Below are 57173 nucleotides of genomic sequence, written 5' to 3'. Positions count from 1 at the left end.
GGCCGTGGCTCCGTTCTGCCAGGGCAACCCCGCCTCCCTGGTGCCGGGCCAAGGGCTGAAGGTGATGACCTGGAACGTGCAGTACCTGGCCGGCAAACGCTATGTGTTCTGGTACGAACGCCCGGGCGCCCGCGCAGCCGACGAGCGCCCGACCCCGGCCGACCTTGCCCACGGCCTGGACGAAGTGGCCCGCGTAGTGCGCGAAGAAAACCCCGACGTGCTGCTGCTACAAGAAGTCGACAACCAAGCCCGCGCCAGTTATTACCAAGACCAACTCGCGCTGCTGCGCGAACGTTTGGCCGACCTCTACTCCTGCAGTGCCCAGGCCTACGAGTTCAAGGCCGCCTTCGTGCCACGCTGGCACCTGTTGGGCAGCGTGGGCAGAACCGTCGCCACGTTCAGCCGCTACCGCATCGAACGGGCTGAGCGGCTACAACTGCCGCTACCGGGCAACGCCCTGACACAACTGTTCGCCCCCCGGCCTGCACTGCTGTCAAGCTACCTGAACGTGGCCGATGGCAGCCTGTTTGCGGTACTCAACACGCAATTGGGGCGCTACCACGCCGGCAGCGATACCCAGCGCAGCCAGTTGGTCGCCCTGCGCGGGCGCCTCGACCGGCTCGAAAGCCAGGGCACACCCTGGCTGCTGGGCGGCGATTTCAATGCCCTGCCGCTGGGCCAGTATCGCCGCCTGGAACCGTCACTACAGCCATATTACGCGCCCGACAGCGACCTGCACCTGCTTTGGGAGCGCTACCCAATGGTGCCCAGCAATGCCCAGGCCGGCGGTTTGCAACGGGGGCAATGGCTGACCTATTTCGCCAACGGCAGCCACGGCAATGGCCCGGATCGGACCTTGGACTATTTTTTCCATAGCCCGCAGTTGGCCCAGCTCGATGCACGGGTGCGCCAAGAAGACACGTTAGGGATTTCCGACCATTTGCCGTTGTTGATAAGTATCACGTTGCCGAAAACAGACGCCAAGCGGTAGGCCGCTACCACCGACAAAAACGGTAACGCCCAGGTGACCGTGCGCAACGAAGGGCTGAACGCGATCGCCGCATATGTATCCGTCCCGGCATCGGGCGACAAGGCCATCGACACGCGAGGCTATTTCACTTCGCTGACGTTCGTGGGTGCAGAACACCACGAGTGATTCGCAGCTAGGCGCCCGTTCAAGCCTGCAGGTCCTGGGCGGGCGCCGACCTCCAAGCTTCACCGGCATAGGCTGCCCCTGTGCATCGCTTCACCAGCCTGCGCTGCAGAACTGAGGCGGGCCGCCTCCGCGGGTACTCCCCGCCTATCATCTGCCACGAAACACCACACTCACGCGGCGCCGCCACCGTGCGCTGGCCGACCGAAAGCGCGGCTGCCTGCGCGACCTTCCGCCAACATCGTTGCAGGGATTCACATCGATTGCGTCGCCAGGAAAACAAATACTTTTAGTCCATATTCAAAACTATGAATGATAGAGATAATGATTCTCTGCTACATTTGCGCGCTTTTTGTAACATTTATCGTTAGCTTGGGGCTTGCGGCCCGTTTGAATTCAAAGGAGGGGCGTTGCAGATGGCCAGCAACCATAATAACAACCAATTCAGGATGAAAACCTTGGCAGCCATGGTTGCCACAATCGTGTGCCACAGTGCTGCACGGGCTGAGGATGCGCCCACCGAGCCCAACAAGGGCACCACCCTTGAACTGCCAAGCACCGTCGTTTCCGATGAGGCGCTGGTAGGGCAGCAAAGCGTTGGCTATCAAGCCCAGAACAGCACCGCTGCCACCAAGACCAGCACACCGCTGTCGGAAACGCCGCGTTCGGTATCGGTCGTTACACGCCAGCGGATGCAGGATCAGGCGTCGCAGACCCTTACCGATATTCTCGGCTACGTCCCCGGTATTTTTGCGCCACCGTTCGCGGTAGGCGATGGGCTGGCTGGCGACCTGTTCTATATCCGTGGCTACAATGCCACCGACTACGGCTATGGCTTGCTCAAGGATGGGCTGCGCCTGCAAGGCAACCGCTATGACACCACCACCGAACCCTATGGCCTGGAGCGCACCGAGGTGTTCCGCGGCCCCAGCTCGATTCTGTATGGTGAGAACGCCCCCGGCGGCCTGGTTAACCTGGTCAGCAAGCGCCCCACCACCACTGCCCAGGGTGAAGCGCGGCTGTCGTACGGCAACGATAACCGTAAACAAGTCGCGCTCGACGTGTCCGGCCCGCTGACCGATGATAATCGGATTCTCGGCCGTGTGGTGTTGCTGGGGCGAGAGTCGGATACCCAGGTCAAGAGCGTGCCGGATGACCGTATCTATGTAGCGCCCTCGATCACCTTTAATCTTGACGAGAATACCGCGCTGACGTTGCTGTCGACCTATCAGCGCGACCGCACGAAGTTGGAACTCGGCTACCCGGCTGCCGGCACCTTGCTCGACAACGTCAATGGCAAGATCAAAAAGGACGCCTTCACCGGCAACCCGAACTGGGACGACTTCAAGCGCGAAACCTGGACGCTGGGTTACGAGTTCAGCCGCCAACTGGACGATAACTGGCAATTCCGACAGAACTCGCGGTACATGGAATCGCGCCTGGACCGCCAGGAAAGCTGGCCGGGCAACCTCGATGAGGCAGGCTATGGCAGCACGCTGACCAACACCGCCTACGACCGCCAGAACAAATCCCTTGCCTATTCGCTAGACAACCAACTGGAGGGCCACTTCAGCACGGGTGCGCTGGACAACACCGTCTTGGTCGGCGCCAGTTACGACCGCACCTCCTTCAACCAGGACTGGCTGGCCGGCCGTGGCGGCACCATCGACGTGTTCAACCCGGCGTATTCGGCGGTGCAACCGGCCACGACGCAGTATGTGCAGAACTCCCAGCTCAGTCAGCAAATGTATGGCGTCTATTCGCAGTTGCAGAGCAAGTACGACCAATGGATTTTCCTGCTGGGTGGCCGCCAGGACTATGTCAACAGCACCTACCGCAACCGTGCCAGCGCAGCCCACACCGGCAGCGCGGCGGTGGCGGGTACTGACCTGGACGGCTGGGATCATAGATTCAGCTGGCAGACCGGCCTGATGTATCAGTTCACTAACGGGCTGTCGCCCTACGTCAGCTACTCGACGGCATTCACGCCGTCGCAGCAATCGTCGGACCCAACTGGCGCACTGTTCAACCCTATCCTCAGCAGCCAATACGAAGCGGGCCTGAAGTTCGAACCCAAAGGCTGGAATACCACGTTCACGGCGGCGGCGTTCGACTTGACCAAAAAGGACGACGTGGTGTCGGACAGCAGCGGCTTCAGCCGCCAGGTGGGCAAGAGCGAGTCCAAGGGTGTGGAGCTTGAGGTCAACAGCGACGTGACCAAAAACCTAAGCCTGGCGGCCTCGTACACCTACACCGACGCCCGGGTAACCAAAGACACCGCCGGTTCACTGTACAAGGATCACCAGTTGACCGGCGTGCCGCGCAACATGGCCTCGGCCTGGGCGACCTATCGCTTCCTCGAAGGCGCCCTCAGCGGGTTCCGGGTAGGGGGCGGTATTCGCTACTTCGATAACACCTTTGCCTACACGCCGGCGACGTTGTACGGCAAGTTGAAAACCGGCGATGTGACCCTGGTGGACGCGTTGGTCGGCTACGACATCAACAAGCATTGGTCGGTTGATGTGAACGCGAAGAACCTGTTCGACAAGGAGTATGTGTCGGGTTGCAACAACGCCGGCCGTTGCTACTGGGGTGAACAGCGCACCCTGTTGGGCACTGTGGCTTTCCGGTGGTAATACCTGGTCTATAAGCATTGGCGCCAATAATGCTCAATGGGCAACCCAGACCGGAGGCGCCGAGCCAGGGAGCGCATCGGAGCCCAAGGCTTACCGGTGCGTGGTCGTTGTGTGTTGAAAACGCTCTGCTGGGCCTGCACGTCAGGTCCCTCTGGGCTTGGCCTTGGCGGTCGCTTCTGCGAGCAGCGGGTCATCCGGCCAGTAGTGCTTGGGGTACTGGCCTTTGAGGTCTTTTTTCACATCGGCATAGGTGGTACGCCAGAAGTTCGCCAGGTCCTGGGTGACCTGAACCGGGCGACGTGCCGGCGACAGCAGATGCAGCTTGAGCACCTGCCTGCCGTTGGCAATGCGCGGGGTATCGCCAAGGCCAAACAGCTCCTGAAGGCGCACCGCGAGGATGGGTGGGACTTCGCTGTAGTCGATACGGATACTCGACCCGCTAGGCACCTGAAGCGACTGTGGCGCCAGGGCCTCCAGTTGCTGGGGCAATGGCCAAGGCAGCAGGTTTCGCAGTATTGAGGCAAGGTCGAGCTGGGCGAAATGGCTTAGCCGAGTCACCTTGCCCAAGTAAGGCGCCAGCCATGCCTCCAGTGTCGCGGTCAGCGTCGCATCACTGAGGTCCGGCCATTCGCTGGTCGTATGGGTGTCCAGGTCGAGGCTGCGCAGCAAGGCAACACGTGCCTGCCATTGGCGCAACGCTGGCGACCACGGCAACAGCGCCAAGCCTTTGCGCCGAACATAGTTGACCAACGCTTGGCCACGCATTTGTTCATCGATGTGAGGCAGTGGTGCGGTTTCGAGTATCAACTCACCCACCTTGGTCTGGCGCTCTGCCCGCAGCACACCCTCACGTTCGTCCCAATCCAGCGCGTCCACCTGGCTGAGTTGATCGTGCAGGGCCGTCTCGAACAAGCCGGGGTCTAGCTCCGCGGCGAGGTAAATGCGCTCTTCACGCTGCCCTTGGCGGCTACCCAAATCGGCGACCACCAGCCAGGGGTATTTCACCAAGGCGTCGGGCTCGGTGAACAACGCCGCCCGGCCATTGGCCAAGCGGTACTCGGCACCGTTGGCACGGCGCTGCTGGGCAATCCGGTCCGGATACGCCAGGGCCAGCAGGCACCCGACCCACCTCGCATGATGAGGGTCCGTGACAGCCTCGGTCACCGGGCCGCGCAGCATGGACCGGTATTGCTTGGCAAGCTTGCGAGCCCGTTGCACCCCGCCTTGCTCGCTTCGCTGCGCAGGCGGCTGTGCAGCCAGGATCGCTAATCGGCTGTGCACGTCGGCACCCAGCCCGCGCTGGATATCCCGCTCGCCCAGCAAGGCCGCCATATCGCAGGCCAGGCTGGCCAGGCCCAACGCATGGCCGCGCAGCAGCAGGTGAGCGATGCGAGGATGCGCAGGCAACGCTGCCATGGCCTGGCCGTGCTGGGTTAGCTGCCCACCCTGTTGAAGGGCCCCCAGCCGATGCAGCAAATCGCACGCCTGCGAGAAGGCAGCCGCCGGTGGCATGTCGAGCCATTTCAGTTGGGCCGGCGGTACGCCCCAGCGCGCGAGTTGCAGCGCCAACCCCGCGAGGTCCGCCTGTTGAACCTCCGGCGCACTGAAGCCGGCCAATTGCTCATGCTGGGCTTCAGACCACAACCGATAGCACACACCCGGCTCCAGCCGCCCTGCGCGGCCCGCACGCTGCGTGGCGCTCGCCTTGGAGATGCGCTGGGTGTCGAGCCTGGTCATGCCGCTGCGCGGGTCGAACCGGGGCACCCGCTCCAGGCCGGCGTCGATGACTACACGCACGCCGTCGATGGTGACACTGGTTTCCGCGATGTTGGTGGCCAACACGACTTTTCGCTTTCCGGGCGGCGCGGGTTCGATGGCAGCTTGCTGAGCACCCAGATCCAGCTCACCATGCAATGGGCAGAGCAAAATATCCTGATTGTCGCCGAGGCTGCCCTGAAGGCCTTGAGAAACACGTCGAATCTCGGCCTGGCCGGGCAAAAAGATCAGGATGCTGCCCGTTTGCTCGGCCAAGGCGTCCAGGCAGGCCGTTACCACCCGCGGCTCGATGAACTCGCCGGGTTGCTGGGGCCTGCCCCAGATCGTGGCCACGGGATACATTCGCCCCTCACTGGTGACGATGGGCGCATCATCGAGCAGCCGAGACAGGCGCTCACCTTCCAGGGTGGCGGACATCAACAGCACCTTCAGCGGCTGATCCTCTCGAAACAGCCCCCGGCCATTGAGCGTGAGCGCCAGGGCAAGGTCTGCCTCCAGGTTTCGCAGGTGGAACTCATCGAAAATAACCAGGCCAACGCCGTCCAACGAGGGGTCTTCCTGAAGCCTACGGGCCAGGACCCCTTCGGTGACCACCTCGATCCGGGTACGTGGGCCTACACGGCTTTCCAAGCGAATCCGGTATCCGACAGTTTCCCCGACCTGCTCTCCCAACTCGCTGGCTAACCGCTGTGCAGCCGCCCGCGCAGCCAAGCGGCGCGGTTCGAGCATGATAATCGCCTGCCCCTGCAGCCACGGCTGGCGCAAGAGTGCCAAGGGTACGCGAGTGGTTTTACCCGCCCCAGGCGGCGCCTGCAGAACGACCTCATGGCGATCGCTCAACGCTTGGAGCAGGGCCGGCAAGGCGGCGTCGATTGGCAAAGCACTCATGGTAGCCCCCTGGGAATGGCCGAGCAGTATAACGGTGAATGGCCGTGTTGCCGCGTGCTATGCGGGCAATGATGCCTAGCCCAGATTGCATCTATAGACGCATAATGCCTATATTTGAATCTACAGAAAAATCGCGAGATCACACTATGCCGCCAGTTCTCCCGACCGAAGCGTTCACCAAGGGCCAGTGCGTGACGGGCCTGCGCGCCGCATTGCGCACTCTCGACAAGTGGAAAACCTCCAGCGAGCAGGCCTGCCGCATCTTGCGCATTTCCCGCAGCACCTACACGCGGGCCAAGCAAAGCGATGGCGAATGGTCGGTCGGCCTGGACATGGATCAGATGCAACGCGTCAGCTTCGTGCTGAACATCCATGCCGCGCTGCGCACGGTGTTCGACAACCCAGACAACGTGTACGGTTTCCCATCGATGGCGAACCACAACGATTTTTTCAACGGGCGTAAGCCGCTCGACATCATGGCGCAAGGGGACTTCATTTCGCTGTACGAAACGTTTCGCCGAATCGACGCGCTGCGGGGCGCCCAATGGTAACGCTAGCGAACCTGCCCGAAGGGGCAGGCGAGGCATTGCAGGCTTATCGGCTGGTCAACTCTAAATTCCCGCCCATCGACCTGTTCGACGATGTGGCCGACGCCGCCGAGTTCGAGGCGCTGTACCAGATCCAGGCGCTGACCAACCCCAGGCTACAAAACCAGGTAGGCCGGCTCGAACGGGTGCCCCTGGGCGAGATACCGTTCGGCATTGCCGGCTGCGCCTACGCCGTGGCGCCCTTCACCCATGTGAACCCAGCCGGCTCGCGCTTCAGCAATGGCAGCTTCGGCGTGCTCTACCTGGCCGATACGCCGGACACCGCGCTCGCGGAAGTGCGCTACCACCAGGATCGCTATTGGTCGAACGTGGCTGGCCTGAGCTACGAGCGGTTCACCTTCCGCGGCTTGGCTTGCAGCTTCACCGATGCTGGCACCCGGGACGCCGCCACGCTGCCGCTGTCGGCACCTATTTATGCGGCTGATGACTACACCGCTGCGCAGCAGTTGGGCGCTGTGGCCAAGCGTGAGGGGTGTGCGGGCCTACGGTACCGTTCCGTACGGGCGCCCGGAAGCCTGTGCTGGGCGCTGATGACGCCCCGGCACGTCACCGCCATTATCCAACGCGCACACTACGAGATGATCTGGAACGGGCACATCAGTAGCGTTAACCGCGTGAGCACCGCGTAGCGCCCGCGCCGCTAAACAGCATCCGGCGGAAACGATTTCGGGTTGGCGCCTGGTGGGCTTGCGCGTATAACCGCGAACCTCGCCACACCGGTTGTGGTCCGAGTTTCCAGCAACATCCCTTAGCCTGTATCGTGGCGCTTCACCTCTTAGGAGTTTTTCATGCGCATGCCCTATCGTGTGGTTGGCGGTACCCTGGTGGCGGCCTTGCTCGCCCAATTGGCCGGGTGCGGCACGTTGTTCTGGCCTGAACGCCGCGGCCAGATCGAGGGCCGGGTCGACCCGGTGATCGCCGTGCTCGATGCCATCGGCCTACTTTTTTATATCATCCCTGGCGTGATCGCCTTCGGCGTAGACATCGCCACCGGCGCCATCTACCTCCCGGGCGGTACCCATGCCCAAGTCGACCCCGCGACGCTACGCCCCGCCGTGCAGCCAGACGGCACGGTAAACCGCGCGCGGCTGCAAGCAATCTTGCAACAGCAACTGGGGCGCCACCTGCCACTGGACGACCCGCGCCTGATCGAACATCGCGGCAGCCCCGAACAACTGGCGGCCTATGGCCTGGTGCCGGCGGCCTGATGCCTACCATCGCCAGCGACCGCCACGCCCGCTTGCTGCGCTTGGCCACATGTGCCTCGTTGAGCGTGGCCAGCATTCTGATCGTGGCCAAAGGGGTCGCCTGGTACCTGAGCGGTTCGGTAAGCCTGCTGGCCGGGCTCACCGACTCGGTGCTAGACGGCGCCGCCTCGTTCCTGAACCTGCTAGCCATTCACTACGCCCTGCGCCCGGCCGACGACGATCACCGCTACGGGCACGGTAAGGCCGAAGCCTTGGCCGGGGTGGGCCAGGCCTTGTTCATCGGCCTGAGCGCGGTGATGATCGGGGTGCAGGCTGCAGAGCGGCTGCGCACACCGGAGCCGATCAGCGATGCAGGGCTGGGCATCGCGGTCATGCTGTTGTCGCTGGTGCTCACGGTCGCACTGCTCACCCTACAGCACAAGGTAATCCGCGAAACCGGCTCTACCGCGGTGCGCGCCGACTCACTGCATTACCGCTCCGACCTGATGCTCAACGGCAGCATCTTGGTGGCCTTGCTGCTCTCAGCCTTCGGCTGGCCACAACTGGACGCGCTGTTCGGCTTGGGGATTTCGCTGTACATCCTTTGGAGCGCCGTGCACATCGCCAGGGAAAGTATCGAAATCCTCATGGACAAAGAACTGCCCGCCGACGTGAGCGAGCAGATGCTTGCCCTGGCGTGCAACATAGACGGCGTGCTGGGTGCCCATGACCTGCGCACCCGCGTGTCGGGTAACCACTGGTTCGTGCAATTGCACCTGGAGCTGCCCGGCGAATTGAGCCTGTCGGCGGCCCATGCACTGTGCGACCGGGTGGAAACCGCCATCATCGGTGAGTTCCCTAAGGCCGAGGTGCTGGTGCATGCCGACCCACGCGAGGTGGTCGGGGCTTAAGGGGCGTGGTGTTTCAGACATTGGCTGCACCGGTTTGGCGGTGCCTTTTGCCACCAGGCCGCCTTGCCTGACAACAACATTCACAGCTCAACGCTCGCGCGAGCATCTGAAACACTCCCACCAGAAACCTTTCGATACTTCTTGGTTCATAACCGGCCAAGGCATCATTGATGCCGGGCAACGTTTAGGTGCATGCCGACCGCTATCGTAGGCCCATGCATCACCCAACCGCCTAAGAGGAACGCAATCAATGCATGGTCTATCGCTTGCCCCTGCCCAACGTTGTGGGAGCTGCCCGGACCTGACAGTCAATATAACGAGCGATAACGACGAGGATTTAAAGCTCGCTAAGGACTTGCTCAAGGCACACTTCGCACCGCAAACGTTTACCGGCCAGATGCCCAGCCCCGCCCATAAGCGCTTGCTCGATCGCCATGCGGCGCTCGACGCTATTCGTAAAGCGCTTGAAGACTATTCGTCCCAACTCATCACTGGCGATTTAGTATTACACGCCCGTTACCTCGCCGAGGTTTCGCAAATGGACGTGACCGAGTTGAAGCGTGAGCACGCCGCCTTCGAAATCCTGGATGAGTTGCTTGAAAAAAGCCCAAGGGTTGCAAGGGCGCAGTTGCTGAAGCAGCGGTTGAAAGAGGGCGTGTTCAAAGATACAAAACTGTATCCGCTGGTAGCCGCCCGCAACACCCACCGTATTAGCGACTACGACACCATCGCTGATGGCCTGCCCCCCGCATTGGACCGAAGGGCCAAGCGGCCTCAAGCTACGCAGGAAGAAACCTCAGGGGTGGAGTTTGTCAGCCCTATCACCCTTTATCGTCTCTCCGCCAACCGGTTCAGCGACAACGAGGGCGAGGTGCGTTGCGATTTGCTAGCAGCTTATGGTGCTGCCTTTGAGGCGCGATATGGCACCCGCGGCGAAGCCATGAGCCCTTCAACCGTGGTGGGTGACATTTTGCTGGAACACTTCGACCAGTGCTTCACCTTGAAGCAGAGGCGTCGCAACGTTTAGTTAACCCCATAGCCCCGGCTGACCAAGCAGTTCACCAAATTTTGCCGATAGGTGTACACCACCGCATCGGCCGGTGCATAGGTGGCCGTGCGCGGGTCGAAGCCACTCTGCTGGCTCGCCCACTGCTGGCATTCGTAACGGTCCCGCTCCAACTGCGCCGGGCTTTGGCCATTGGCGGGGTAAATCGCCACGTCATAGCCGGCGGCGGCCTGCTGCACCGGCTGTACCTGAACAGGCTCAGTGGCCGGTACGCCTTGGGGCGGGTTGACCACCACGTATTGTTGTTCGTCGTCCACCCATTGGTAATAGGTGCCCGCGGCAAGGAAGAACACCGCACCGCCGATCCACATGCGGGTGGCATAATCGGGCAGGTAATGGGTGCGGATCCCATAGGGTGGGGTGACGACCACATACCGCCCCGCCTGGGGCCGGTACCAATAACCGCCAGAGAAGAAGAAATCCTGCCCTCTGTAGGGCACCCGCCAGTTTTGCCCAGGGAAACGATCAACCATTTGGCCCGGCCGGTACTGCGGCCCAGGGCCCCAGCCGTTACCGCGCGGTCCCCGGGCGTCGCCACCGCGCTGGCCGGCACCGCCGGCCTGCCACTGGCGGTTTTGCGGCTGCAGGTCGCGATAATCGCCCCTGATGGGCGGCTGGGTTTGTTGAACGCTGTCCGGATGGGGTTGTAACGGGTTGCCGTGAGGGGCGGCTTGGCCTGGCTGAGCGCGGTTAATGTTTTGCTGCCCACCCTGTGGGCGGCCAGCATTACCTTGGGCAGGGTGCGAGGGGCTGCCTTGTTGTGCCGGGGCACTTTGCTGGAAACGCCCTTGCGGCCCTTGGTTACCCTGGAACATACCGGGCGGCCCTTTTTCGTCGGCCAACGCATGCACCCCAATACTCAGGCAAAACACCCCTACCGCAACCCCGGGCCAAATGCTCACGCTTGCGTAACTCCTCGGACGAAACCGCCTAGACCATCAGACTGGCAAACCGCGGCGCGGTTCGCTGCCCTACTGTATCAAGCCAGTAGGGCGGCGGTCGCGGGCAGTTTAGGATTAACAATGGCCGTTCGGTTGGCGCCCCCTAGCCTACCCCCCCGGTTTGGTTCCCAGGGGCGGGGGCGCCTCATCGCCGCCTTGGCCGGAGCCGTCTTGGTGGGCAATCGCGTGGCGTTATCAATCGTCGCGCCGGGGCACTTTCGCTTGGCCTCGACCGGTTTGCGATGGGCGCTTTTGCGGCGTACCCCCCGGCACCCTTGGGTTCTGCAGTTTTGCGGCCCAGTCACTTTCGATAACCATGGCAATTACCTGCTCACGCGGGTTCGGCGAAGGCTTGACGACCTTAGGGTCTTGGCCATCGGTGCGACGGATCAGCCAATGCCGCTTGGCGCCCGTCCCTGTATTGGCCCAGACCTGCAACTGGCCTTGATTGATGGTTTGCAGTTTTTTCATATCGAGCGCTATCACATCTCGTACAGAGGCCAAGTCATTGGCAGGCCTGCCGAAAATAGCATTCATAATTTCCCGTGGCGTGTTTTCGGTAGGGCTCAAGTGCGTTGCGAATACGCCAATGTCCTTGTTTACCTCAGCACCACCGGGTACACGCCGGGAGTATATCAATGCCGCGCTATTACGAACCTGGGCCGCTTTGGACGAGGTGGTATACACGTACAACGTATCTGGAATATCCCTAGGTTTAAGCTGATGGGCATTTTGCCAACCTGCCACTTGGCGAAGGTCGTAAAAGCGGCGCCCGGCAGTGTCTGTCGTTTTCGGAATGCGAGTGACCGCCCAGCTTTTCGAACCACCATCCCATTTGACGTATTCGGCGCCGCCGCCGCGTTTCGCGATGTTCCATACTCCATTTTGCACGGTGGGCTCCACCTCGAAATAAAGCCCATTGTGCTTGATGTAGCGGTTATCCCCTTTTGAGGAGGGACCCGGCTTGACCCATACCAGTTCGCTCGACGGCTCCGCTGTACCGCTGATGCCGAGTGCTTCTGGCGTGCTAGCACAGCTGTCCAGCTTGGTCAGCGCCCGGCGCTGGCGTGTAGGGCAAATCAGCTCCAGGGGAGGGCGCGGCGTTACATCGCTGGCCAACCCCAGCCGCCAGCCCTTACCGTTCCAGGCGACCGGAGCGCCAGGTGGCTGGCCGTCCGGCATACGCACGCGGACTTGTGCGCCGTCGACCTCGACGCGATAAAAGCGGCCCCTGCTTTTGATCAGCGTGGCGCCGTTGTAGGAATAAAAATGGCCTACTACGTCGGGGATCACTTGGTGTTTCGGCTCGTGCGCCAGAGCGGGGGTGGCCCAACGTCCGTTGAGCTTGCCCGTGCGGCTGTCAAACCCCTCGAGGTACTTGGCCGTGCGTTGCAGTGCCGCCTGTGCATCTTCTACTCCGACCACGCCTTTGTGCCCAGCCCACGCCAAAAAACGGCGCGGGTTGACGGCGCGGAGGCCAAGCGCCCCCTCTACCAGGTCCACTGACGTCCACGCCAATTGCCTCAGCGCGCCAAGCCTGTCGCCCTGTTTCCATTGCCCAACCGCCGAATAGGCATCCTGCGCAGCCAAGGCTGCAGTCATGCCCATGCAAAATACCGAGCCCACGCCGCCGGTACCGGCAACACAGGCCCCCGCCGCCGCGTAGCTGAGCGCATCCTTGATCAGCCCAGCGATCATTTCGCCCCGGCCGACGGTTTCGGCGCAGGCATGGGCGATCAGCGCGCCAAGATAGTGCTTGGCCGCATCAGCCGGTTCGCTTAGTGGCGCAAGCACGGGGGCATAGCTACTCTCCCGCACCTTTACCAGCTCATCGCGTAGGGCTGATGCTTGCCAGGGGTGGGCGAGATCAACCAAATGTTCCCTGAGCGACCAACTGGAGCCCAACCAGGCCATGAATTGCTTGTACTCGAACAGCTGGTGCCCGTAGATCCCGCGCGGTAGGTAGATGTAGCGCTGTGCATTGTCCGTTTCAGCGCTCGACAGTATCAGCACACCGGGTATGGTGAATGCTCCGAGCTTCCAGTGGGCCACCCCGCGCTCGGCGGGTATGCTGGTTGGCAATGCCTGCAGCAGCTCGCCCAGCCATACGGCATCGTCGCCCAGCGCGCCTGCGGCTTGCTCCTGCTCCAACGCCAGGCGCATTGCCGCCGCCTGGGCCTGGATGAACAATTTGGCATATTCGGCGGCCTGAGGGTTTTGCCGATCTTGGAGCTTTTTCAGTTCAGCAATGTACGCCGTACCGGTATAAGTGCGCCGTAGGCGCTCCTGTAAGCCTTCCTTGACCTGCGGGGCGTTCAGTAACTCAGCAACCTTTGTATTGCTGCTGGCGAACGACGCGCTTTGCACGAAATCTTGATTAACTTGCCAGGCGGGCTCGCCCACTTGCCGGTAGCCGTTGATGATCCAGCGCGTCCAGGAAAACGTATAGCCATTGAACGTCAGTTGGATTTCATCTGGGTCGATGTCGGTAGGTTCTACCGCGATACCCATCTCGCGCAGCCCATCCACCAGATACGCCCGTTCTCGCCGGCGCGTGAACGCCTCGAGCGATATCACGTGAGCATCGGCGAATTCACGAGATTTCTGCGCGGCGACCTCTTCGTCGAGGCGGCTGGCTGCTGCCCGTGCTTGGCCGATCTGCTCATTAGCCAGGCGCAATGCTTGGCCTTGGCGAAGGCGCGACCACGCCTGCAGGCGCGCCGATGGCATGTGCCCGGGCAATGGGTCGAAAACTACGGTATGGCCTTCAGTACGGGCCTGTTTGATATCATCGATCACTTCTGCCGCCATGGCCTGCAGCGAGGATGGGCTTACCTGCAACAACTGGTCGGCAAAGCCCATCGGCGAAGGTGAGTTTTCATTGAGCACATCGGCATTCAGCGCCTGACGCAGGCCCGGCCAGCCGGTGTATTCGGTGAACACACCGGCGCCCCCTAGCGAGGGCGGGCCCGGCCGGTACAACACCAGCCTCGTCGCCTCGGCACCTACCCGGCTGAATAGCAGCCAGTTCGGCAGCTCGGCGACCTCCCCATTACGCAAGCGGATCGCCAGCAAACCGACCTGGGTGCCGCCATGGCCTATGAGGCCATTCAGGACCCACGAGTACCCCGAACCCGATAATGCGTTCGTGGCCTTCGCTCGCATCAGCGCCTGCAACAAGTCTTCTTCCAGCGCAGCGGCGCTTAGCAACGGCTTCAATGCTTCATGGCGTTGCTCGATCCAGGGTGGCGATGCAGGCCCCCGCGCTTGAGCACTTCGCAGCAGGTCATCTACCGCTGCGCGCTCCACCTCACTTACCTCCTGGCCGTTGTTACGCACCGCTTCTACCGTGCACTTACCACCCGCGGCCACATCCTGGTACGCCTGGACCAGCGATACCGTGCGTTGTTGTTGAAGTTCTTGGCCGCCGATAGTGAACGTATGGTTAAGCGTAACCTCGACCGGCCCAAGGTCGCTGAGCGACCAACCGTTCGCTTGCAAGGCTTGCCCAACCGCGGCTACCGGCTCTGGCAACGGGCCTGGGTCGGCTTGCTCGAAGGCGAGCAAGCGGGCCTGCCTGTTCAACTCGTACCGCAGCCAGGTGCGCTGCACCGTTATCGGTAGCGTTCTTACCCAGGGCTCGACAAAGTCCTGCTGCAACAGCGCATCCTCGATGTACTGGCGCTCGGCAGTCTCTGGGTCTTCCAGGTGGGAACGGGCGAGGAGGATGACCTCATCGGCCTCGATAATGTGCACAGAGTGATCGCCGAACTGGTGGTGCTCATCGGCCACGATTTGCGGCCCCTCAGCGATACTGCGCCTGTGCCGTAGCGCGCGTACCACACCCTGGTTTGGCGGGCCGTCGGGGTTGCCGATTGCCCACGGCTCGCCATCGCCCAGCATCACGCTGCCGGCCAGTATGGCCTTGACCTGCTCGCGCAGCGCCTCCAGGCTGGCTCCGGTCTGGGAGGCATGCTGGACAGCCTCGGCGATTGCATCGAGCGTTTGTACCTGGGTGCCGTCGGCCAGTATTTGAACGCTGCGCTCGAGCTCGCGCTTCAGCGGGGTGTCTAGCGGGCTGCTGTCGGCAGCCCTCCGCGCCAATTTTTCAACCAACGGCCCCCACCAGGGGCTGGTCAATGTCGCCGCTACAACACCAGCCCGCAAAGATCGCCCGGGGTTATTACCCACTATCGCGGCACCGGCCACCATCGCGTGTAGGAACGGCTTCACCACCACCGCCGGGGGCGCCTCTGGCCCATTGAGCGGGGCGGTTGCAGGGTCTGGCCTGCCGGGCGCGGCGGCGCGATGCATGATTGCCATTACCAACGTGGCAATCGCCTGAGTTATCCGCCCCCCCCAACCAGTAGCAGGGCCGGCCGGCCCTGCGGACGTGGCAGCAGGCTCACCCTCTGGCGCCCGCACCCCCAGCGCCTCGCGGTAACCCAGCAATTGCTCAAGCTGTGCATTGAACAAGCCCACCTCGCCCTTTTCGGCGTGCGCGTGCATCGCACTGGCCACCTGTAGCACTTGCCTCAGTTGCTCTGCACGCGGGCTCTCAGCCTGGCTGCCGTGTAGGTCGTACCTCAGGCTAGCAAGCTCAACTTGGCAATGTTCGACGAACTGGGCCAGGCTGTTGGCCTCATCCTCGATACGCCGTTGCCGGTTCAGCGGCTGCGGGTCACCCTGGGCGCCAAGCAGCGCGTTCAGGCAATCATAGCTTTGGCGCACATAGCCAGTGAGCGCCTGGCCGTTACCGGCCAACCGGCCTAGTTGCGCGACGACTTGGGCAGGCTCTGCTACCGGCGGTTCAATGGCGCCGTCAAGCCAAGCGGCGAGGGCTTCACGCAACGCCGTAGCCCCCGCGCCCAATAACAGGGTGCCTGGTACGGTGTACGGTGCGGTAGCCGCGCCGCACGCCAGGGTGGCCAACCCATAGGCAAGGCCCAGTGGGCTCAATACGCCCCGCTCCAATGCGCTATTGAGCACGCCCAGGAACTGGTTCGGCCCAGGGGCTTTTTCAAGTTCCGGCAGCAGGTTGCCCCACGCCTGCTTCGCCGCGCCAATGCCCAGCTGGCCCGTTAATAGCGAGCGCAACGCCGTGTAACCAGCGGCCCCGGGCAAGGCCAGCGGCGACAGCTTTTGCAGTAGGTTCTGTAGCAGTTTCGCCGGCAGGTGCACGGCCCAGTCCTGCCGTAACAAGGTTTGGCTGGCGCGCGCCAGCAACTGGCCCCTCTCGCTCTGTTGTTGCGAAGCGATGTGCCCGTCGAGCGCGCCTTTGAGTTCGTCGCGCAACGCTTGCAATCGGAGCCGGTCGATACCCTGGCCATTCAGCGATGCCGGTACCGTTTCGCCGTGTAGCAGTACTTCGCCATGCATGTACGCCGCCAAATGGTGCAGGAACCCTGCGGGTGTTTCCAACGGTGCGCGGTCGCGGCCCATAAGCCAGTGCTCGAGGTCTACGGGTGCCAAACCTGCATACCACTGCTCCAGGCCTTGGGCCTGCAAGTACGCCTGCATCTCGGGCAGGTATTGCGCCAGGCGGTCTTCATCCCGCAATTGCTGAAACAAGTGGACGTTCAGGCGCGGGTGCAGGCTGCCACCAAGTACCACGTCAGCCCACATGTCGACTCGTTGGCTGGCGGGGGCCACCGACGCCAAGGTTTCACTCGATGAGCACATTTTCTTCAGCCGGCTTACGAAATTCAGCACCGACGCGAGGATCCCGGCCGTTCCGCTAGGCGCGGCGTAGCTGCCAAATGAATTAGGGATATGTGGCATTTGATGTCCTGATTATTTTCCAAAGGGCGCTGCGTTGTTACAGCGCCGGCACGCTCTGCAAAGAGGGCCGGATTAGAGCCTTCGGGCTTTTTCAGGACTTACAGGAATCGCTCACGGCCAGGGTGGGGACACCTCCAGCAACGATTGGCCATGGCACGGCGAGCGCCCCATAGAAAAAGGGGAGGCCCGTGGGCCTCCCCTTAATGCACCCTTACGCCCTGGCACGGCACTTATGGCGCCGGCTCACCCACCCTGTTTTCTGAACAGGCGTGTAGCCCGGGGGCCAAGCCCGGCCCTGTAGGGCCGGGGGCCGCGGGCGGCCTGTTTGGGCCGCCCGCCGTGGACGCGTGTCCGGGCAGTGATTCTGGGTTAAAGCTTACGCTCGCCAGGCCAGCACAAGTTTGCGAAGTGTGCCGATCAAAACGCTACTTGCGCAATTTTTAGCTCAGGAACCATAATTTGCAGCAATCCATTAAAAAGAGAACGCATCGATGAGCAAGCTCGACCGCTATGACTTGAGTATCCTGGCCGAATTGCAGCGCGACGCACGCATCTCCAACCAAGATTTGGCCGAACGCATCGGCTTGTCGCCCTCGCCCTGCTCCCGGCGGGTCAAACAACTGGAAGACGACGGTTACATTGCGCGGCAAGTGGCGTTACTGGACAGGAAGAAACTGGGGTTGAGCCTCACCGCCTATGTGTTCATCGGCATGGACCGCCACACGCCCGAGCGCTTCGAGAAGTTCGAAGCGACCATTCGCAACCTGCCACAGGTGCTCGAATGCAGCCTGGTCACCGGCATGGAGGCAGACTATCAACTCAAGGTGGTGGTGCAAGACATGGACCACTACCAGCAATTGCTGCTCGGGCACCTCACCCGCATCGAAGGGGTGACCAGCGTGCGCTCGAGCTTTGTGCTCAACCAGGTGCTAGGGAGCACCGAGCTACCCCTGGCGCACCTGCGCAGTTAGTTAAAGGGCCGCTGGCACCTCACGCCACTGCCCTGGCTGCAACTCGGCCAGCCCCCATGGGCCGATGCGCACCCGCACCAGGCGTAAGGTCGGCAGGCCCACCGCGGCCGTCATGCGCCGTACTTGGCGGTTGCGCCCCTCGCGTATGACCAGCTCCAGCCAAGCGGTGGGCACTTGCTTGCGAAACCGCACCGGCGGGTGGCGGGCCCATAACAGCGGCGGTTCAAGCCGGCGGCATTCGGCAGGCAGGGTCGGGCCGTCGCTCAGTTCAACGCCGGCGCGCAAGCGCTGTAGCTGCTCGTCGCTGGGCTCGCCCTCAACCTGTACCCAGTAGGTTTTCGGCAGTTTGTGCTTGGGGTCGGCAATGCGTGCCTGCAGCCGGCCGTCGTTGGTCAACAGCAGCAAGCCTTCGCTGTCGCGGTCCAGCCGCCCGGCCGGGTAAACCCCAGGCACGTCGACGTAATCCTTGAGGGTGGCGCGGCCACCCTCATCGTTGAACTGTGTAAGCACATCGAAGGGCTTGTTCAGCAACAGCAGCCGAGGGGTGGCCGGTGGCGCCTTGGCGACTCGGCGTTTGGCAGCGGGGCGGCGAGGTGTAGCAGGCATGGCGGCGGGCCTTGGGCAAATCAACGAAACGGCGGTTCATCAAAACTGCGCAGTTTGCGCGAGTGCAACGCGTTCAGTTGCGTGCGCAGCAGGTCAAGGGCGGCAATGCCGATTTTAAGGTGCTGGCTAACAGCGCGGTTGTAGAAGGCATTGGCCGAGCCCGGTAGCTTGATCTCGCTGTGTAAGGGTTTGTCTGACACGCACAGCAAGGTGCCATAGGGCACACGCAGGCGGTACCCCTGCGCGGCAATGGTGCCGCTTTCCATATCGACCGCCACCGCTCGCGAGAGGTTGATCAGCGGCCGTTCCTGGGCCCAGCGCAACTCCCAGTTGCGGTCGTCGTAGGTCAGCACGGTGCCGGTGCGCAGGCGTTTTTTCAATTGGTCGCCGTGCTCCCCGGTCACCTGCGCCGCAGCCTCCTGCAGCGCCATTTGCACTTCGGCCAGGGCCGGAATGGGGATATGTGGCGGTACCAGGCGGTCGAGGATGCCATCACGGCGCATATAAGCATGGGCCAGCACGTAGTCGCCGATGGTCTGGGATTGGCGCAGCCCGCCGCAGTGGCCGATCATCAGCCAGCAGTGCGGGCGCAACACGGCCAGGTGGTCGGTGATGTTCTTGGCGTTGGACGGGCCGACGCCGATGTTGACCAGCGTTACACCGTCGCCATCGGCGGCAATCAGGTGGTAGGCCGGCATCTGGTAGCGGTGCCACACCACCCCAGCCACCAGGGCCTGGGCTTCGCCGTTGTCCATACCTTTTTCGATGACCACATTGCCTGGCATTACCAGGCGCACGAAGCGCGGGTCGTTTTGCAACTGCTCCAGGCCATGGGCGACGAACTGGTCGACGTAGCGGTGGTAATTGGTCAGCAAAATCCATGGCTGCACGTGGCGCCAGTCACTGCCGGTGTAGTGCACCAGCCGGCGTAGCGAAAAATCCACCCGTGCGGCATCGAACAGTGCCAGCGGCAAAGGGTCGGCATGTGCCCAATCGTAAAGGCCATCGGCGATGGCATCGGTGGCGGCGGAAAGGTCGGTACTGGGGAACACGCGCGCCAATTCAGCGGCGGTCACGCCAGTGCCGGCTAATTCATCGCCTTGGTCCACCACGTAAGGGTAGGGAATGTCCTGCTCGCTCACCCCCACTTCCAGCGTCACATCGAAATCCCGCACCAGCGGGCGCAATTGCTCGAGCAGGTATTTACCGAACGCCGCTGGCTGGGTCACGGTCACCGAGTAGGTGCCCGGCAGTTGCAGCTTGGCATAGGCGCGGGTGGTGCTGGGCACCTCGCCATGGGATTGGTACACCACGCGCAGCACGGGGTAGCGAAACAGTTCGCGCTCGGCGGCGCTGGGTTCGGTACGGTCTTTGAGGTAGCGCTTGAGCGCCTGGCTCAGCGCGGCGGTAGCGCGATCGTGCAGCGATGCCAGGTGTTCGACAGCGGCCTCGGGGGTGGCAGCGACGGTAAAGCGTTCAGTGTTACGGGTCACGATAAGCGTCCTTCTGATCTGGCACCCGTTCATCTTGCCTGCAATATGTTGCAAAGGCACCTTTGGCGTGGCTTAAACCCCGGGGCTTGAGCGGGCCACCAATTGCGGCACGGCGAGCCCTCGGGGCAGGGCCCCAAATGCCCGGCCACTGCCGGCCAAGCGGCTGGCGATGAACGCATCGCTCACTTCGCTGTTACCCGCTTCAAGCAGCAGCTTGGCCTGCAAGGCAAGGGCGATGCTTTCGGTCAGTTGCCGGGCACGGTATTGGGCGCCTTCGGTGTCGGCCAGTTGCGCCTTAAGTTGCTCAATCGCCGCCAGCAAGCGGCGCTCGCCGTGGCCGTCGCCCAGTTCGTGGAAAAGTGCGTCGCGCACGCCGGGCTCTTTTGCCAATGCACGCAGTACGTCCAGGCACTGCACATTACCTGAGCCTTCCCAAATTGAATTCACCGGTGCTTCACGGTACAGGCGCGGTAACACGCTGTCTTCGATGTAACCCGTGCCACCCAGGCATTCGGCGGCTTCCACCAACATCGCCGGGGCGCGCTTGCAAATCCAGTATTTGCCCACCGCGGTCACCAGCCGGGCGAACAAGGTCTGGTGCTCATCGGCTGGGTTGTCCAGCGCCTGGCCCATGCGCAGGCTCAACGCCAGGGCCGCCTCGCTTTCCAGGGCAAGGTCGGCCAGTACGTTCTGCATCAGCGGCTGCTCGGCCAACACCCGCCCCCCCACTTGGCGGTAGGCACAGTGGTGCAGCGCCTGGGTCAAGCCCTGGCGCATCAGCGCGCTGGAGCCAACCATGCAATCGAAACGGGTCATTGCCACCATTTCGATGATGGTCGCCACACCGCGCCCCTCCTCCCCCACCAACCAAGCCAAGGCCCCGCGCAGCTCGACCTCGCTGGAGGCATTGGCGCGGTTACCCAGTTTGTCCTTGAGCCGTTGGATATAAAACTCGTTGCGGCTGCCGTCGGGGCGGTGGCGGGGCAATAAAAAGCAACCCAGCCCGCGTTCGGTCTGGGCCAGGGTGAGGAAGGCGTCACACATGGGCGCCGAGCAGAACCATTTATGCCCCAGCAACTCGTATGCCTCGCCCGGGCCGGCCTGGCCCACCGCATAAGCGCGGGTGGTATTGGCGCGCACATCGGTGCCACCTTGCTTCTCGGTCATCGCCATGCCAATCGTGACGCCGGCCTTTTCGGCCATCGGCACGTTGCGCGGGTCGTATTCACGGGCGAGCACCTTGGGCAACCACTGTTTGGCCAGCCCCGGCTGCCGGCGCAACGCCGGTACGCAGGCAAAGGTCATGGTCAGCGGGCAACCACTGCCCGGTTCGGCCTGGGTGTGCAGGTAGGTCAGTGCCGCCCGTGCCACATGGGCACCGGGCTGCGGCTCGGCCCAGGGCAATGAGGGCAGGCCGTGCTCGACGGCGGTTTTCATCAGTTGGTGGTAGGCCGGGTGAAACTCAACCCAATCGATGCGGTGGCCTTGGCGATCGTGGCTGTGGAATACCGGCGGGTGGGCATTGGCCAGAAACCCCGCCGCCGCCAACGGACCACCGGCCAGCGCACCATAGGCATCGATGCGCGGTTCGGCCCAACCACCGCCGAAGCGCCGCAGCCACTGGCGTAACGGCAGGTCGACGCGATACAGGTTGCAGCCCTCCAGAGGCGGTGGCTGGTTGGTCACCACATGGGTTTCGGCAAAGGCGCGCAGTTCCATGGAACCTCCTCAAGGCAGCTATGGGTTGCCCTTGAGTGAAGCACGGGCTCGGCCGCTTCACCAAGCGGCAAACCGGCCTCAGGCGCTGGCGATTTCCCGTGCCGGCTCGCCCATCAGGGCGCCCTGCAGCACGGCGTGCAGTTCATCGAAACGCACCGGCCGCTGCAGCACGTGCCGCAGCCCAGCGCCCTCGCACAAGCCAAGCCATTGGCCGTTGCCCCCTGCGAGAACCACCAGCGCCGGCGGCGCCTGGGGCCGTGCCTGGCGCAAACGCTGCGCGGTGCCAGCCAAATCAGCCGCCAGCGCTTGGGCATCGAGTATGGCCACGTCTACCGGCTCGCTCGTTAACAGCGCAAGGGCGGCATCCAGGCCCTCCACGGTACGCACCCGGTATCCCCACTTCAGCAGCATGCCACGCAACAGCAGTTGTTCGATGCTTTGATCATCGAGCAACATCACGGTGCACCCTTGCGCGGGGCGATGGGCGATAGGTTGGCCAAGGCGCCCCGCCGGTGCCGGCAGTGCATCGCCTTGTACCTGGGCAAGCGGGATGTCGATCTCGAAGCGGCTACCCTCGCCGGGCACGGAGCGGTGGTGCAAGCGCCCCCCCAACAGGGCGACCAACTGCCGGCAAATCGCAAGGCCGATACCCAGGCCCCCATGTTCGCGGGTGGTCGAACCGTCCAATTGGTAAAAGCGCTGGTACAGCGCCTCGTCACTAAAATCGAAACCGATGCCGGTATCGGCCACCGAGCACTTCAAGGCCACTGCTTGGGCGTCGCTGCCAGCGCTTTCCACCGCCAGTGTCACGCCGCCGCGGGCAGTGAACTTGATGGCGTTGTCGAGCAAACAGCCAATGGCCATGGCCAGTTTTTTCGAATCGCCGCATAGGCGCTCCGGCAAGCCAGGCCCTACGTTCACGGTGAAGGCTAGGCCCTTGCGCTCAGCGCTGCCGATGTACTGCATCTGTAGGCTTTCGAGCAGCGCCCGCAGGCGAAACGGCTCATTGTGCGACAGCAGGCGCCCGGCTTGCAGTTCAGAAAGGGTCAGGATGTCGTCGATCATACGCATCATGTCGCGGGCCGAATGGGTGGCGGTGTGTTGGTATTGCGACATTTCCGCGTCCATGGGCACGGTTTGCATCAGCTCCAGCGAGCCGATCACGCCGTTCATGGGGGTACGCAGTTCGTGGGTGAGGGTGGCGAGGAACTCGTCCTTGAGGTGGTTGCTGACCGACAACTGCTGGTTCATGGCTTCGAGCTTCTGGCTTGCCTCACGCAACACCTGGGCTTGCTGTTCACGCATTTGGTTGATGCGGTCGGCCAAGGCCAACGACAGCAAGGCCACTTCCAGCGCCGAACCCAGTTGGCTGGCGTACATGGTCAGGAACATGTTCGGCAACAAGCCGATGACCATCAAGGTGTTGACCACCCCCCCGAGCAAGAAGGCCGTCCAGGCGATCATGAAATACCGCGCCTGGCGCAGGCCGCGCCACCAGGCAAGCGCGCCGGTGCAGAAGATCATCAGGGTAAACACCAGCGCCAACGCGGTGGCCAAACGCAACGACAGCGCATAGCCCGCAGCCAGCGCCAGTACCATCACCAGTACGGCCCAGGCCATCAACCCCTTGAGCAAGCGGTCACCCCAGCGGCTGTACTGCGGCGTGCGTAAGAAACTACGGGTGAACTGGCAACCAAAAAAGCTGGCAGCGCCGATCAGAAACGGCGTGGCCGTGTTGGCCCACCACGGGTTGTTGGGCCATAAAAACTCTACACCGGCGCCGTTGACCGACACCTGGTACAAGCCGAACGAGCCGATATAAAGGATGTAATAGAGGTAGCTGGTGTCACGCACGCTCAGGTAAATGAACAGGTTGTAGACCACCATCACCAGCAGCACGCCGTAGATCATCCCCAACACATACAGGCGCACCGGCTGATCTTCGAGGTAGGCCGTAGGCGACCATAGCGCCAGTGGCACCTGTACCGAGCCTTCACTCTGTACCCGCAGGTACACGATTTTTTCTTGCCCGGGCTCGAAGGGCAAGTCGAACACGTAAGTGTTCTGGCGGATCGGCCGGCTGGCCCATGGCAGTTGGTCACCGGTACGTTGGGCCAACTGGAAACGCCCATCGGTACCGGCCAGGTACAGGTCTACATGGTCCAACGGCGGGTATGCCAGTTCCAGAAGCCAATGGCGAACGCCCGCCTGCGCGGTGGTGGGCTGATAACGCAGTTGCAAGCGAACCCAGAATGCCGAGGTGGAATACCCGGCGTTGAGCACATCGCTGGTGTTGGTGTGCAGCTTGCCCGCCTTCGCCGCGGCCACCACCTGGCCGATGGTCGCCGCGGCGGAAGGGTCTTCGAGCACCTGCATGGTACGGCCTAGGGGCAGGGTACGGGTCGACTCATCGAAATCGACCGCCGCGGCTACCATCGGCAACCAGCCCAGCAATAAAATGAAGAGGTAGCGCATGGAGCCCCAGCCTGACTTGGCCGCTGAACGCCGGGAAGCCCCCATTTCCCTAGAGACGGCGCAACGGCATGCCTGTTATCGGTATCGCAGCATCCTAGCATAGCCCTGAGCCATTATGTACGAAGCAGGTTACAAAGCACGCGCAAGGCTCTGCAATGGCGATTTCAGCATTTATATTGTCGTTAACAGGTACGTTCGCGCCGAGCACGGCGAGCTACCGCCCCACCACCAGCACGTGCCCGGCTCGCGGGTTTGGTGGTAAGCTCGCCGCCCATGAATACATATGCCTCCCGCCCCGTTGTGCTTTGTTTGTCTGGCCATGACCCCAGTGGGGGCGCCGGTCTGCAAGCCGACATCGAAGCCCTGATCGCACAAGGCTGCCATGCCGCGCCAGCGGTCACCGCCTTGACCGTGCAAGACACCGTGAACGTTAGCGCCTTTCGTATGCTCGACCGCGAATGGGTACTGGCCCAGGCCCACGCGGTATTGGCCGACTCTTCGGTGGCCGCCATCAAGCTGGGCATGCTCGGCTCGGTGGAAATGGTGGATACCGTAGCCGAGATCATCAGCGCCAACCGGCATATCCCGGTGGTCTGCGACCCGGTGTTGCAAGCCGGTGGCGGCGGGCGGCTGGGCAAGGATGAAGTCGGCTACGCCATTCGCGAAAAACTGCTGCCATTGGCCACCCTCGCCACGCCCAACCTGCCGGAGGCGCGTATCCTGGCCGAACTGCCCGAGGGCAGCGCCGACCAATGCGCACAAACGCTGTTGCGGTATTGCCAGCATGTGTTGATCACCGGCGGCCATGGCGACGAAAGCGAGATTCACAACCGCTTGTACGGCCGCGATGGGTTGCGCCAGCTATCGACTTGCCAGCGCCTGCCGGGCAGCTACCATGGCTCAGGGTGCACACTGGCCAGTGCCGTGGCCGGCCGCCTGGCACTTGGCCAAGCGCTTCAGGGCGCTGTAACGGCAGCCCTGGACTACACCTGGCGCACCCTGCGTGACGCCGAGCGACTGGGCAAAGGCCAATACGTGCCGCGCCGGTTGCCGCTGGATTTTTGCAGCTGATACGGCCCAGTGAGGTGCCCCCGATGAAACGCCGTGGCTTGTATGCCGTTACCGATCACGCCCTGCTCGCCAATCGCTATTTGAGCTACGTGCAGGCGGCCCTGGATGGCGGCTTGGCGCTGCTGCAGTACCGTGACAAAAGCCAAGATGCTTCGCGCCGGTTACGCGAGGCCAGCGCCTTGATGAAACTTTGCGAGCCCTATAAGGCGCAGCTATTGATCAACGACGACGCCGAGCTTGCCGCCAAGCTGGGCGTGGGCGTGCACCTGGGGCAAACCGACGGCCCGCTGCCGGCCGCGCGCACCCTGCTGGGGCGCGAGGCGATCATCGGCGCCACCTGCCATGCCAGCCTGGAGCTTGCCCGCCAAGCCGCCGCCCAAGGCGCCAGCTATGTCGCCTTCGGGCGTTTTTTCGAGTCTGCCACCAAACCCGATGCGGCGCCGGCCTCGCTGGATGTGTTGGTACAGGCGCGCCGCGAACTGAAACTGCCCATTTGCGTGATCGGCGGGATCACCGTAGACAACGCCGCGCCGCTGGTCGAGCGCGGCGCCGACCTACTGGCCGTGGTCGGCGGCCTGTTCAACGCTGATACGCCCCAGGACGTGACCCGCCGGGCCCGCGCCTTCAATGCCCTGCTGGGCCTGTAGTGTGGCGCCATTGCGTACATGCCTTCCCGTTTTCTGAGAGTAACTGCCATGTCCCGTTCCGAAACCCTGTTCGAACAAGCGCAAAAACACATCCCCGGCGGGGTCAACTCGCCCGTGCGCGCGTTCAAGAGCGTCGGCGGCACCCCGCTGTTCTTCAAGCATGCCCAAGGCGCCTACGTGGTCGATGAAGACGACAAGCGCTATGTCGACTACGTGGGTTCCTGGGGCCCGATGATTCTCGGCCACAGCCACCCCGATGTGCTCGACGCCGTGCGCCGCCAGCTGGAACATGGGCTTTCGTATGGCGCCCCCACTGCGCTTGAAACCGACATGGCAGATTTGGTGTGCAGCCTGGTGCCGTCGATGGAAATGGTGCGCATGGTCAGTTCCGGCACCGAGGCGACCATGAGTGCCATTCGCTTGGCCCGCGGCTTTACCGGCCGCGACAGCATCATCAAGTTCGAAGGTTGCTACCATGGCCACTCCGACAGCCTGCTGGTCAAGGCCGGTTCCGGCGCACTGACACTGGGGGTGCCCAGCTCCCCCGGCGTGCCGGCGGCATTTGCCCAGCACACGTTGACGCTTGCCTTCAACGACCTGGCCGAAGTCGAAAAAACGCTTGCCAGTGTCGGCGACGAGGTGGCGTGCATCATCGTCGAGCCGGTGGCCGGCAACATGAACTGCGTGCCACCGGCGCCTGGTTTTCTGCAGGGCCTGCGCCGGTTGTGCGACCAGCATGGCGTAGTGCTGATCTTCGACGAGGTCATGACCGGCTTTCGCGTGGCACTTGGCGGTGCCCAGGCCCATTATGGCGTAGTCCCAGACCTCTCGACCTTCGGCAAGATCATCGGCGGCGGCATGCCGGTCGGCTGCTTCGGCGGCAAACGGCAGATCATGTCGCACATCGCGCCACTGGGGCCGGTGTACCAAGCCGGCACCCTCTCGGGCAACCCGCTGGCCATGGCGGCCGGCCTGGCCACCCTGCGCCTGATCAGCCAGCCCGGGTTCCACGAGCAGCTCAATGCCTATACCGCGCGCATGCTCGATGGCCTGCAGCAACGCGCCGACGCTGCCGGCGTGCCGTTCGTGACCACCCAGGCCGGTGGCATGTTCGGCCTTTACTTCAGCGGTGCCGACGATATCGTCACGTTCGACGACGTGATGGCCAGTGATGCCGAACGTTTCAAACGGTTCTTCCACCTCATGCTCGCCGGTGGCGTGTACCTGGCGCCCAGCGCGTTCGAGGCCGGTTTTACGTCGATCGCCCACGGCGAAGCAGAACTGGCGATCACCCTGGCGGCCGCGGAGCGCGCGTTCGCGGCCGTATAATGCGCAGTGGGCCGGCGCACTATGGCGCCGGCTGCGGCCTACAGGGCAAAAAACCGGGTAAACACTTTGTAAGCGCCCCCTGGCTTATTCCATAATGTAGTGAAGTGATCCCAGGGTGGCCAAGCGCCACTGCGCAGAGGTACCGCAATCCCCATGAACCGCACCGGCCGCGCCCTTGCACTGGGCTGCCTGTTGCTTGCACAGCCCCTGCTGGCTCTCGCAGACGGGAACTCGTTGCTCATCCCGGCCCCTGGCCGTTGCAGCCTCGACGCCCTGCCCGCCGACCTTGCGCAGGCGGTGGCTGCCTGCCAGCAATTGGCGCAGGCAGGCGATGCCCAAGCGCAGTACGAGCTGGGCGCGTTCTATTATGACGGTAAGGGCACCGCACAAGACCTCAGCCAGGCCTTGAACTACTTCGAGCAGGCTTCGCTCAAGGGCCACGCCCAGGCGCAGTACCGCCTGGGGCTGATGTTCTTCCATGGCGAGGCGGTGCCAGCCAACAACGTGCAGGCTTACATCGTGCTGAAAATGGCTGCGGTCAATGGCGCCGAAGACGCCTTGGACAGCGCTGACGAAGTAGCAGAGCACATGAGCCAGGAAGAAATCGACAACGCCACCCAGGTGCTGGGGCAGATTTTCCGCAAATACTTGTCGGAGCTACAAACAGCCGACGGCCATACGCCGTTCTCGCCGTTGCCTTGAGGGGCTATGCCTTGGGTGGCGCCGGCATTGGAAAGGGCATCACATTGCCAACGCCCTTGGCCTCGGAAATCTTTGCCGTACCCAGTTGCTCCACTTCATCGATACGCACCACCGAGTGCAGCGGTACAAAGCTGCGCTTGACCCCCTCGAACTGGGTCTTGAGCTTTTCTTCGGCGGGGTCGACGATCATTTGCGTGCGCTCACCGAATACGAACTCTTCGATTTCCAAGAACCCCCATAGGTCGCTCTGGAAGATTTGCCGGGCGTACATCTCGAATACCTGGCCCTGGTTAACGAAGATCACGCGGTAGATTGGCGTTTGGCGTTGGCTCATCGTAAAGCTGCAAACCACTGGTAAAAGGGATGCGCAGCATACCACAGCCGCGGGGCAGGCAACTTCTGAAACACCACACTTGAAACACCGCACTAGGATGCGCGCGCATACCCCACTATAATGCCCGGTCCTTTGGAACCGCTTGTGATCCGTGCAATGGCCAAGAAGCTTTACATCGAAACCCACGGCTGCCAAATGAACGAGTACGACAGCTCGCGCATGGTAGACCTGCTGGGTGAACACCAAGCCCTGGAGGTGACCGCCCGCGCCGAAGACGCCGACGTGATCCTGCTCAACACCTGCTCGATCCGCGAGCGGGCACAAGACCGGGTGTTCTCGCAACTGGGCCGTTGGCGCGAACTCAAAGAGGGCAAGCCCGACATGGTGATCGCCGTCGGCGGCTGCGTCGCCAGCCAGGAAGGCCAGGCCATTCGCGACCGCGCGCCGTACGTCGACGTAGTGTTCGGCCCGCAAACCCTGCACCGGCTGCCAGAAATGATCGACGCGGTACGCAACACGCGGCTGCCCCAGGTCGACATCTCGTTCCCCGAGATCGAGAAATTCGACCACCTGCCCGAACCCCGCATCGACGGCCCCACCGCTTTTGTTTCGGTAATGGAAGGATGCAGCAAGTACTGCACCTTCTGCGTGGTGCCCTACACCCGAGGCCCGGAGGTCAGCCGGCCGTTCGACGACGTGATCGCCGAGGTGATCCACCTGGCCGAGAACGGCGTGCGCGAAGTAACGTTGCTGGGCCAGAACGTCAACGGTTACCGTGGCGCTACCGCCGATGGCCGCCTGGCCGACCTTGCCGAACTGATCCGCGTGGTGGCGGCGGTCGAGGGTATCGAGCGCATCCGCTACACCACCTCGCACCCGCTGGAGTTTTCCGAAAGCCTGATCCAGGCCCATGCCGAGGTGCCCGAGCTGGTCAAGCACCTGCACCTGCCGGTGCAGTCCGGCTCCGACCGGGTGTTGGCGGCGATGAAGCGCAACCACACCATCCTCGAATACAAGTCCAAGCTGCGCAAACTCAAGGCGGCGGTGCCAGACATCTGCATCAGCTCCGACTTCATCGTAGGCTTCCCCGGCGAAACCGAAAAAGACTTCGAGCAAACCCTCAAGCTGGTGACCGACGTGGGCATGGATTTTTCCTTTTCGTTCGTTTACAGCCGCCGCCCGGGCACCCCCGCCGCCGACCTTGCCGACGACACCCCCGAAGAGGTGAAAAAGGAACGCCTAGCGCGCCTGCAGCACGTGCTGAACCAGCAGGGTTTCGAGATCAGCCGACGGATGGTCGGGACCACCCAGCGCATTCTGGTCACCGATTTTTCAAAGCGCGACCCGGGCCAATTGCAGGGCCGTACCGGTAACAACCGCATCGTCAACTTCAGGTGTGCCGACCCAACCCTGATCGGCCAGTTCGCCGACGTGCACATCGACGAAGCCCACCCCCACTCGCTACGTGGCACCTGGCTACAGTGAGGCTTGCCGATGAGGTGAAGGCGCAGGCGCCAGCCAGCGCTTTCACGAACCGGCATCCGGGGTTATCCTTGCAGCCAACCTAATTGCCGTAGAGCGGCCATCAAACGACCTTGAACGCACCCATAGAACCCCATCGTTTTACCCTCGAACCTTTCGAAGCGCACCGCTTCGCCAACCTGTGTGGGCAGCTCGACGCGCACCTTCGCCTGATCGAACAACGCCTCGAGATCGAGATACGCAACCGCGGCAACCAATTCGAGCTCATCGGCGAACCCGGCCACACCCACTCTGCCGAGTTGCTGTTACGCCGCCTGTACCGCGAAACCAAAGCCACCGAATTATCGCCGAACATGGTGCACCTGTTCCTGCAGGAGTCGGCCGTCGAAGACCTCGACAACCCCGCTGCCCAAGAAGTGGCGGTGGCGCTGCGCACACGCAAGGGCATGATCCGCCCGCGCGGGGCGAACCAGCAAAAGTACGTGAAGGCGATCCTGGCCAACGACATCAACTTCGGTATCGGCCCGGCCGGCACCGGCAAGACGTATCTGGCCGTGGCTTGCGCGGTAGACGCACTGGAGCGCGAGCAGGTGCGGCGCATCTTGCTGGTGCGCCCAGCGGTAGAGGCCGGCGAAAAGCTCGGCTTTTTGCCCGGCGACCTGGCGCAGAAAATCGACCCCTACCTGCGCCCGCTCTACGACGCCCTTTACGAGATGCTCGGCTTCGAACACGTGGCCAAACTCATCGAGCGCCAGGTGATCGAAATCGCCCCCCTGGCGTATATGCGCGGCCGCACGTTGAACAACAGCTTCATCATCCTCGATGAGAGCCAGAACACCACCACCGAGCAAATGAAGATGTTCCTCACGCGGATCGGCTTCGGCTCCACGGCGGTGATCACCGGCGACATTACCCAAGTCGACTTGCCACGCGGCACCCAGCCGGGCCTGGCCCATGTGATGGAGGTGCTCAGCGATGTGCCGGGCATCAGCTTCACCCACTTCAAGCCCAAGGACGTGGTGCGCCACCCGCTGGTGCAACGCATCGTCGAGGCCTACGAGCGCTACGACGGCTTGCACGCCAGCCAACAGCGCGGCAACCGCCACGATGGTTGAGTTGGACCTGCAGCGGGCCAGTACTGCGCCCGCGCCCGGTGACGCGGCATTCCTGCGCTGGTGCGAGCTGGCCTTGCGCCAACGCCGAGGCGACTCCGAGCTGACCATCCGCTTGGTAGACGAACCCGAAGCCCGTGCCCTGAACCACACCTACCGGCATAAAGACTACGCCACCAATGTGTTGTCGTTCCCGGCCGAGGTGCCAAACGAATTGCTCGACATCCCCTTGCTCGGCGACCTGGTGATCTGCACCCAGGTGGTCGCGCGCGAAGCCGGCGAGCAAGGCAAGGCATTGGATGCGCACTGGGCTCACCTGGTGATCCACGGCTGCCTGCATTTGCTCGGCTTCGACCACATCGAAGACGAAGAGGCCGAAGAAATGGAGAGCCTGGAACAGGAGTTGCTAGCTGAATTGGGCTACCCCGACCCTTATGCCGATGACGACACTGACCCTATCAACCCCGACGCCCCCAAGGAACACGAGTAAGCGCTATGAGCGAAGATCGATCGAGCAATGGGCAGAAGTCCTGGCTGGGTAAGATCACCCAGGCTTTTGCCCATGAGCCGAAAAACCGCCAGGAACTGCTGGAACTGTTGCGCGAGGCGCACCAGAACAAGCTCCTGGACAGCGAAGCGCTGACTATTGTCGAAGGGGCGATCCAGGTCGCCGACCTGCAAGTTCGCGACATCATGGTCCCGCGTTCGCAAATGATCAGCATCAAAGCCACGCAAACTCCCAGGGAGTTCCTGCCCGCCGTGATCGACGCGGCCCATTCGCGTTACCCGGTGGTGGGCGAAAGCCACGATGACGTGCTGGGCATCCTCCTGGCCAAGGACCTTCTGCCACTGATCCTTCAGGAAAACGGCGATACCTTCAACATCAAGGACTTGCTGCGCCCGGCCACCTTCGTGCCCGAGTCCAAGCGCCTGAACGTGCTGCTGCGCGAATTTCGCGCCAACCACAACCACATGGCGGTGGTGATCGACGAATACGGTGGCGTGGCGGGCCTGGTCACCATCGAAGACGTACTCGAGCAAATCGTCGGCGATATCGAGGACGAACACGACGTCGAGGAAGACAGCTACATCAAGCCGCTGCCCAGCGGTGATTTTCTGGTCAAGGCGCTCACCCCTATCGAGAACTTCAACACGTTCTTCGAAAGCGAGTTTTCCGATGACGAATTCGACACCGTCGGCGGGCTGGTCATGAGCGCCTTTGGCCACCTGCCCAAGCGCAACGAGACCACCGTGATCGGACGTTACCGGTTTCGCATTCTCAATGCCGACAGCCGCCGTATACACTTGCTGCGCCTGACACCGCTGACGCGCTGACGCTAAGGAACTCCATGCGCTGGATCACCCGCCCCGGCTGGCCCGGTCACCTGCTGGCCGTGGCAGCCGGCGCCCTCACCACCCTGGCGCTGGCGCCGTTCGACATCTGGCCATTGGCCTTGCTGGCGCTGGTGCTGGCCTACCAGGGCCTGCGCCAGCTCAGCCCGCGCCAGGCCCTGGCCCGTGGCTGGTGCTATGGCGTGGGCGTTTATGGCGCCGGCACCAGTTGGATCTACATCAGCATCCACACCTATGGCGAAGCCTCGGTGGCCTTGGCCGGGTTCCTGATGCTGGCCTTCGTCGCCTGCGTGGCGTGGTTCTTTGCCCTGCCAGCCTGGCTATGGGCGCGCTGGCTGCGCCGCAACGAGGCGCCACTGGCCGATGCCTTAGCCTTCGCGGCGCTGTGGTTCACCCAGGAAATCTTCCGCGGGTGGTTCCTGACCGGCTTCCCCTGGATGTACAGCGGCTACAGCCAACTGGGGGGCCCGTTGGCGGGGCTGGCGCCAGTGGGGGGCGTGTGGCTGATCAGCTTTTGCCTGGCCCTGACGGCCGCCTTGCTGTGCAACCTGTACCGCCTGCGCGCGCGTAAACCCGTGCTGCTCGCCGGCCTGGTGCTGCTGGCTGCCCCCTGGGCGCTCGGCATTGCGCTCAAACACCACGCTTGGACAAAACCGGCCGGGGCACCGTTATCAGTGGCCGCCGTACAAGGCAACGTGGCCCAAAGCGTGAAGTGGGACCCCGCGCACGTGACCGCGCAGTTGCATTTGTACCGTGACATGACTCTGGCGGCACGCCGTACCGACTTGATCATCTGGCCGGAAACCGCCGTGCCGGTGCTGCGCGACAATGCCCAAGGCTACCTGGATATGCTCGGCAGCCTAGCGGCCGACCGCCACGCCGCGCTGATCACTGGCGTGCCGATTCGCCAGCAGGTTCACGACGAACCGCGCTACTTCAATGGCATTACCGTCGTCGGCGAAGGTGCCGGCACCTATTTGAAACAACGCCTGGTGCCCTTCGGCGAATATGTGCCGCTGCAAGACCTACTGCGCGGGCTGATCACCTTCTTCGACCTGCCGATGTCCGACTTCGCCCGCGGCCCCCAGGGCCAGCCGCTATTGCAAGCCAAGGGCTATGAAATTGCCCCTTTCATCTGCTACGAAGTGGTCTACCCCGACTTTGCCGCGGGCATGGCCGCCGGCAGCAACCTGTTGCTCACCATCAGCAACGACACCTGGTTCGGCACCTCGATCGGCCCCTTGCAACATTTGCAAATGGCGCAGATGCGCGCACTCGAGGCTGGCCGCTGGATGATCCGCGCCACCAACAACGGCGTGACCGTGTTGGTAGACCCCTTCGGCCAGATCACCGCCAGCGTCCCGCAATTCGAACAGGCGGTGCTGTACGGCGAAGTCATCCCCATGCAGGGGCTTACCCCGTACCTGCGTTGGCACTCTTGGCCATTGATGATCCTCAGTGCCCTGTTGCTGGGCTGGGCGCTGCTGGCCGCACGCAAAGCGAAGGCCGCTGGACCGGCTCGCAGCTAGCCTGGTGCCTCAGTAAAAAACCCGGTACCCAACTGCGCCGATCATCTCATTGAGCAACTGGCCGTTCTGCCACAGGGCTTTGCCCTCTGGCAACCAGCCACCTAATGGGCGGGCGTTGTCGACGCCGAGAAACCCCATCGGGGCACTGACCACCTCAAGGCCGGCTTGTTCGAAGCACCAACGGGCCCTGGGCATGTGCCAGGCCTGCGTCACCACCACCACCCGGGTGATGCCCTCGGCCTTGAGCAGGCGGGCTGAATACACGGCGTTTTCCCACGTAGTGCGGCTTTCACCTTCTTGCCAACGCACGGCCAGGTTGAAGTCTTCCTGCAGCGAGCGCGCCATGATCCACGCTTCGCTGGGCGGCGAGCCATAATGCAGGCCGCCGCTGGTCAATAGTGGCAACCCGGACGCACGGGCCAGGCGCGCAGCGTAGCGCATACGCTGCAGCGCGACCCCGGTGGCCTGGTCCTCGCCGCCGAAGGCCGGGTCGCCACGTTCACGCCCGGCGCCGAGTACCACAATGGCCTGGGCACGATCTTTCAGGCCCGGCCAAGCCTGCGGCAACAAGGCCGGCTCGGTTTCAAGCGCTTGGGCCGCATGCTGCACCACCACGGGCAAGCTTAAGCCCCATAGCCCCAACAACCCCACGGCCAAACAGCCCAGGGCCAGGCGCGGCCACCGCCGGCGCCAACACCAGGCGAGCAGCAACAGCAGCAAAAGGCCGCCGGGTGGCATCAACAGTTGTTTGATCACGTAGCGCAGAAGCATTCGGCGCCTCCCTGTAAGAGGGCCGCAGGCTAACGGTTAGAGAGGGTGGCGGGCAATGCCCGCCAGCAAAAGGGCCTATTTATTGGCGAAGGTGGCCCGGTTAGAAAGGGTGGCGCTGTCGCGTGACCTCGTGCCCAAGCACACGACATTGTCACGGCGACTCTCGACCGTGAACCGGTAGACGGGCTCAGCATGCCCGGCACGTGTGCCATGGGCGCGCAGGTAGGCATGGATCCATTCGAATTCGGCGTGGGACAACCCGCGCAATTCGAGCTCGGCAGGCGTTTCATTCCTTAAGCGGCGCGCGGTTCTGGCCACGTCCAGGGCAAGCCCCAGGCGATCGAGCAAGCGCTCGCGAAGCGCAGGTTCAACGGCAATGGGTTGCGTTTTTACCATTCACTCACCTCGTTGCTGACAAGCGTGACTCCCCAGTCATCAGCTTAGCGCCCGCTGGCTAACCGGCCGCGCGCCGCGACCAACGGAGGGGCCGCGCCATTAAGGGTTTCCCTCGGTGGCAGGGGGTCATGTATGCTACGGCGTTTGATGACCGGCCGCCGCGCGCCCGCAGCCCCAGGGCGACGTGCCACCTTTTCCAAGCACAAAGTAGCCATGCACGAAAACTACCAGCCCCGCGAGATCGAAGCCGCCGCCCAACGCTTCTGGGATGAGCAAAAGTCCTTTGAAGTCACTGAACAAGCCGGCAAGCCGACGTACTATTGCCTATCGATGTTCCCCTACCCCAGCGGCAAGCTGCACATGGGCCATGTGCGCAACTACACCATCGGTGATGTGATCGCCCGCTACCAGCGCATGCGCGGGCGTAACGTGTTGCAGCCAATGGGTTGGGACGCCTTCGGCATGCCGGCGGAAAACGCCGCGATGAAAAACAACGTGGCGCCGGCGAAGTGGACCTACGAGAACATCGAATACATGAAGGCCCAGCTCAAGAGCCTGGGCCTGGCGATCGACTGGTCGCGCGAAGTCACCACCTGCAAGCCCGATTACTACCGCTGGGAACAATGGCTGTTCACCCGCCTGTTCGAAAAAGGGGTGATCTACCGTAAGAACGGCACCGTGAACTGGGACCCGGTCGACCAAACGGTGCTGGCCAACGAACAGGTGATCGACGGTCGCGGCTGGCGCTCTGGCGCGCTGGTCGAAAAGCGCGAAATCCCGATGTACTACTTCCGCATCACCGATTACGCCGAAGAACTGCTGCAAAGCCTCGACGAGTTGCCGGGCTGGCCCGAGCAAGTCAAGACCATGCAACGCAACTGGATCGGCAAATCGCGCGGCATGGAAGTGCGCTTTCCGTACGACCAGGCCTCGATCGGCAGCCCGGGTGTGCTCAAGGTGTTCACTACACGCCCCGACACCCTGATGGGCGCCACTTATGTGGCCGTGGCCGCCGAACACCCACTGGCGGCGCTGGCGGCGCAGCGTGACCCGTCACTGCAGGCCTTCATCGACGAATGCAAGGCCGGTAGCGTCGCCGAGGCAGACGTCGCTACCCAAGAAAAAAAGGGCCGGGCCACACCGCTGTGGGTTGAGCACCCGCTGACCGGCGAAAAGCTCCCGGTATGGGTCGCCAACTACGTACTGATGCACTACGGCGACGGTGCGGTCATGGCCGTGCCGGCCCATGACGAACGTGATTTCGAATTCGCCAGCCAATACGACTTGCCGATCAAGGCCGTGGTGCGCACCAGCGCCGGCGACCACACCCCGGCGCCCTGGCAGCCGGCTTACGCCGAGCATGGCCAGTTGATCAACTCCGGCAGGTTCGATGGCTTGGATTTCGAAGGCGCCTTCGACGCGATCGAGGCGGCCCTGATCGAGAAAGGCCTTGGCCAGTCGCGTACCCAGTTTCGCCTGCGCGATTGGGGCATCAGCCGCCAGCGCTATTGGGGTTGTCCGATCCCGATCGTTCACTGCGACAGCTGCGGCGACGTACCCGTGCCTGAACAGCAACTGCCGGTGGTGCTGCCCGAGAACATCGTGCCCGATGGCGCCGGTTCGCCACTGGCACGCCTGCCCGAGTTCTACGAATGCCAGTGCCCCCGGTGCGGCGCCCCGGCCAAGCGTGAAACCGACACCATGGACACCTTCGTCGAGTCCAGCTGGTACTTCGCCCGCTACACCTCGCCCCACTACGACCAAGGCATGGTAGACCCCGCCGCGGCCGACCATTGGTTACCGGTGAACCAATACATCGGTGGTATCGAGCACGCCATTTTGCACCTGCTGTACGCGCGCTTCTTCCACAAGCTGATGCGCGACGAAGGCCTGGTCAGCGGCAATGAGCCGTTCCAGAACCTGTTGACCCAGGGCATGGTGGTCGCCGAAACCTACTACCGCCTCGAAGCCAACGGCAGCAAGAGCTGGTTCAACCCGGCCGACGTCGACCTGGTGCGTGACGCCAAGGCCAAGGTCGTCAGCGCCACGCTGCGCAGCGATGGCAAGCCGGTGGAAATCGGTGGCACCGAGAAAATGTCCAAGTCCAAGAACAACGGCGTCGACCCCCAGGCAATGATCGACCAATACGGTGCCGACACCTGCCGTTTGTTCATGATGTTCGCCTCCCCGCCCGACATGAGCCTGGAATGGTCCGACGCCGGTGTCGAGGGCGCTAGCCGCTTTCTGCGCCGTGTATGGCGCCTGGCCCAGGCACACGTTGCCCAGGGCCTGCCCGGTGCGCTGAGCCTGGCTGGCCTGGGCGACGCACAAAAAGCCGTGCGCCGTGCCATCCACTTGGCGATCAAGCAGGCCACCCAGGACGTGGGCCAACACCACAAGTTCAACACCGCGATTGCCCAGGTGATGACACTGATGAACGTGCTGGAAAAAGCCAGCCAGGCCAGCGAGCAGGACCGCGCGCTACTGCACGAGGGGCTGGAGGCGGTGACGTTGCTGCTGGCACCGATCACCCCGCACATCAGCCACCAACTGTGGCAGGCCCTGGGCCATGGCGGGGCGGCCATCGACGCGGCATGGCCGGCCGTCGATGAGAGCGCCCTGGTGCAAAACACCCTCACCCTGGTGGTGCAGGTCAACGGCAAACTGCGCGGCCACATCGAAATGCCAGCCAGCGCCAGCCGCGACGAAATCGAAGCGGCGGCACGGGTCAACGAGAACGTGCTGCGCTTTACCGAGGGCCTGACCCTGCGCAAGGTCATCGTGGTACCCGGCAAGCTGGTCAATATCGTCGCCAACTGATCGGCAGGCGGCGCCCCGCTGGGCGCCCCCTGCCCTCGGCCTATAAGGTTTGAAGGAGCAACAAGCATGATCAAACGCAACCTGCTGGTCGTTGGCCTGGCCTCGCTGCTCGGCGCCTGCGGTTTCCAACTGCGGGGCACCGAAAGCAACAGCCTGATGGTCAAGGAAATGGACCTCAGCGCCCGAGACGCCTACGGCCCACTGGTGACCGAGCTGCGTGCCAACCTCGAGCGTAGCGGCGTGCGCATCGTGGGCGGCGCGCCGTACAAGCTGGTGCTCGCCCAGGAATATGAAACCCAGCGCAGCGCCAGCTACAACGGCTCGGCCCGCTCTAGCGAGATCGAACTGACTTCCGGCGTTAACTACCAGATCATCGGCCGCCACCAACGCGAACTGATCAGCGACAAAATGGAAGTGCAGAAGGTCTACGTGCAAGACACCAGCAACCTGACCGGCTCCGACGAAGAGGCCAAACAGGCCCGCCGTGAAATGCGCCGCGACCTGGAGCAGCGCATCATGCTGCGCCTGGCGCAACTGACCCCGGAGCAGCTCGACACCCTGCAGGCCAAGGCCGACGCACGTGCCCAGGCCGAGGCCGATGCCGCCGCCGAAGCCCAGCGCATCCAGGATGCGACCCCGCAGCAATCGCCGCTGCAGTTGCCCCCGGCACAATGACGGTGCGCCGCGCCCGCCTCGGCGGGGCTGCTTAGCAGAGGCCCTATGAAGCTCGCCCCCGCCCAACTGGGCAAGCACCTGCAAGGCCCCCTCGCCCCGGTGTACATCGTCAGTGGCGACGAGCCCTTGCTGTGCCAGGAGGCGCTGGATGCCATTCGCGCAGCCGCCCGGCAGCAAGGTTTCGACGAACGCCAGGTGTTCGCGGCCGACGCCAACTTCGATTGGGGCAGCCTGCTGCAGGCGAGCGCCAGCCTGTCGCTGTTCGCCGAACGGCGCCTACTGGAATTACGCCTGCCATCGGGCAAGCCCGGCGACAAAGGCGCAGCCGCCCTGATCGAATACTGCAACCGCCCCGCTGAAGACACGTTGCTGCTGGTGAGCCTGCCCAAGCTCGACGGCAACCAGCAGAAAAGCAAGTGGGGCGCGGCCCTGGTCAACGGCACCAGTACCCAGTTCGTGCAGATCTGGCCAGTGGACGCCGCTCAGTTGCCCCAATGGATCCGCCAGCGCCTGGCCCAGGCGGGCCTGGCTGCTCAGCCCGACGCCGTGGAGCTGATCGCTGCCCGGGTAGAAGGCAACCTGCTGGCGGCCGCCCAGGAAATCGAAAAACTCAAGCTGCTCGCCGACGGCAACCAGGTCACGCTCGAAACGGTACAGGCGGCCGTGGCCGACAGTGCGCGCTTCGACGTCTTCGGCTTGGTCGACGCCGTCCTGCAGGGTGACGCCAGCCATGCACTGCGCATCCTGGAGGGCCTGCGCGGCGAAGGGGTAGAACCGCCGGTGATCCTCTGGGCGCTGGCGCGGGAGCTGCGCAGCCTGGCCAACCTGTCGCAGCAGTTCAGCCAGGGCGTGCCGCTGGATAAAGCCTTCAGCAGTGCCCGGCCGCCCATTTGGGACAAACGCCGGCCGCTGGTAAGCAAAGCCTTACAGCGGCTCTCTTCGGGCCGCTGGAACCAATTGTTACAAGACGCCCAACACCTCGACGCGCAGATCAAAGGCCAGGCCCAAGGCTCGGTGTGGGTGGGGTTATCGCGCCTGGCGCTGCTCATGGCGGGGCAACGTTGGCCGCTTCCTACGCAATAGCCGGCTTTAGCGCAAAGGGCCAGCCGTGCTAAGGTCAGCGCAAAGACGAACATCTGGACCTTTGCATGCCTTCCAGCCGTAACTGCCCCACCGCTGCCCGTCGATTCGGGCGGCGCGCTCTGCTCACTTTCAGCATGGTTTTACTCGCCGCCTGCTCCGATACCCCCATTGCCGCCAACCCACTGCCCAGCGCGACCGGTACCGCCCCTAAACCGGTCACGACCTTCGCACCGATGACCTCCGACGGCAGCGAACTGCCCACCGAGACCTTCGCCGAATGGCAGGCGCGCTTTCGCCAGCAGGCGTTGCGCGGCGGGATACAGCCAAACGTGTTCGACCGCGCGTTCAGTGGTATTGCCCCCGACCCGGCGGTGGTCACGGCCGACCGCTCGCAACCGGAGTTCACCCGGCCGGTATGGGAGTACCTCGACAGCGCCATTTCGCCGACCCGGGTGCGCCGTGGCCAGGCATTGATCGCCCAATACGGCGATGTATTGGCGCAACTGGAACAACGCTATGGCGTCGATCGCCAGGCGCTGGTCGCAGTGTGGGGCCTGGAGAGCAGCTTTGGCCAAATACAGGGCGACAAGTCGGTGATTCGCTCGCTAGCCACCCTGGCCTATGAAGGCCGGCGCCCAGCCTTCGCCCAAGACCAACTGATCGCAGCCCTGCAAATTTTGCAAAACGGCGACATCAGCCCCGAAAACATGCTCGGCTCGTGGGCCGGGGCCATGGGCCAAACGCAGTTCATCCCCACGACCTACAATTCACACGCGGTGGATTTCGACGGCGACGGGCGCCGCGATATCTGGGGCAGTGCCTCCGACGCGCTGGCCTCTACCGCCAACTACCTGGCTGCCTCAGGCTGGCAGAAGGGCCAAGCCTGGGGCTTCGAGGTACAGTTGCCGCAGGGTTTCGACTACGCGCAGGCCGATGCAACCTTGCGCAAACCGGTCAGCCAATGGCTGGCTGAGGGTGTGCAGCTACCGCCGGGCACCCGCCTGCCCGCCGGCAGCGACAACCTGCAGGCGGCCCTGTTGCTGCCCGCCGGTTACCGCGGCCCGGCGTTTCTGACCCTCGATAATTTCCGCGTGGTGCTCAAGTACAACAATTCCACCGCGTATGCGCTAGCCGTGAGCCTCCTGGCGCAGCGCTTCGATGGCGCAGGTTATGTCACCGGCAGTTGGCCGCGGGATGACACGCCGCTGTCACGCTCGGAGCGAATCGAGCTACAAACCCTACTGACAGCGAATAACCTTGATGCTGGCAACCCAGACGGGATCATTGGCGCCAACAGCCGCAAAGCGATCCGTGCCGCGCAGCAGGCACGAGGCTGGCCGGCGGATGGCTACCCGACACACCAGTTGCTGGAGAGCTTACGGGCGCAATAACCGCGCGCGTGTGGCGATTGCGCCGTTCGCCCAAGCGTTGGCACAGGCCAAGCGCCACGGCGGGCCATAGCAGGACTATGGCAAGGGACGGCGCTTTGCCCAACAACAACATTCATGCGCCAATGGTTGTGCGAACGGCTGGGGCGCCGCTAGAACACTAGCTGACCACTGCTTGTTTCAGCGTAACGCGTTGTGCATCGGCATCCAGCTCAACCCGTGCGCCCAACGGCAGGGTCAGGTTCGGCTGGCAGTGCCCGGAGCGCCACCCCGCCAGCACCGGAATGCCGAGCGGCGCGAAGCACTCTTCGAGCAGCGGGCACAGCTGTTCGAGGGTAACGCCGGCAAAGTCACCGACCAAAACCCCGGCCAAGCTTCGAAGTTTACCTGCCAGGCGTAGCTGGGTAAGCAGGCGGTCCAGCCGGTACAGTGGCTCGTTCACATCCTCGATGAACAACACCACCCCCTTGGTATCGATGGCCCACGGCGTACCCAGGGTGGCACACAACACCGCCAGGTTACCGCCCAATAATGGCCCCTCAGCGCTGCCGCCTGCCAGGGTGGCGAGTGGCCAACCCGCCGGGTGGGCGATCAGATCGCCCTCGCCCAGCTCACCGCGCAACATGCGCAGTAACGCTGCCTCCCCAGGTTGTTGGTGCAGCAGCAGTTCGGAACGGAACAACGGCCCGTGGAAGGTCAGCAAACCCGCCCGTTGAATAAATGCCACATGCAGCGCGGTGATATCGCTGTAGCCCACGAATGGCTTGGGGTGGCGGGCGATCAGCGGGTAATCGATGCGTTCCAGCAAGCGCGGCGTACCGTAGCCGCCGCGCAGGCACAGGATGGCATCGATGGCCGGGTCTTCGAACGCGGCATGCAAGTCGGCCAGGCGGGTGGCATCGCTGCCGGCCAGGTACCCGGTTTTTTCGAAAACCCCTGGGTACACTTTCAGGCCATAGCCATGCCCCGCCGCCCAGGCCTGGGCTTGCTCGGCGTCGAGGCTACCTGGGCCTGCCGGGGCGATAAGGCCCAATTGGCCCCCTTGGGGCAACCGGGCAGGCAGGGTAAGCGCCATCGGCCGGCGGCCCTAGAGCTTGATCTTGGCTTCGTGGGCCTGCTGGTCGGCATGGTACGACGACCGTACCAGTGGGCCCGACGCCACGTTCTTGAAGCCTAGGCGGTAGCCCTCTTCGGCGAACCAGGCGAACGTGTCCGGATGCACGAAGCGTTGTACCGGCAGGTGGCTGCGCGAAGGCTGCAGGTATTGGCCGAGCGTAAGCATGTCGATATCGTGCTCGCGCATGCGCTGCATCACCTCGATCACTTCCTCGTCGGTTTCGCCCAGCCCCAGCATCAGGCCCGACTTGGTGGGCACATGGGGCACTCGCTGCTTGAACTTCTGCAAAAGGTCCAGCGACCAGTCGTAGTCCGAACCCGGGCGCGCGGCGCGGTATAGGCGCGGTACGGTTTCGAGGTTGTGGTTGAACACATCCGGTGGCTCGTTGGCGGTAATGTCCAGTGCCACGTCCATGCGCCCGCGGTAATCGGGCACCAGGGTTTCGAGCTGCACGCCCGGCGATAGCTTGCGGATTTCCCGCAGGCAGTCGGCGAAGTGCTGGGCACCGCCGTCGCGCAGGTCGTCGCGGTCTACGGAGGTGATCACCACGTATTTCAAACGCAGGTCGGCGATAGCCACGGCGAGGTTCATCGGCTCGTCTTGGTCCAACGGCTTCGGCCGGCCGTGGCCCACGTCGCAGAATGGGCAGCGGCGAGTGCAGATGTCGCCCATGATCATGAAGGTAGCCGTGCCACCAGAGAAACACTCGCCCAGGTTGGGGCAGGACGCCTCTTCGCACACGCTGTGCAGCTTATGCTTGCGCAGCAGTTGCTTGATCCGGTCGACCTCAGGCGAAACCGGGATGCGCACACGAATCCAATCGGGCTTTTTGGGTAATTCCTCGGTGGGGATGATCTTCACCGGGATACGGGCGACCTTTTCAGCGCCACGCAGCTTTACCCCCGCCTCGATTTTCGCCGGGCGTGGCTTCTCCATTTGCAGTTCCTGGGTTGCCACGGTTTCTTGCGCAGTAGTCATATCAGTCGATTCCGCCCGTAAGGGTCGTCTGCTCAGCGTAGTCGAGGTGTTGGACGAGCTGCGCGCGCAGCCGGGCACTTACCTCGGCAAAATCAATCGGGCCGGCGTGCTCACGCAGTTGGGTCATCGCCAGCCCGGCGTAACCGCAAGGGTTGATGCGCCGGAACGGGGCAAGGTCCATGTTTACATTCAGCGCCAGCCCATGGAACGAACGGCCGTGGCGAATACGCAGGCCCAACGAGGCGACCTTCGCACCCTGTACGTAAACACCCGGCGCATCGGCGCGGGCCAGGCTGGCCACGCCGAAACTGGCCAACAGGTCGATCAGGCTGTTTTCGATACGGCTGACCAGCTCGCGCACACCGAAACCGCGCTCCCGAACGTTCAGCAGCAGGTAAGCCACCAACTGCCCGGGCCCATGATAAGTCACCTGGCCGCCACGATCGACCTTTAACACGGGAATATCGCCGGGCAACAGCAGATGCTCGGGCTTGCCGGCCTGGCCCTGGGTGAAAATGGGCGGGTGCTGGACCAACCACACCTCGTCACCGCCCGCGTGGGGTGGCGCGTCGGTAAAACGCTGCATGGCACGCCAAACCGGCTCGTAGGGCGCCACACCCAGCTCGCGAAAGCCCAGCACCCCTGGCATCAGAGCACCATGTGCACGACACCGGTCGCGCGCAGGGCGCTGTTGATGTCGCGCAGTTGGTCCTGGCCGGTGGCGATGATGTGCAACTGTACCGTGGTGTATTTGCCATTGCTGCTCTGGCGCTCGGCCAAAGTAGCACGGTCGACCTCGGCATGCTGAGTGAGAATGTCGACAATCAGATCCTTGAAGCCAACCCCGGTGTCGCCGATCACCTTGATCGGGTAGTCCGGGCAGGGAAACTGGATCTCATGCGACTTTACATCGGTGTCTGTCATGGCAGTAACGGCCTCATCAAGCCGAGAAAACAAGCCCGCCCCAACAGTGTGAACTGGCGGGGCAGGCTGACGGGCTGGTGCGGTGTTTCAGCATTGGCGGCACACGTTGTGCGAACGCTTGGGGCACCACACGGGTTAGTTGAACAAGCCGTAGAAGAATAGCCGGATGCTATCCCAGATGCGCCGGAAGATACCACCTTCATCGACGGCCTCGATAGCAACGAGGTCCTTCGTCTCGACAACCTTGTCGCCATTCTTCACTTCTACCTTGCCGATCACCTGGCCTTTTTCGATGGGCGCGGTGAGCTGCGGGTTAAGCGTCATGCTGGCCTGCAGGTTCTTCAACTGGCCCCGCGGCAGGGTCATGGTCAGGTCTTCGGCCAAGCCGGCCTTGACTTCGCTGCTGGTGCCCTTCCACACGCTGGCTTTGGCCAGCTCGGTGCCGGATTTATAAAAGGTTTGGGTTTCATAAAAGCGGAAGCCATAGGTCAGCAGCTTCTGGGTTTCGGCAGCGCGGGCCTGGTCGCTGGTGGTGCCGAATACCACGGCGATCAGGCGCATGCCATCGCGCACCGCCGAGGCTGCCATGCAGTAGCCGGCGGCGTCCGTGTGGCCGGTTTTCAGCCCGTCGACGGTCTTGTCGCGCCACAGCAGCAGGTTGCGGTTGGGCTGCTTGATGCCGTTCCAGAAGAATTCCTTCTGCGAATAGATCGCATAGTGGGCCGGGTCTTCATGGATGATCGCACGCGCCAGCAGGCCGATATCGTGGGCCGAGGAGTAGTGTTCCGGGTCCGGCAGGCCGGTGGGGTTCATGAAGTGGGAGTTGACCATGCCCAACTTCTGCGCCTGGGCGTTCATCATGTCGGCGAAGGCATCTTCGCTGCCGGCGATATGCTCGGCCAGCGCCACGGTGGCGTCGTTACCCGACTGGATGATGATCCCATGCAGCAAATCGCTGACCGACACTTGCGAGCCGACCTTGATGAACATGCGCGAACCACCCGTGCGCCAGGCATTTTCGCTGACATTGACCATGTCGGTTTCTTTGATTTGGCCCCGGCGGATTTCCAGCGTGGCGATATAAGCCGACATCAGTTTGGTCAGGCTGGCTGGCGGCAGTCGCTCGTCGCTATTGCTTTCTACCAGCACCTGGCCGCTGTTGGCTTCCATCAGCACATAGGCCTTGGCCGCCAATTGGGGCGGCGCCGGCACCATTTGCGCAACATCGGCGGCCCAAGCGGCCGGGGCGGTCAACAGGGGTACGAGCAGGCACAGGCGTTTGGCAAAGGTGGTGATGTTCATCCGTCTCTCGAAATGGCTATAAGGCGAAGCTTTCATGTTATGTGTTCAAGGTGGCCATCCATGGCCTTGCCTGCGCTTACAGGCGTCGCGAGGTGGTTATTCCGCCATGACCATGCTCGGCGTGCCGAGGTTGGCCAAACGGATGGTGTTCTGCACCTGCTGTGCTTCGTTCGGCGAGGCAATCGGGCCCAGCCGCACGCGATACAGCGTTTGCTGGTTACGCACCACCGGGCTGGTAAACGCCGGGGCCTTCACCATCGAGCCGAGCTTGGACCGTAATAGCTCGGCAGCGTCCGGGTTGGCGAAGGCTCCCACCTGGAGATAAAGGCCAGTTGCTTGCGCAGAAGCGTTTTTTTTTGGGTCGATCGCCACCGGCTGCACGGCCGGCGCGTGCTGTGCCGGTGGCGGCGAGTATTGTTCCAACGTGCCGGCATTGGCGGCCAGCACGGGCTGCGGCTGGGTGACTGCCGGCTCTTTGAGCATCAGCGGCGGCGGGCGCCCACGGGCGGCCCACCATTGCACCGGGTCGATGCCTTCGACGCGCACGCGTGCAGTACCGGTTTCGGCGTAGCCGAGCTTCTTCGCCGCAGCGTAAGAGAGATCGATGATACGGTCGGAGTAGAACGGGCCACGGTCATTGACGCGCAAAATCACACTGCGGTTGTTATCGAGGTTGGTGACTCTCACATAGCTCGGCAATGGCAGCGTTTTGTGCGCCGCGCTCATGCCGTAAAGGTCGTAGACCTCGCCGTTGGCGGTGTTTTGCCCGTGGAACTTGGTGCCGTACCACGACGCGGTGCCCACTGCCACGTAGTTGCTTGCGTCGCTCAGGGGAAAGTAATCCTTGCCCAGAACCGTGTAGGGGTTGGCTTTGTAAGGGCCGGTGTGCAAGGTCGGGGTGGCATCGGGAATTTTCGATACGTCTACATCCCACCAGGGCGCACCGTCCTTGTGGGCATGGTTGATGTCCAGCCCCGGCTGCGCAGCCACGCGGTAGCCGGCCGACGTAGATGGCCCGCGGCTGCTCGAGCAGCTCACAACCAATAAGGCCGCCGCCGCATAGACCATCAGCTTCAGTGGTGTGCTTGTTGCCAACGCCCGCATTACTTGCCGCCCCGTGCCAGGATCAACTGATCCGCCAATTGATGCACCGCCATCGCGTACATCGCGCTGCGGTTATAACGTGTAATGACGTAAAAATTCTTCAAGCCCAGCCAATACTCAGGCCCGGCGTCACCGTCGAGCCTGAAGGCCGTGACCGCCTGATCGTCGCGCAGCGCATCATGACTCGACCAGCCCAACGCTCGCAACTCCCCAACCGTCCGATCTGGGTCCAGCCCTGCGCTCAGGCCGTCGCTGGCACGATCGCCGTGCAGCTCTGCGCGGCTGACCACCGCCTCGCCAGGCACCCAGCCGTGGCGAGCGAAATAACTCGCCACACTGCCGATGGCATCGTCCGGGTCGGTCCAGATATTGATGTGCCCATCGTCGTCGAAGTCTACCGCGTAAGCGCGAAAGCTGCTGGGCATGAACTGCGGCAAGCCCATGGCACCGGCATAAGAACCCTTGAGCGTCAGCGGGTCGACCTGCTCCTCGCGGGCCAGCAGCAGGAATTCGCGCAGTTCTTTACGAAAGAAGTCGGCGCGGGGCGGGTAGTCGAAGCCCAGGGTCGACAGTGCATCGATCACCCGGTAATTACCGGTGTTGCGGCCAAAAAACGTTTCGACGCCAATGATCGATACGATCACCGCGGCCGGCACGCCGTACGCCTGCTCGGCGCGCGCCAGGGCGGCTTCGTGCTGGCGCCAGAAGTCCACTCCGCGGGCGATGCGCGCGTCGGTGATGAACATCGGGCGGTAGTCTTTCCAGGGTTTGACCCGTTCGGCGGGGCGCGAGATGGCGTCGAGGATGCCCTGCTTGCGTTTGACCTCACGGAATACGCCCATCAGTTGCTCGCCGGCGAAGCCATAGTCGCGGGTCATTTCGCCCACGAACTCGGCCACTTGCGGCGAACCTTCATAGTCGCCGGCGTGCGCCGGGCTGCCGAGGATGCTCGCCAAGCCTACCCACGGGATGTAGCGAGCGGCCCAACCGCGCACTGCTTGCATCGAAATCGTCACCTTGCTCAAACCTGCGCGATCCACTTGCGGTGGGTATGGATCGACATCAACACCCCAAACGCTGACAGTAGCGTTACCAACGAAGTTCCACCGTAGCTAATGAAGGGCAACGGCACGCCCACCACCGGGAGCAGCCCGCTGACCATACCGATATTGACGAACACATACACGAAGAACGTCATCGTCAGGCTACCGGCCAACAGCTTGCCATAAAGCGTTTGCGCCTGGGCGGTGATCACCAGGCCGCGACCGATCAGCGCCAGGTAAATCAGCAGCAAGGCACAGATGCCCACCAAGCCGAACTCCTCGCCCAGCACGGCAATGATGAAGTCGGTGTGGCTCTCTGGCAGGAAATCCAGGTGCGACTGGGTACCCATCAACCAGCCCTTGCCAAACACCCCGCCGGAACCGATGGCCGCCTTGGACTGGATAATGTTCCAGCCAGTGCCCAGCGGGTCGCTTTCGGGGTCGAGGAAGGTGAGGATGCGCTGCTTCTGGTAGTCATGCATGAAGAAGAGCCACATCACCACCGCCGCCGGCACCGCCGCCGCGATCACGCTCAGTATCCAGCGCCAGCGCAGCCCCGCCATGAATAATACGAAAGTTCCTGACGCCAGGATCAGCAACGACGTGCCTAGGTCTGGCTGGCGCACGATCAGGATGAACGGCACCCCGATCATCCCCAGGCTGGCCGCTACGTGCTTGAGGTGCGGCGGCAGCGTGCGCTTGGACAAGTACCAGGCGATGGTCGCCGGCATGATGATTTTCATGAATTCCGAAGGCTGGAAGCGGACCACCCCAGGGATGTTGATCCACCGCGTCGCGCCCATGGCATTGTGGCCCATCACGTCTACCGCCATCAGCAGTACCACGCCCACTACATAGGCCAGTGGCACCCAGCGCGCCATGAAGCGCGGTTCGAGCTGGGCGATCACGAACATCGACACCAGGCCGATGCCGAAGGACGTGGCTTGTTTGATCAGCAGGTCCCAGCTTTTGCCGCTGGCCGAATAGAGTACGAACAGGCTCCCAGAGGCCAAGATCAGCAACAGGATCAGCAACGGCCCGTCGACATGAATGCGCTGCAAGAAGGTCGCGCGCCGCCGCATCACATCTTCGCTGGACAGGATGCGGTCGAAATTACTCTTCACGTGCGACGGTCTCCAGGTCGGTGTTACTGGCATATTCGGGTTTGAGTTGGCCGTCGGGGCCCAGCAGCCAGGCATCCATGATCGCGCGCAGCACCGGCGCGGCCACGCCCGAACCCGACTCGCCGTTCTCCACCGTCACCGCCACGGCGATGCGCGGGTTATCGGCGGGGGCGAAACCCACGAACAAGGCGTGGTCGCGGTGGCGCTCGTTGAGCTTGCTGCGGTCGTACTTTTCGCCCTGGCGGATGGCAACGACCTGGGCCGTACCGCTTTTGCCGGCGACCCGATAGGGGGAGCCGGTGAATGCTTTGCGCGCGGTGCCACGGGGCCCCTGCGTTACTTGCTCCATGCCGTGGGCAACCCGGGCCCAGTCGGCAGGGTCACGCAACGCAATATCGGCGATAGGGTTGGGGTCCACCGGGGCGGCGCCGCCAATCGCCTTGGCCAAGCGCGGGCGGTGCCAGCGCCCCTTGCTGGCGACCAATGCGGTCGCTTGGGCAAGCTGCAAGGGGGTGGCCTGCATGTAACCCTGGCCGATGCCCAAGATCAGGGTTTCGCCGGGGAACCAGGCTTGCCGGCGGGTCATGCGCTTCCATTGGCGGTCGGGCATCAGCCCGGGCGCCTCTTCGAACATGTCCAGCGACACCTTGCGACCGATGCCGAAACGCCCCAGGTAATCAGCCAACCGGTCGATCCCCAGCTTGTTCGCCAAGTCGTAGAAATAGGTGTCGTTCGAGCGCATGATGGCCGTGTCCAGGTCGACCCAACCATCGCCGGTGCGGTTCCAGTTACGGTACTTGTGCTCCACGTTGGGCAGTTGGAAATAGCCCGGGTCGAATACACTGGAGCCGGGGCCGACCACGCCACTGTCGAGCCCGGCGATGGCCACCGCCGGTTTGATGGTCGAGCCAGGCGGGTAAAGCCCACGCAACACGCGGTTGAACAACGGGCGGTCGATGCTATCGCGCAATTCGGCATACGCTTTGAAGCTGATGCCGGTCACGAACGGGTTGGGGTCGAAGGTTGGTTGGCTGACCATGGCCAGCACCTCGCCGTTGCGCGGGTCAAGCGCGACGATGGCGCCACGGCGCCCGCCCAGGGCTTTTTCCGCGGCTTCCTGCAGCTTTATATCCAAGGTAAGCACGATGTCTTTGCCCGGCTGCGGGTCGGTACGCTTGAGCACCCGCATCACCCGCCCACGGGCGTTGGTTTCGACTTCTTCATAACCCACTTGGCCATGCAAGGTGTCTTCATAGAAGCGCTCGACCCCGGTTTTGCCGATCTGGTGCGTGCCGCTATAGGCCACCGGGTCGAGGGTTTTGAGTTCCTTTTCGTTGATCCGCCCCATATAACCCACCGAATGGGCAAAGTGCCCGGCTTGCGGATAATGCCGGGTCAACTGCGCAACCACATCCACCCCAGGCAAGCGGAACTGGTTCACCGCAATGCGGGCGATCTGCTCCTCGGTCAGTTCCGTGAGCACCGGCACTGGCTCGAATGGCCGGCGCCCCTGGCGCAAGCGCTTTTCGAGCAAGGCGCGGTCATCGGCGGTGAGCGCCAATACCTCGGCCACCGTGTCGAGGGTTTGCTGCCAGTCACCAGCCCGCTCCCGGGTGATGCTCAGGTTGAAGCTTGGGCGGTTGCTGGCGATCACCACGCCGTTGCGGTCATAGATCATGCCCCGCGCCGGCGCGATGGGCTGCACGTGCACGCGGTTGTTTTCCGACAGCGTGGAGTGGTAGTCATGCTGGATCACTTGCAAGTAATACAGCCGGCCGACCAACACGCACAGCAGCGCCACCACCGCCACGGCACCGACCATGACCCGGTTGCGTACCAGGCGTGCATCTTTTTCATGGTCTTTAAGGCGGATCGGCTGGGTCATCGCGAACAACGTATGGGGTTATTTGTGGTAGGGGTGGCCAGACAGCACTGTCCAAGCCCGGTAGATCTGCTCGCCGATGAGAATGCGCACCAACGGGTGCGGCAGCGTCAACGGTGACAATGACCAGCGCTGCTCGGCCCGCGCGCACACCTCCGGGGCCAGACCCTCGGGGCCGCCGACCATGAGGTTCACGCTGCGCGCCTCAAGGCGCCAGCGGTCCAGTTCCACGGCCAATTGCTCGGTGCTCCAAGGCTTGCCGTGCACCTCCAAGGTGACGATGCGTTCGCCCGGCGACACCTTGGCCAACATGGCCTCGCCTTCTTGGCGGATCATCCGCGCCACGTCGGCGTTCTTGCCACGGGTGGTCAGCGGGATTTCCACCAATTCCAGCGGTAACTCTGGCGGCAGGCGCTTGGCGTACTCTTGCCAGCCCTCTTCTACCCAGCGGGGCATGCGCGACCCCACCGCGATCAGGCGCAAACGCATGGTCCGCCCGCTTATTCCTGGTCTGGCGCGTGGGCGGCGCGGCTTTGCTCGGCGCCCTCCCAGAGGCGCTCCAGGTCATAGAATTGGCGGGCGGCAGACGTCATCACGTGCACCAGCACGTCACCCAGGTCGAGTAGCACCCAGTCGCTCTCGCCTTTGCCCTCTTCCGACAATGGTTTCACACCCTGCGCCTTGACCTTCTCACGGACATGCTCGGCCATGGAATTGACATGGCGGTTGGACGTACCGGTGGCGATCAGCATGTAATCGGTAATGCTGGTTTTCTCTTTGACATCGATGCTCAGGATGTCCTGCGCCTTGATGTCTTCCAGTGCGGCGGTGGCCAGTTGCACCAACGCTTCGCTGCTCAGGTTTGTATTCTTCATAGGAAAACTCGTTCGACTCTCGATTGGCGCCACTGGCCAATGCTGGCGGCGCGGGTAGTTCACAGTGGCGAACGGTACAGCCCGTTCGCCTCGATATAGGCCAGCACCGCGTCGGGCACCAGAAAGCGCACCGATTTGCCGCTGGCGAGCAACTGGCGAATTTGCGTGGCAGACACCGCCAGGGGTGTTTGCCATGCGAAGGTAATCTGCCCCGCGGGGCCTTTAAGGGCCTTGGGGTCGCTGACCTGGCGCGCCGCCAACAGGTTGCGCAGGGCATCCGGCGGTTCGATGTCGGCGTCTGGCCGTTGCAGCACCACAATGTGGCAATGGCCTAACAGTTCGGCCCAGCGGTGCCAACCGGGTAACCCACAAAAGGCGTCCCAGCCCAACAACAAGAACAGCGGTGCTTCGCTGCCCAGTTCAGCACGCATCGACTCCAGTGTGTCGATGGTGTAAGACGGCTTGTCGCGCAACAACTCGCGGCCATCGACCCGTAGCGGCGCAACACCGGCGGCGGCCAGCTCGACCATTTGCAGGCGCTGGCTTGGCGACACCTGCGGCGTTTCGCGGTGCGGTGGGCGAAAGTTCGGCACCAGGCGCAACTCATCGAACGCTAGGGCATCGGCCACTTCCAGCGCGCTGCGCAGGTGGCCGATGTGCACTGGGTCAAAGGTGCCGCCCAGTATCCCTATGCGCCGGCGCTTGGCCGCTGCAGCGCTCAATGGTTCGACTCACCGCGCAGTTGGCCGTCGCCGATCACGATGTATTTTTCACAGGTAAGCCCTTCGAGCCCCACTGGGCCGCGGGCATGCAGTTTGTCGGTGGAGATACCGATTTCCGCACCCAGCCCATATTCGAAACCGTCGGCAAAGCAGGTGGGCGCATTGAGCATCACCGAGGCCGAGTCTACCTCGGCGAGGAAGCGCCGGCCTTCACCCTGGTGGTCGGTCACGATGGCATCGGTGTGGTGCGAACCGTAGTGGTTGATGTGTTCAATGGCGGCGTCCAGATCATCGACCACCTTGATGGCCAAGATTGGCGCCAGGTATTCGGTGGCCCAGTCTTGCTCGGTGGCCGCCTGTACATCGACGATGTCACAGGTACGCTCGCAACCGCGCAGTTCCACGCCTTTTTCGCGGAACTGGGCGGCCATCGCCGGCAAAAAGGCGTCGGCAACCACCTCGCTGACCAGCAGGGTTTCCATCGCCCCGCAAATGCCATAGCGGTAGGTTTTGGCCTGGAAGGCGATGCGCTGGGCCTTGGGCAGGTCGGCATAGGCCGACACATACACATGACAAATGCCATCGAGATGCTTGATCACCGGCACCCGGGCCTCGCGGCTGATGCGTTCGATCAAGCCACGGCCACCACGGGGCACGATGATGTCGACGTACTCGGGCATGCTGATCAGGGCGCCCACCGCCGCCCGGTCAGTGGTATCGACCACTTGCACCACCGCCGCCGGCAGCTCGACCGCGGCCAAGCCCTGCTCGATGCAGCGGGCGATGGCGCGGTTGGAATGGATGGCTTCGGAGCCGCCGCGCAGAATGGTGGCATTGCCTGACTTCAGGCACAGGCTGGCGGCATCGATGGTCACGTTTGGCCGCGACTCGTAGATGATCCCCACAACTCCCAATGGCACGCGCATCTTGCCCACCTGGATGCCCGACGGCCGATAGCTCAGGTCGCGCACCGCGCCGACCGGGTCGGGCAGCGCGGCGACCTGGCGCAACCCTTCGAGCATGCCGTTTATACGCGCCGGGGTCAGCTCCAGGCGGTCGAGCAGCGCCGGCTCCAAGCCATTGGCACGGCCGGCGGCCATGTCCTGGGCATTGGCGGCGGCAAGCGCGGGCCGCGCGGCATCCAGCGCGGCGGCGATGGCCAGCAGCGCGCGGTTCTTCTGCCCAGTGCTGGCACGGGCAATATGCCGCGAGGCTTCACGGGCAGCGCGCCCCAGGCGGGTCATGTACTCTAGAGCGGACTCAGTCATGGTACTGGGCTTGGCAGCAAGGAAAGCGGCTGATTATAGCGGGGGCGCCACGCCACGCACAGCGCTGCCGGGCAGAAGGTGTACAAACAACCGTAACAAAGGCGATTAAGCCACGATTCAGCCAACGATTGCTATCATGGCAACCGTTGCCACCACGGTTGCGCCCATGCCCACGCCCCTTTCCCATGCACTGCCCCACTGTTTTTTCGACCGCGACGCCCAGGTATTGGCCCAGGCCTTGCTCGGCAAGGTCATCCGCCACCGCCAAGGGCCCTACTGGCTTTCAGCGCGGGTGATCGAAACCGAAGCCTACTATTTAGCGGAAAAAGGCAGCCACGCCTCGCTGGGCTACACCGAAAAACGCAGGGCATTGTTCCTCGGCGGTGGTCACATTTATATGTACTACGCCCGTGGCGGCGACTCGCTCAACTTCAGCGCCGAGGGGCCGGGCAATGCGGTGCTGATCAAATCGGCCTACCCATGGCTGGACGCCACCAGCGATGAAAACGCCCTGGCCCAAATGCAACTGAACAACCCTGACGCACGCGGCCTACCTCGCCCACCGGAACGCCTGTGCGCTGGGCAAACCCTGCTGTGCCGGGCACTGGGGCTGAAGGTGCGGCAATGGGATGGCAAGCAATTCGACCCGCAAACCCTGTTCGTCGAAGACTGCGCCCAGGCGGTGCCGCGGGTGATCCAGACCACCCGGCTGGGCATTCCCCACGGGCGCGACGAGCACCTGCCCTATCGCTTCGTCGATGCCGAATATGCGCGTTTCTGTACCCGGAACCCGCTACGCCGGGGGCAGGTCGAAGGGCACGACTATTGGGTACTTGAGCAAGGACACTGACCATGCAATGGCTCGACGCCCTGGACGCCTGGCTGGCCGCCAACCCTCACTGGTTGGGCGGCACCATTTTCGTGGTCGCCTGCATCGAATGCCTGGCCATCGCTGGGGTAATCGTACCCGGCACGGTGGTGTTGTTCGCGATCGCCGCCCTCGCCGGGCGCGGCCATTTGGGCCTGGGCGAAACCTTGCTGTTGGGCTACCTTGGCGGGCTGCTCGGCGACGCGTTGTCATACGCCATCGGCCGTAGCCTGCAGCAGAACATCCGGCGCCTACCCGGCCTTCGCAGCCATCCCCAGTGGTTGGCCAGGGCCGAAGGCTATGTTGAACGTTATGGCGTAGCCAGCCTGCTGGTGGGGCGCTTTATCGGGCCCCTCAGGCCCATGTTGCCGATGGTCGCCGGCATGCTCGAAATGCCCATACCACGCTTTGCGTTGGCCAGTTTAGTGGCCGCCGCGGGCTGGGCCGTGGCCTACCTGTTGCCAGGCTGGGCCGCGGGGGCCGCGGTGCGCTTGCCGCTGCCGGCCGGCTTCTGGCCCCAGGCCGCGGTGGTCGCGGCGGGCATGGCGCTGCTGGTGGGGTTGAGCGCCTACAGCGCCTGGTACCGCCACGCACGCACCACACTGCTGGTCGCGGCCTGCAGCTTCGCACTGTTATTGGCGCTGCTGGTGGGCTGGCCTTACCTGAGCGCGCTCGACCAGGGCCTGAGTGCCTTGATCCAAGAACACCGCAGCGCGGTACTGGACCATTGGGTGGTGATGGTCACCCAGCTGGGTGATTTTCGCACCCAACTGTACCTGGGCGGGCTACTGGTGGCCGTGTTGCTGCTGGGCCGGCAATGGCGCCCGGCGCTATTCGCCAGCAGCACACTGCTGGCCACGGCCATCGCCAATACCGTGCTCAAGGCCCTGTTCGGCCGGGCTCGCCCCGAAGTATTGGCCGATCCGCTGGGCAGCTATAGCATGCCCAGCGGGCATAGCTCCGGTGCCTTCGCGCTGTTCCTTACCCTGGCCGTGCTCGCCAGCCGTGGCCAGCCGCCGCGCATGCGCCTGGCCTGTACCTTTATCGCCTGCATACCGGCCTTGGCCATCGCCTCTTCAAGGGTGTACCTGGGTGTACATTGGCCCACCGACGTGATCGCCGGCATTCTGTTAGCGGCAAGCGGCTGCGCCGCCTCGTTCGCCGTGAGCCAGCGCTTCTACCGGTTAGCACCGGTGCCGCTGCGGGTATGGTGGATGCTGGCCCCCGTGTTCGTGGCTTGGCTGTTCTCGGCACTGCATGCGCTGCCCCATGCCGTGATGCGCTACGAATACTGATCGGGAAACAACTCGCCCTGCATTTCCTCCAGCAAGCCCTGGATCGCATCCAGGCGCTGGCTGGGGTCATCGGTTTCCAGCAGGCGAAGCTTGTCCGGGTCTGCGAATGGCAACAGGTAGGCCAACTTGTTGCCCAGCGCGTGCTGGCCGTTGGCATGGCTGCCGATATCCAGCGATTCCACCAGTGGATGCTCGGCCAGGGCGGCCAACAGCGCGAGCAGGTCCGCATCACGCTCATCGAGGGGTACGTCGGGTAATTCGTGCAGCCATTTCACGTTAGCCACAAGCAGTTGGTCGCGCTGAAGCTCGGTAGAGAGCACGCGAAAACGCCGCCCACCCTGCACGCGAATACCCAGCAAACCGTTGTCCTGGCGCTGGAAGTCGCGGATCAACGCCTCGCAGCCCACCACCGCCAGTTCGCTCGGGGCCGGCCCCACTTCCCGCCCTTTGAGGATGCACACCACGCCAAAACCACCGCTGGCTTTCATGCAACGGCCGATCATGTCGAGGTAGCGAGCCTCGAATACCTGCAAGTCGAGCGTGCAGCCAGGAAACAACACGGTATTGAGCGGAAACAGCGGCAACGTCATCTATTAACCCTTTGTTATACGAATAGGCTGATCGCTAGCGGCAACACAATGGCGGTCCCGACGCCCATCAGGCTCATCCCCAATGCCGCGAAGGCTCCGCAAGTTTCCCCTTCGGCCAAGGCCACCGAGGTGCCCACGGCATGGGCACTGATACCCAGCGCCAACCCTCGCGCTTCTGGGGCCCGGACGTTAAGCAGGCTTAAAAGCCCCGGGCCGACGATCGCGCCGATCACCCCGGTGATCAATACGAACACCGCCGCCATGCCGGCCACACCGCCCACCTGCTCGGCCACCAGCATGGCGATCGGTGAGGTCACCGACTTGGGCGCCAGGGTCATCAGCAATAGGTGGTCCGCCCCAAGCAGCCAACCGAGCACCAACCCCGACAACGTTGCGAAAGCCCCACCTAGCACCAGCGTAGCCAAGGTGGGCCAAAGCAGTTGGCGAATTCGCCGCAGGTTCAGATAAAGCGGTACCGCCAGGGCCACGGTGGCCGGGCCAAGCAGGGTGCCGAGAACCTGCGTGTTACGTTGGTATTCGGCCAAGTCGAGTTGGCATAAGGTCAGCACCCCCACCACCACGAGCATCGACACCAGCACTGGCTGCAACAGCACCAGGCGGCTTGTCTCGAAAAGCTTCAGTGCCAGTTGGTAAGCGCCCAAGGTCAGGCCCAAGGCAAACAGCGGGTGGTGAATAACCGCAGCCAACGCGGCGCCCCAAGCCAGGCTCATGGCTGGCGCCTGGCCGACAAACGGCCCATCAACCAACCACTGAACGCCAGCGACAACACAACCGATACGCTCAACGCGCCCAAGATGGCCCAAATGTGCGCGGCAATCGCCCCGCCGTACGCCATGATCCCCACCGCCGGTGGCACCAACAGCAACGGCAGGTAGCGCAGCAGGCCGCTGGCCGCCTCGCTGATAGGGGCCGGCACCTGGCCCATGCACAGCAAGGCGCCAAACAACAGCAACAGGCCGATGATCGGCCCGGGCAATGCGGCCAGGCATAAAGCGTGCAATGCACTGCCCAGCAATTGGAACGCGACCAGCGCTGTAAGGCCCCGTAATAACATAAAACCCCCTTTTTTAGCCGCGGCCATTATAACCAGGGCAGCACGGGCCCCGCCCCTATGTCCTAAGGCCATCAACTACGGCATACTCGGCGCCTCGATTGCC

General features: G+C 63.2%; 50 protein-coding genes (1 of these 50 running past the window's edge). 24 read left to right on the top strand and 26 right to left on the bottom strand.

The genetic code is table 11. The features are described from left to right. The 3 genes from HAQ05_RS20030 to HAQ05_RS20025 all read left to right on the top strand — a co-directional run. On the top strand, positions 1-991 hold the 3' portion of the coding sequence (locus HAQ05_RS20030) for an endonuclease/exonuclease/phosphatase family protein (protein ID WP_190423773.1). 98 nt of this gene lie to the left of the window's left edge; the window shows 991 of its 1089 coding nt (coding positions 99-1089); its start codon lies off the left edge, out of view; its stop codon occupies positions 989-991. Positions 992-1024: 33 nt separating this feature from the next. Then, positions 1025-1156, top strand: coding sequence for a hypothetical protein (locus tag HAQ05_RS29095; protein WP_274601985.1), 132 nt, complete (start codon positions 1025-1027; stop codon positions 1154-1156). Between the two features lie 413 nt (positions 1157-1569). After that, on the top strand, positions 1570-3789 hold the full coding sequence (locus HAQ05_RS20025; protein ID WP_190423771.1) for a TonB-dependent siderophore receptor: 2220 nt from the start codon (positions 1570-1572) through the stop codon (positions 3787-3789). A gap of 141 nt (positions 3790-3930) precedes the next feature. Here HAQ05_RS20025 and hrpB read toward each other — a convergent pair whose 3' ends face one another. Next, positions 3931-6453, bottom strand: a complete 2523-nt coding sequence (gene hrpB, locus HAQ05_RS20020; RefSeq protein WP_190423769.1) for an ATP-dependent helicase HrpB — start codon at positions 6451-6453, stop codon at positions 3931-3933. A 146-nt stretch (positions 6454-6599) separates the two neighbouring features. Here hrpB and HAQ05_RS20015 point away from each other — a divergent pair, with 146 nt between their 5' ends. The 5 genes from HAQ05_RS20015 (at position 6600) to HAQ05_RS19995 (ending at position 10186) form a co-directional block, all read left to right on the top strand. Further along, positions 6600-7004, top strand: a complete 405-nt coding sequence (locus HAQ05_RS20015) for an antitoxin Xre-like helix-turn-helix domain-containing protein (protein ID WP_190423767.1) — start codon at positions 6600-6602, stop codon at positions 7002-7004. Continuing rightward, positions 6998-7690: an RES family NAD+ phosphorylase gene (locus HAQ05_RS20010; protein WP_190423765.1), complete on the top strand. Its 693-nt coding sequence runs from the start codon at positions 6998-7000 to the stop codon at positions 7688-7690. The genes HAQ05_RS20015 and HAQ05_RS20010 overlap by 7 nt, the downstream gene beginning before the upstream one ends. Before the next feature lie 159 nt (positions 7691-7849). Further along, positions 7850-8269, top strand: coding sequence for a polyribonucleotide nucleotidyltransferase (locus tag HAQ05_RS20005; protein WP_190423763.1), 420 nt, complete (start codon positions 7850-7852; stop codon positions 8267-8269). Further along, positions 8269-9159: a cation diffusion facilitator family transporter gene (locus tag HAQ05_RS20000; RefSeq protein ID WP_194719630.1), complete on the top strand. Its 891-nt coding sequence runs from the start codon at positions 8269-8271 to the stop codon at positions 9157-9159. The genes HAQ05_RS20005 and HAQ05_RS20000 overlap by 1 nt, the downstream gene beginning before the upstream one ends. A 250-nt stretch (positions 9160-9409) precedes the next feature. Further along, positions 9410-10186, top strand: a complete 777-nt coding sequence (locus HAQ05_RS19995; RefSeq protein ID WP_190423760.1) for a hypothetical protein — start codon at positions 9410-9412, stop codon at positions 10184-10186. Here HAQ05_RS19995 and HAQ05_RS19990 read toward each other — a convergent pair. Together HAQ05_RS19990 and HAQ05_RS19985 are read right to left on the bottom strand one after the other, a co-directional pair. Beyond that, positions 10183-11127 carry a DUF6515 family protein gene (locus HAQ05_RS19990; protein WP_190423758.1) on the bottom strand — a complete coding sequence of 315 codons (945 nt, stop codon included), beginning with the start codon at positions 11125-11127 and terminating at the stop codon, positions 10183-10185. The two genes, HAQ05_RS19995 and HAQ05_RS19990, sit on opposite strands and share 4 nt — an antisense overlap. A gap of 234 nt (positions 11128-11361) precedes the next feature. Further along, a complete protein-coding gene (locus HAQ05_RS19985) occupies positions 11362-16947 on the bottom strand; it encodes a hypothetical protein (RefSeq protein ID WP_190423756.1) in 5586 nt (1861 codons plus the stop codon). Positions 16948-17438: 491 nt separating this feature from the next. On the opposite strand from HAQ05_RS19985, the gene HAQ05_RS19980 reads away from it, so the two are divergent. Next, positions 17439-17918, top strand: a complete 480-nt coding sequence (locus HAQ05_RS19980; RefSeq protein ID WP_190423754.1) for an Lrp/AsnC family transcriptional regulator — start codon at positions 17439-17441, stop codon at positions 17916-17918. Here the strand turns inward: HAQ05_RS19980 and HAQ05_RS19975 are convergent, their stop codons facing one another. From HAQ05_RS19975 to HAQ05_RS19960, 4 genes are all read right to left on the bottom strand, one after another. After that, entirely contained in the window at positions 17919-18524 is a 606-nt protein-coding gene (locus tag HAQ05_RS19975; RefSeq protein ID WP_190423752.1) for a pseudouridine synthase, read from the bottom strand. A 20-nt stretch (positions 18525-18544) separates the two neighbouring features. Then, positions 18545-20050 (bottom strand): AMP nucleosidase, encoded by a 1506-nt coding sequence (gene amn, locus HAQ05_RS19970; protein WP_190423750.1) that lies wholly within the window; start codon positions 20048-20050, stop codon positions 18545-18547. 39 nt (positions 20051-20089) lie between these two features. Then, the gene (locus HAQ05_RS19965) at positions 20090-21736 is read right to left on the bottom strand and encodes an acyl-CoA dehydrogenase family protein (protein WP_190423748.1); all 1647 of its coding nucleotides are present in this window, start codon (positions 21734-21736) and stop codon (positions 20090-20092) included. 78 nt (positions 21737-21814) lie between these two features. Beyond that, on the bottom strand, positions 21815-24211 hold the full coding sequence (locus HAQ05_RS19960) for a hybrid sensor histidine kinase/response regulator (protein ID WP_190423746.1): 2397 nt from the start codon (positions 24209-24211) through the stop codon (positions 21815-21817). Between the two features lie 273 nt (positions 24212-24484). On the opposite strand from HAQ05_RS19960, the gene HAQ05_RS19955 reads away from it, so the two are divergent. The 4 genes from HAQ05_RS19955 to HAQ05_RS19940 all read left to right on the top strand — a co-directional run bounded on the left by HAQ05_RS19955 (position 24485) and on the right by HAQ05_RS19940 (position 27960). Further along, positions 24485-25282 carry a hydroxymethylpyrimidine/phosphomethylpyrimidine kinase gene (locus HAQ05_RS19955; protein ID WP_190423744.1) on the top strand — a complete coding sequence of 266 codons (798 nt, stop codon included), beginning with the start codon at positions 24485-24487 and terminating at the stop codon, positions 25280-25282. Positions 25283-25305: 23 nt separating this feature from the next. Then, entirely contained in the window at positions 25306-25929 is a 624-nt protein-coding gene (thiE, locus tag HAQ05_RS19950) for a thiamine phosphate synthase (protein WP_190423742.1), read from the top strand. A gap of 48 nt (positions 25930-25977) precedes the next feature. Beyond that, positions 25978-27258, top strand: coding sequence for a glutamate-1-semialdehyde 2,1-aminomutase (gene hemL / locus HAQ05_RS19945; protein ID WP_190423740.1), 1281 nt, complete (start codon positions 25978-25980; stop codon positions 27256-27258). Positions 27259-27411: 153 nt separating this feature from the next. Continuing rightward, positions 27412-27960 (top strand): tetratricopeptide repeat protein, encoded by a 549-nt coding sequence (locus tag HAQ05_RS19940; protein ID WP_190423738.1) that lies wholly within the window; start codon positions 27412-27414, stop codon positions 27958-27960. A 4-nt stretch (positions 27961-27964) separates the two neighbouring features. On the opposite strand, the gene HAQ05_RS19935 is transcribed toward HAQ05_RS19940, so the two are convergent. Then, the gene (locus HAQ05_RS19935) at positions 27965-28294 is read right to left on the bottom strand and encodes a DUF1820 family protein (protein WP_190423736.1); all 330 of its coding nucleotides are present in this window, start codon (positions 28292-28294) and stop codon (positions 27965-27967) included. Between the two features lie 156 nt (positions 28295-28450). Here HAQ05_RS19935 and miaB point away from each other — a divergent pair, with 156 nt between their 5' ends. The 5 genes from miaB to lnt all read left to right on the top strand — a co-directional run bounded on the left by miaB (position 28451) and on the right by lnt (position 33770). Beyond that, positions 28451-29779, top strand: coding sequence for a tRNA (N6-isopentenyl adenosine(37)-C2)-methylthiotransferase MiaB (gene miaB / locus HAQ05_RS19930; RefSeq protein WP_190423838.1), 1329 nt, complete (start codon positions 28451-28453; stop codon positions 29777-29779). Between the two features lie 110 nt (positions 29780-29889). Continuing rightward, positions 29890-30891, top strand: a complete 1002-nt coding sequence (locus tag HAQ05_RS19925) for a PhoH family protein (RefSeq protein WP_190423734.1) — start codon at positions 29890-29892, stop codon at positions 30889-30891. Next, positions 30884-31378: an rRNA maturation RNase YbeY gene (gene ybeY, locus HAQ05_RS19920; RefSeq protein ID WP_190423732.1), complete on the top strand. Its 495-nt coding sequence runs from the start codon at positions 30884-30886 to the stop codon at positions 31376-31378. The genes HAQ05_RS19925 and ybeY overlap by 8 nt, the downstream gene beginning before the upstream one ends. Before the next feature lie 5 nt (positions 31379-31383). Continuing rightward, a complete protein-coding gene (locus HAQ05_RS19915; protein ID WP_190423730.1) occupies positions 31384-32223 on the top strand; it encodes an HlyC/CorC family transporter in 840 nt (279 codons plus the stop codon). Positions 32224-32237: 14 nt separating this feature from the next. Continuing rightward, positions 32238-33770 carry an apolipoprotein N-acyltransferase gene (gene lnt / locus HAQ05_RS19910; protein WP_190423728.1) on the top strand — a complete coding sequence of 511 codons (1533 nt, stop codon included), beginning with the start codon at positions 32238-32240 and terminating at the stop codon, positions 33768-33770. Positions 33771-33779: 9 nt separating this feature from the next. Here lnt and HAQ05_RS19905 read toward each other — a convergent pair whose 3' ends face one another. Together HAQ05_RS19905 and HAQ05_RS19900 are read right to left on the bottom strand one after the other, a co-directional pair. Beyond that, the gene (locus HAQ05_RS19905; protein ID WP_190423726.1) at positions 33780-34541 is read right to left on the bottom strand and encodes a YdcF family protein; all 762 of its coding nucleotides are present in this window, start codon (positions 34539-34541) and stop codon (positions 33780-33782) included. 75 nt (positions 34542-34616) lie between these two features. Further along, positions 34617-34937, bottom strand: coding sequence for a hypothetical protein (locus HAQ05_RS19900; protein ID WP_190423849.1), 321 nt, complete (start codon positions 34935-34937; stop codon positions 34617-34619). 213 nt (positions 34938-35150) lie between these two features. Between HAQ05_RS19900 and leuS the strand changes: the two genes are divergently transcribed. From leuS to HAQ05_RS19880, 4 genes are all read left to right on the top strand, one after another. Further along, a complete protein-coding gene (gene leuS / locus HAQ05_RS19895; RefSeq protein ID WP_190423724.1) occupies positions 35151-37757 on the top strand; it encodes a leucine--tRNA ligase in 2607 nt (868 codons plus the stop codon). A 66-nt stretch (positions 37758-37823) separates the two neighbouring features. After that, a complete protein-coding gene (locus HAQ05_RS19890; RefSeq protein ID WP_190423722.1) occupies positions 37824-38432 on the top strand; it encodes an LPS-assembly lipoprotein LptE in 609 nt (202 codons plus the stop codon). A 45-nt stretch (positions 38433-38477) separates the two neighbouring features. Next, positions 38478-39515 (top strand): DNA polymerase III subunit delta, encoded by a 1038-nt coding sequence (holA, locus tag HAQ05_RS19885; RefSeq protein WP_190423719.1) that lies wholly within the window; start codon positions 38478-38480, stop codon positions 39513-39515. 65 nt (positions 39516-39580) lie between these two features. Beyond that, on the top strand, positions 39581-40906 hold the full coding sequence (locus HAQ05_RS19880; RefSeq protein ID WP_190423717.1) for a lytic murein transglycosylase: 1326 nt from the start codon (positions 39581-39583) through the stop codon (positions 40904-40906). A 157-nt stretch (positions 40907-41063) separates the two neighbouring features. Here HAQ05_RS19880 and HAQ05_RS19875 read toward each other — a convergent pair whose 3' ends face one another. The 13 genes from HAQ05_RS19875 to HAQ05_RS19815 all read right to left on the bottom strand — a co-directional run bounded on the left by HAQ05_RS19875 (position 41064) and on the right by HAQ05_RS19815 (position 53242). Continuing rightward, positions 41064-41978, bottom strand: coding sequence for a S66 peptidase family protein (locus HAQ05_RS19875; RefSeq protein WP_190423715.1), 915 nt, complete (start codon positions 41976-41978; stop codon positions 41064-41066). A gap of 12 nt (positions 41979-41990) precedes the next feature. Further along, positions 41991-42998, bottom strand: coding sequence for a lipoyl synthase (gene lipA / locus HAQ05_RS19870; protein ID WP_190423713.1), 1008 nt, complete (start codon positions 42996-42998; stop codon positions 41991-41993). Position 42999: 1 nt separating this feature from the next. Continuing rightward, positions 43000-43647, bottom strand: coding sequence for a lipoyl(octanoyl) transferase LipB (gene lipB, locus HAQ05_RS19865; RefSeq protein ID WP_190423711.1), 648 nt, complete (start codon positions 43645-43647; stop codon positions 43000-43002). Next, positions 43647-43922: a DUF493 domain-containing protein gene (locus HAQ05_RS19860; RefSeq protein WP_190423709.1), complete on the bottom strand. Its 276-nt coding sequence runs from the start codon at positions 43920-43922 to the stop codon at positions 43647-43649. Before HAQ05_RS19860 ends, lipB begins: the two co-directional genes overlap by 1 nt. Before the next feature lie 135 nt (positions 43923-44057). Beyond that, complete coding sequence (locus HAQ05_RS19855; protein ID WP_190423836.1) at positions 44058-45224, bottom strand: D-alanyl-D-alanine carboxypeptidase family protein; 1167 nt, start codon at positions 45222-45224, stop codon at positions 44058-44060. A 96-nt stretch (positions 45225-45320) separates the two neighbouring features. Next, entirely contained in the window at positions 45321-46328 is a 1008-nt protein-coding gene (locus HAQ05_RS19850; RefSeq protein ID WP_190423706.1) for a septal ring lytic transglycosylase RlpA family protein, read from the bottom strand. After that, positions 46328-47332, bottom strand: a complete 1005-nt coding sequence (gene mltB, locus HAQ05_RS19845; protein WP_194718665.1) for a lytic murein transglycosylase B — start codon at positions 47330-47332, stop codon at positions 46328-46330. The genes HAQ05_RS19850 and mltB overlap by 1 nt, the downstream gene beginning before the upstream one ends. A 17-nt stretch (positions 47333-47349) precedes the next feature. Further along, positions 47350-48453: a rod shape-determining protein RodA gene (gene rodA, locus HAQ05_RS19840; protein WP_190423832.1), complete on the bottom strand. Its 1104-nt coding sequence runs from the start codon at positions 48451-48453 to the stop codon at positions 47350-47352. Between the two features lie 31 nt (positions 48454-48484). Continuing rightward, complete coding sequence (gene mrdA / locus HAQ05_RS19835; protein ID WP_190423704.1) at positions 48485-50380, bottom strand: penicillin-binding protein 2; 1896 nt, start codon at positions 50378-50380, stop codon at positions 48485-48487. 18 nt (positions 50381-50398) lie between these two features. After that, positions 50399-50866 carry a 23S rRNA (pseudouridine(1915)-N(3))-methyltransferase RlmH gene (gene rlmH / locus HAQ05_RS19830; RefSeq protein WP_190423702.1) on the bottom strand — a complete coding sequence of 156 codons (468 nt, stop codon included), beginning with the start codon at positions 50864-50866 and terminating at the stop codon, positions 50399-50401. An 11-nt stretch (positions 50867-50877) separates the two neighbouring features. Continuing rightward, on the bottom strand, positions 50878-51252 hold the full coding sequence (gene rsfS, locus HAQ05_RS19825) for a ribosome silencing factor (RefSeq protein WP_190423700.1): 375 nt from the start codon (positions 51250-51252) through the stop codon (positions 50878-50880). 59 nt (positions 51253-51311) lie between these two features. Further along, entirely contained in the window at positions 51312-51974 is a 663-nt protein-coding gene (gene nadD, locus HAQ05_RS19820) for a nicotinate-nucleotide adenylyltransferase (protein WP_190423698.1), read from the bottom strand. After that, entirely contained in the window at positions 51971-53242 is a 1272-nt protein-coding gene (locus HAQ05_RS19815; RefSeq protein WP_190423696.1) for a glutamate-5-semialdehyde dehydrogenase, read from the bottom strand. Before HAQ05_RS19815 ends, nadD begins: the two co-directional genes overlap by 4 nt. A 166-nt stretch (positions 53243-53408) precedes the next feature. Between HAQ05_RS19815 and HAQ05_RS19810 the strand changes: the two genes are divergently transcribed. Then, the gene (locus HAQ05_RS19810; RefSeq protein ID WP_190423830.1) at positions 53409-54092 is read left to right on the top strand and encodes a DNA-3-methyladenine glycosylase; all 684 of its coding nucleotides are present in this window, start codon (positions 53409-53411) and stop codon (positions 54090-54092) included. Between the two features lie 2 nt (positions 54093-54094). Beyond that, the gene (locus tag HAQ05_RS19805; RefSeq protein ID WP_190423694.1) at positions 54095-55405 is read left to right on the top strand and encodes a bifunctional DedA family/phosphatase PAP2 family protein; all 1311 of its coding nucleotides are present in this window, start codon (positions 54095-54097) and stop codon (positions 55403-55405) included. Here the strand turns inward: HAQ05_RS19805 and HAQ05_RS19800 are convergent. The 3 genes from HAQ05_RS19800 to HAQ05_RS19790 are packed head-to-tail and all read right to left on the bottom strand — an operon-like array spanning position 55393 to position 57070. Beyond that, the gene (locus HAQ05_RS19800; protein ID WP_190423692.1) at positions 55393-55995 is read right to left on the bottom strand and encodes an LON peptidase substrate-binding domain-containing protein; all 603 of its coding nucleotides are present in this window, start codon (positions 55993-55995) and stop codon (positions 55393-55395) included. The two genes, HAQ05_RS19805 and HAQ05_RS19800, sit on opposite strands and share 13 nt — an antisense overlap. Positions 55996-56009: 14 nt before the next feature. After that, complete coding sequence (locus tag HAQ05_RS19795; protein WP_190423690.1) at positions 56010-56726, bottom strand: LrgB family protein; 717 nt, start codon at positions 56724-56726, stop codon at positions 56010-56012. Beyond that, entirely contained in the window at positions 56723-57070 is a 348-nt protein-coding gene (locus HAQ05_RS19790) for a CidA/LrgA family protein (protein WP_190423688.1), read from the bottom strand. The genes HAQ05_RS19795 and HAQ05_RS19790 overlap by 4 nt, the downstream gene beginning before the upstream one ends. Between the last annotated feature and the right edge of the window lie 103 nt (positions 57071-57173).

The sequence above is a fragment of the Pseudomonas typographi genome (assembly GCF_014694385.1).
Classification (GTDB): domain Bacteria; phylum Pseudomonadota; class Gammaproteobacteria; order Pseudomonadales; family Pseudomonadaceae; genus Aquipseudomonas; species Aquipseudomonas typographi.
Note: the sequence above shows the minus strand (reverse complement) of the source record. Positions and strands in the feature narration are given on the sequence as shown.

Coding starts and splice junctions, on each gene's coding strand:
- HAQ05_RS19935 (WP_190423736.1), bottom strand. CDS start 28,294: ATGAGCCAACGCCAAACGCCAATCTACCGCGTGATCTTCGTTAACCAG.
- rsfS (WP_190423700.1), bottom strand. CDS start 51,252: ATGAAGAATACAAACCTGAGCAGCGAAGCGTTGGTGCAACTGGCCACC.
- leuS (WP_190423724.1), top strand. CDS start 35,151: ATGCACGAAAACTACCAGCCCCGCGAGATCGAAGCCGCCGCCCAACGC.
- lipA (WP_190423713.1), bottom strand. CDS start 42,998: ATGACTACTGCGCAAGAAACCGTGGCAACCCAGGAACTGCAAATGGAG.
- HAQ05_RS19875 (WP_190423715.1), bottom strand. CDS start 41,978: ATGGCGCTTACCCTGCCTGCCCGGTTGCCCCAAGGGGGCCAATTGGGC.
- HAQ05_RS19995 (WP_190423760.1), top strand. CDS start 9,410: ATGCATGGTCTATCGCTTGCCCCTGCCCAACGTTGTGGGAGCTGCCCG.
- HAQ05_RS19800 (WP_190423692.1), bottom strand. CDS start 55,995: ATGACGTTGCCGCTGTTTCCGCTCAATACCGTGTTGTTTCCTGGCTGC.
- HAQ05_RS19965 (WP_190423748.1), bottom strand. CDS start 21,736: ATGGAACTGCGCGCCTTTGCCGAAACCCATGTGGTGACCAACCAGCCA.
- HAQ05_RS19980 (WP_190423754.1), top strand. CDS start 17,439: ATGAGCAAGCTCGACCGCTATGACTTGAGTATCCTGGCCGAATTGCAG.
- HAQ05_RS19850 (WP_190423706.1), bottom strand. CDS start 46,328: ATGCGGGCGTTGGCAACAAGCACACCACTGAAGCTGATGGTCTATGCG.
- HAQ05_RS19855 (WP_190423836.1), bottom strand. CDS start 45,224: ATGAACATCACCACCTTTGCCAAACGCCTGTGCCTGCTCGTACCCCTG.
- mltB (WP_194718665.1), bottom strand. CDS start 47,332: ATGCAAGCAGTGCGCGGTTGGGCCGCTCGCTACATCCCGTGGGTAGGC.
- lnt (WP_190423728.1), top strand. CDS start 32,238: ATGCGCTGGATCACCCGCCCCGGCTGGCCCGGTCACCTGCTGGCCGTG.
- HAQ05_RS19795 (WP_190423690.1), bottom strand. CDS start 56,726: ATGAGCCTGGCTTGGGGCGCCGCGTTGGCTGCGGTTATTCACCACCCG.
- HAQ05_RS20010 (WP_190423765.1), top strand. CDS start 6,998: ATGGTAACGCTAGCGAACCTGCCCGAAGGGGCAGGCGAGGCATTGCAG.
- HAQ05_RS19905 (WP_190423726.1), bottom strand. CDS start 34,541: ATGCTTCTGCGCTACGTGATCAAACAACTGTTGATGCCACCCGGCGGC.
- thiE (WP_190423742.1), top strand. CDS start 25,306: ATGAAACGCCGTGGCTTGTATGCCGTTACCGATCACGCCCTGCTCGCC.
- ybeY (WP_190423732.1), top strand. CDS start 30,884: ATGGTTGAGTTGGACCTGCAGCGGGCCAGTACTGCGCCCGCGCCCGGT.
- HAQ05_RS19900 (WP_190423849.1), bottom strand. CDS start 34,937: ATGGTAAAAACGCAACCCATTGCCGTTGAACCTGCGCTTCGCGAGCGC.
- mrdA (WP_190423704.1), bottom strand. CDS start 50,380: ATGACCCAGCCGATCCGCCTTAAAGACCATGAAAAAGATGCACGCCTG.
- HAQ05_RS19880 (WP_190423717.1), top strand. CDS start 39,581: ATGCCTTCCAGCCGTAACTGCCCCACCGCTGCCCGTCGATTCGGGCGG.
- hemL (WP_190423740.1), top strand. CDS start 25,978: ATGTCCCGTTCCGAAACCCTGTTCGAACAAGCGCAAAAACACATCCCC.
- HAQ05_RS19975 (WP_190423752.1), bottom strand. CDS start 18,524: ATGCCTGCTACACCTCGCCGCCCCGCTGCCAAACGCCGAGTCGCCAAG.
- HAQ05_RS19805 (WP_190423694.1), top strand. CDS start 54,095: ATGCAATGGCTCGACGCCCTGGACGCCTGGCTGGCCGCCAACCCTCAC.
- HAQ05_RS20015 (WP_190423767.1), top strand. CDS start 6,600: ATGCCGCCAGTTCTCCCGACCGAAGCGTTCACCAAGGGCCAGTGCGTG.
- amn (WP_190423750.1), bottom strand. CDS start 20,050: ATGAACGGGTGCCAGATCAGAAGGACGCTTATCGTGACCCGTAACACT.
- HAQ05_RS19860 (WP_190423709.1), bottom strand. CDS start 43,922: ATGACAGACACCGATGTAAAGTCGCATGAGATCCAGTTTCCCTGCCCG.
- HAQ05_RS19790 (WP_190423688.1), bottom strand. CDS start 57,070: ATGTTATTACGGGGCCTTACAGCGCTGGTCGCGTTCCAATTGCTGGGC.
- HAQ05_RS19815 (WP_190423696.1), bottom strand. CDS start 53,242: ATGACTGAGTCCGCTCTAGAGTACATGACCCGCCTGGGGCGCGCTGCC.
- HAQ05_RS19960 (WP_190423746.1), bottom strand. CDS start 24,211: ATGCGCTACCTCTTCATTTTATTGCTGGGCTGGTTGCCGATGGTAGCC.
- lipB (WP_190423711.1), bottom strand. CDS start 43,647: ATGCCAGGGGTGCTGGGCTTTCGCGAGCTGGGTGTGGCGCCCTACGAG.
- HAQ05_RS20005 (WP_190423763.1), top strand. CDS start 7,850: ATGCGCATGCCCTATCGTGTGGTTGGCGGTACCCTGGTGGCGGCCTTG.
- HAQ05_RS19985 (WP_190423756.1), bottom strand. CDS start 16,947: ATGCCACATATCCCTAATTCATTTGGCAGCTACGCCGCGCCTAGCGGA.
- holA (WP_190423719.1), top strand. CDS start 38,478: ATGAAGCTCGCCCCCGCCCAACTGGGCAAGCACCTGCAAGGCCCCCTC.
- HAQ05_RS20025 (WP_190423771.1), top strand. CDS start 1,570: ATGGCCAGCAACCATAATAACAACCAATTCAGGATGAAAACCTTGGCA.
- HAQ05_RS20000 (WP_194719630.1), top strand. CDS start 8,269: ATGCCTACCATCGCCAGCGACCGCCACGCCCGCTTGCTGCGCTTGGCC.
- rodA (WP_190423832.1), bottom strand. CDS start 48,453: ATGCGGCGGCGCGCGACCTTCTTGCAGCGCATTCATGTCGACGGGCCG.
- rlmH (WP_190423702.1), bottom strand. CDS start 50,866: ATGCGTTTGCGCCTGATCGCGGTGGGGTCGCGCATGCCCCGCTGGGTA.
- HAQ05_RS19955 (WP_190423744.1), top strand. CDS start 24,485: ATGAATACATATGCCTCCCGCCCCGTTGTGCTTTGTTTGTCTGGCCAT.
- hrpB (WP_190423769.1), bottom strand. CDS start 6,453: ATGAGTGCTTTGCCAATCGACGCCGCCTTGCCGGCCCTGCTCCAAGCG.
- HAQ05_RS19810 (WP_190423830.1), top strand. CDS start 53,409: ATGCCCACGCCCCTTTCCCATGCACTGCCCCACTGTTTTTTCGACCGC.
- HAQ05_RS19890 (WP_190423722.1), top strand. CDS start 37,824: ATGATCAAACGCAACCTGCTGGTCGTTGGCCTGGCCTCGCTGCTCGGC.
- HAQ05_RS19940 (WP_190423738.1), top strand. CDS start 27,412: ATGAACCGCACCGGCCGCGCCCTTGCACTGGGCTGCCTGTTGCTTGCA.
- HAQ05_RS19915 (WP_190423730.1), top strand. CDS start 31,384: ATGAGCGAAGATCGATCGAGCAATGGGCAGAAGTCCTGGCTGGGTAAG.
- miaB (WP_190423838.1), top strand. CDS start 28,451: ATGGCCAAGAAGCTTTACATCGAAACCCACGGCTGCCAAATGAACGAG.